We start from the raw sequence: 41,585 nt of genomic DNA, 5'->3' as shown, positions 1-41,585 counted from the left end.
ACCACACCACCGATGATAACGTTGTGGAAGTGGGCGATCAGGAACAGGCTGTTGTGCAGCACGAAGTCCGCGCCCGGTACGGCCAGCAGTACGCCGGTCATCCCACCGATGGAGAAGGTGATGATGAAGCCAACGGTCCACAGCATCGCGGAGTTGAACTGAATACGGCCCTGATACATGGTGAACAGCCAGTTGAAGATTTTCACCCCGGTCGGGATGGAAATGATCATGGTGGCGATACCGAAGAAGGCGTTAACGTTCGCGCCGGACCCCATGGTGAAGAAGTGGTGCAGCCAGACGATGAACGATAGAACGGTAATCGCGATGGTTGCCCATACCAGGGAGGTGTAACCGAACAGACGCTTCTTGGAGAAGGTCGCGGTCACTTCCGAGAACACACCGAACACCGGCAGTACCAGGATGTACACTTCCGGGTGGCCCCATGCCCAGATCAGGTTGACATACATCATCATGTTGCCGCCCATATCACTGGTGAAGAAATGGGTGCCCAGATAACGGTCCATCGTCAACAGCGCGATGGTCACAGTCAGGATCGGGAAGGAAACGATGATCAGGATGTTGGTGCAGAGTGCGGCCCAGGTAAAGACCGGCATCTTCATCAGCGGCATACCCGGCGCACGCATACGCAGGATGGTCGCGAAGAAGTTAACACCGGTCAACAGGGTACCGATACCGGAAATCTGAAGGCTCCAGATCCAGTAATCCACCCCCACGCCCGGGCTGAACTCCTTGCCTGACAACGGCGGATAGGCCAGCCAGCCGGTCTGCGCGAACTCACCCACACCCAGAGAGATGTTGATCAGTACCACAGCAACCGCGGTGAACCAGAAGCTCAGGTTGTTCAGGAACGGGAAGGCCACGTCGCGCGCACCGATTTGCAACGGCACCACGATGTTCATCAGACCAATAACGAACGGCATCGCCATGAAGAAGATCATGATTACGCCATGCGCGGTAAAGATTTGGTCATAGTGATGAGGCGGCAGGAAGCCTGCTTCCCCGGCAGAGGCGAGGGCCTGTTGGCCACGCATCATGATGGCATCGGCGAAACCACGCAGCAACATAACGAATGCCACGATGATGTACATGATACCGAGTTTTTTGTGGTCAACGGAGGTCAGCCATTCCGTCCACAGATACTTCCATTTGCCGAAATACGTCAAGGCACCGACAATGCCGGCTCCAAGAACAGCAACAACTGCAAGGGTAATCATAATGATGGGTTCGTGGTACGGAACCGCATCAAGCGTTAATTTTCCGAACATCTTTTATTCCTCGGCTCCGGCTTTTGCGTGCTCACCCATGTCCATGCCTTTGCTCATGTCCATACCGTCCGGCATGGCATCGATATCTTTGTGCGATTTCATCTCGCCCATAAATTTACCAATGACTTCCTTGAACAGACCCGCTTTCACGCTGGAGAAGTACTCAACCGGATGTGCTTCGCTCGGCGCAGCCAGTTTGTTGAACTCATCCGTGCTGTTCAGGGTGTTAGGCGCCTGCTTCACTTTTGCCACCCAGTTATCAAACTCTTGCTGGTTTGGCGTCGCGATAGCATTGAACTTCATCCCGGAGAAGCCGCGACCGCTGAAGTTAGAGGAGATCCCTTTATAGGTTCCTGCTTCATTCGCGATCAGATGCAGCTGAGTCTGCATACCGGCCATCGCATAGATTTGTCCGCCCAGTTGGGGAATAAAGAATGAGTTCATTACCGTGTCAGACGTGACCTTAAACTGCACAGGCACGTTTTTCGGGATAGCGATCTCATTGACGGTGGCGATACCTTGTTCCGGATAGATAAACAGCCATTTCCAGTCCAGGGCGACCACTTCAATTGTCAGCGGTTTTTGGTCGCTGGCGATAGGTCTGAAGGGGTCCAAAGAGTGGGTGGTTTTCCAGGTTATCGTTGCCAGGATGGCAATGATAATGATTGGAACGGTCCAGACCACAGCTTCGATCTTGTTGGAGTGGGACCAGTTTGGACTGTACTTAGCGTCTGTGTTGGAAGCGCGATACTTCCAGGCAAAGGCGAAAGCCATAATGATCACTGGAATAACCACGATCAGCATTAAGCCGATAGCAGTCAGAATCAGTGTTCGTTGCTCGTGTCCAATTGCTCCCTTGGGATCCATTAATGCCGTATCGCAACCACTGAGCATTACCGTAGTTGCAAATAAAGACAACATCCCAATACTTTTATTGTATTTCTTAAGTCTCATCTAACGACCTCAATTACAAGGGCTCTATTGTCGTTTCATGTGTGCGGGCATTTTACGGGAAGGTTGCAGTACTGTAAACACGCTTAAGTGTGCGTCAACGCGGTGTTGACACTTTATGTTAACATGGTCACACCTGTAACAGTAGGTGATGATTTCCTAATGGCAACAACGCGTTGTGACAACTAAGCTGCGGATTTTTAATCTATTTGCTGAAAAAATAACAGGTAAAGGGCGTGATTATTCCGCCAACCAGAAATGTTTAGAAATTCGAAGTTTAAATTATGTAAACAACTTGTGTAATTAAAGTGAAAAATAAAATAAGTCTGCTACCGAAAAAAAAGAACATTGGGAAAGTCGCTGTTAATTAAAAAGGGTGAGGGCTGGGGGCATTTTCTGCAAGATGCGCTGGAAATAGCCGCAAGCCCTTTCCTTATGCGGCAAATTTGCTCATTTTTTAGCCAGCTCCGCCCGGCAGCCTTAAATAACCGGGGCAGGATGCCGTTGTGCAGCATAGTCCAGCCCGGCCCCCCAGAGAATCCCACCAATCCCCAGCGCCATCCCGGTTTCAAACAGCGGCGTCAGCACGCCGCCCAGGGCCGCGCCGGTCAGGGCAGAGAACGCCAGCCCACCCAGCCAGACCAGCAGCACCACACACCCCAGGGCAAACAGGCGGAATGCCCAGCGGTAGGCCTGGGCAAATTGGGTACGCGGAATGGCGTCTTCATGGTGCTGTGCATACTCCAGCGTACGGCGGCAGGCGACAAGCAGCAGCAGCCCCGGCACCGCCGCCACAATGGAGAAGAGATAAAACAGCGGCCAGCCGTGTGCTTCCACAAACCAGCCCGCCACCGGGCCGACATACACGCGGCCTACCGCCGACAGTGCCGAGAGCAGGGCAAACTGGGTGGCGGAAAATGACTTATTGCACAGCGCCATCAGCAGCGCGACAAAGGCCGCGGTGCCCATGCCGCCGCACAGGTTCTCAAAGAAGATCGCCACGGCCATACTGATCAGGTGCTTATCGGTAATGGCGAGCAGCCAGTAACCGGCATTCGATACCGCCTGCAACAGGCCGAAAATCAGCAGGGCACGGAACAGCGACAGCCGTTGCATCACTGCGCCGCCATACAGCGCGCCGACGATGGTGGCCGCCAGCCCCAGGGTTTTGTTGACCAGCCCAACCTCGCCCGCCTCAAACCCGACGCCCCGGATCAAAAAGGTGGTGCTCAGGCTGCCGGCGAACGCATCCCCCATTTTGTAGAGCACAATCAGGCAGAGGATAAGCCAGGCGTTGTTGCGGCCAAAGAAATCACGCAACGGTGCCATGATCGCCTGCTCCAGCGTGCGCGGCACACCGGCATGGGTGTCCGGCTCCGGGGCGCGCAGGGTCGTGACCACGCCCACCAGCATCAGGGCGGCCATCAGCCAGTAGGTGGCTTGCCAGCCGAGATAGCGGTCCGCCAGCCACAGCGCCAGCCCGCCGGAAATCAGCATCGCCAGCCGGTACCCCAGCACCGAGACGGCTGCGCCCGCGCCCCGCTGCTCTGCATTAAGCAGGTCAGTTTTATAGGCGTCGAACACAATGTCCTGGGAGGCCGAGAGGAAGGCCACCGCCACCGCCAGCGCCGCCAGCCACCAGAGGTCCCTGGCCGGTTGCATAAAGCCCATCGCGAAAATGGCCCCAATCAGCAACAGCTGGGTCAGCAGCAGCCAGCCGCGCCGCCGCCCCAGGAAGGGCGGCGTGTAGCGATCCATTAAAGGTGACCAGAAAAACTTAAACACATAGGCCTGGCCGACCAGCGAAAAGAAGCCGATGGTTTTGAGGTCCACATTCTCAACGGTCATCCACGCCTGTAACGTGCCGGAGGTCAGCGCCAGCGGCAGGCCGGAGGCAAAGCCGAGCAGCAGCATGACCACACTGTTGCGTTGGGTGAAAAGGCTGAGGGTTCGGCTGAGCATGGCAGGGTTCCGCAGGCTGGCAAAGAGAGGAAAAGGGTGAGGGTGTTGCAGGAAGAAAGGCAGGGTGCGCCCCGGCCTCATCTCACACAACAACCCGGTGGCCCGCTGCCGGGCCACCGGTCAGGCGGGGATCAGCGGGCGTTCTGTTTGATGAACTCGCTGACGCTGGTGTCCTGCGCCATATCGGCAATGACATCACCCAGCACGGTGTTGACCGCATTGGTGATTTTGTCGTTGGTGGCGGTGAAGGCCCCCTGGACGTTATAGGTTGAGCGGTAGTTTTTCACCTGCTTGCTGCCGTTCTTCGCCGTGGCGATGATGGAGATGTCCGCTTTGGTGGTGATGTTGTAGCGCAGGTTACCTTCCTGGACATCGGCAAACAGGTTGTTGACCACAATTTGCAGGTCAACCGCGCCGTCAGCGCCGATCATATAACCCCGGGCGCCCATCTGTTTCTCCAGCACTTCCTGGAGCAGGAAACGCAGATCGCGGGACGGGGTCAGCGTCACCAGCTGGCCTTCACGGTTCACTTTGGCCAGTGCCTGATCCTGACGCTGGTCAGAACCGTTGATGCTGACGGTCACGCCCATCAGGGTCGGATCCTGGGTCGGCAACACCATTTTCGGGGTGACATTCAGGGTATTGCTGCTGGTGGCGCAACCGGCCAGCATCAGGGCGGCCAGCAAAGGGAAGATCATTTTTTTTAACATGGTCACATCTCTTTCATTATTGTGAATGGGCAATGCGCAATGGCCGACATCATAACACCGCCGTCCGGTGGGGGAAGATCCCGGTGCGCAGATTTGCACCTCTCAGCGTTTTTTTTACACATTCCGGCAGCGCCACCGGCCAATTTATGCCTTTTCAACCGGATAACGATTTATGCTGTGCCCCGGCCCCCCTGCCGCCGGGGAAGGACATTGACTTTTTCAGCGCTTTCGCCGACAAATTTGCACAAGCGGAACGCTAACAAATTTAAAACCGACTAATATTGAAACAGATGGGGCGCAGCTCTCTGCTGGTGTAATAAGGAGATCTTTATGATTCGCGAGCAAATCGAAGCAAAATTAAGGGCGGCGTTTGAACCTGTGCATCTGGAAGTGGCGGATGAAAGTTATCGCCATAACGTGCCGGCCGGTTCAGAGAGTCATTTCAAAGTGATCATGGTTTCGGACCGGTTTGTGGGCGAACGCTTCCTGACCCGGCACCGCGCGATTTACGGCGTATTGTCAGAGGAACTTTCTGATGGCGTACATGCTCTGGCGCTCCATACCTATACGCTGAAAGAGTGGGAAGGGTTGCAGGACACGGTGCCGGCCTCACCTCCCTGCCGCGGGGCCGGCACGCTGGCTTAGCCGGTACAGCCGGATGCGGTCTCCCTGATGCGCGGTGAGTGGAACTTTTCACCGCAAATAGGGTATTAATAAAGACGAATCGATAAAACGGCCCGCGGGCCGTTTTTGTTTCCTTTACTTTTGCATGGATAACAGGTCAGCAGCAGGGTAACAGGCAGTTTGGCGAGTAAAACACCGGAAGTGTGAGATTTAGCGCCTCATGGGCGCCGTCACCTCCTCGACTCGCACGGCTTGCGCCGCTATAATGCTGCGTCTTATTTTCCGGAATGGTTTCGGGACGCTTCTGAAAACAGGGAATGGGTTCTGGTAAAGCGGCCGTCCTGGTTCTTAGAAGCCGTTTTCAAAGTAAGCAGTCCCTGGGCTCTCATTTTGAGAACGGCTTCTGGAGTTGACCGAGCACTTTGATTTTTTTGAGGTAACAAGATGCAAGTTTCAGTAGAAACCACTCAAGGCCTTGGGCGCCGTCTCTCTATTACTGTACCGGCTGATGTTATCAATCAGGCAGTAAAAAAAGAGCTGATCAACGCAGCGAAAAACGTCCGTATCGACGGCTTCCGCAAAGGCAAAGTGCCGATGAATATCGTGGAACAGCGCTATGGCGCCTCCGTCCGTCAGGACGTGCTGGGCGATCTGATGCAGCGCAATTTTGTTGACGCGATCATCAAAGAAAAAATTAACCCGGCCGGCGCACCGAACTACGTGCCGGGCGAGTACAAAGAAGGTGAAGATTTCACCTTCGCGGTAGAGTTTGAAGTCTACCCGGAAGTGGAACTGAAAGATCTGGAAGGCATCGAAGTTGAGAAGCCGGTTGTTTCCGTAAACGAAAGCGACGTTGATGCGATGCTGGAAACCCTGCGCAAGCAACAGGCTGAGTGGAAAGAGACTGACGCTGCTGCCCAGGCAGAAGACCGCGTGACGGTTGACTTCAACGGCTCTATCGACGGCGAAGAGTTTGATGGCGGCAAAGCCTCTGACTTCGTGCTGGCAATGGGCCAGGGCCGCATGATCCCAGGCTTCGAAGAAGGTCTGGTAGGTCATAAAGCGGGTGAAGAGTTCACCATCGACGTGAACTTCCCGGAAGATTACCACGCTGAAAACCTGAAAGGGAAAGCCGCGCAGTTCGCTATCGTGCTGAAGAAAGTTGAACAGCGTGAACTGCCGGAGCTGACCGAAGATTTCATCAAACGTTTCGGCGTGGCAGAGGGTTCTCTGGAAGGCCTGCGTGCTGAAGTCCGTAAAAACATGGAGCGCGAGCTGAAAGGCGCAGTGCGTAACCGTGTGAAAACCCAGGCAATCGACGGTCTGGTTAACGCCAACCCAATCGACGTGCCGGCTGCCCTGGTTGACGGCGAAATCGACGTTCTGCGCCGTCAGGCGGCTCAGCGTTTCGGCGGCAACGAGAAGCAAGCGCTGGAACTGCCGCGTGAGCTGTTCGAAGAGCAAGCCAAACGCCGTGTTGTGGTTGGCCTGCTGCTGGGCGAAGTGATCAGCAAAAACGAGCTGAAAGCTGACGAAGATCGTGTGAAAGCCCTGATCGAAGAGATGGCCTCCGCGTACGAAGATCCGCAGGAAGTGATTGAGTTCTACAGCAAGAACAAAGAACTGATGAACAACATGCGTAACGTCGCACTGGAAGAGCAGGCGGTTGAAACCCTGCTGGCCAAAGCGAAAGTCACTGAAAAAGAAACCTCTTTCACTGACCTGATGAACCAGGCTTCTGCCTGAGTTGATTGCTGAACCGGGTTCTGCCCGGTTCTCTCTGCCAGGCCCACGGGATCCCGTGGGCTTTCTTTATTGCCCTCGCGGCTGCCGCTAAAATTCCCATTTCTTTTGCCCTGATTTACACTATATTCAATATGTTGGTATCGCTGCTTACCCTGGTGGCCGGTGCGGTATGTGAGACAGCCGCCCGGTGGGTGTACAGATTATCACCAACAGGCAGCGGGGCAGGCAGCGGGCAAATTATCCGGGCGCGCTTGAAAAGCGCAGCAGGCGCCCCCACTGCTTAGGGGTACGGTTTCCATCGATCTGCATGAGGGGACGACCACCGTTTTCGGCAGGGGCGGCCGGGCGCTTGAGCATGGTCTTCAGCGGCCAACTCAAGTAGAATCGGTTTTAATGGCGCCAAAGTGAATTAATTCTAGGAGACGGTGATGTCATACAGTGGCGAACGAGATCAATTAGCACCTAACATGGCTCTGGTACCAATGGTGGTAGAGCAGACTTCCCGCGGTGAGCGTTCATACGATATCTACTCCCGCCTGTTGAAGGAGCGCGTCATCTTCCTGACCGGCCAGGTGGAAGATCACATGGCCAACCTGATCGTGGCGCAGATGCTGTTCCTGGAAGCGGAAAACCCGGAAAAAGACATCTTCCTGTACATTAACTCCCCAGGCGGGGTGATCACTGCCGGCATGTCAATTTATGACACCATGCAGTTTATCAAACCCGACGTCAGCACCATCTGTATGGGCCAGGCGTGCTCTATGGGTTCATTCCTGCTGGCCGCCGGTGCCAAGGGCAAACGTTTCTGCCTGCCGAACTCACGCGTGATGATTCACCAGCCACTGGGCGGTTTCCAGGGCCAGGCGTCAGACATCGAAATCCATGCGAAAGAGATCCTGAAAGTCAAAGCCCGCATGAATGAGCTGATGGCGAAACATACGGGGCAGTCTCTTGAAGTGATAGAGCGTGACACTGAGCGTGACCGTTTCATGTCTGCAGAACAATCTGTAGAGTATGGTCTGGTCGATTCAGTTCTGACCCACCGCGCCTGACACTAATGAGTACGGACCGATGCGCTATACTGGGTGAAGCTACTGTGTTTTTCACAGTTAACGCATCGGCGGCCAGCAGCGGAAAGGTTCGTTAACTGGTCATGCTTCTGCCGTGTGTTGCGGCAGGACAGATACTAGAGAAGAGGTTTACTGATGACAGATAAGCGCAAAGACGGTTCAGGAAAGCTGCTGTACTGCTCTTTTTGCGGCAAAAGCCAGCATGAAGTGCGTAAGCTGATTGCCGGGCCGTCAGTGTATATCTGCGATGAATGTGTTGATCTGTGTAACGACATTATTCGCGAAGAGATTAAAGAAGTTGCGCCCCACCGTGAGCGCAGCGCACTCCCGACCCCGCACGAAATCCGCAACCACCTGGATGACTACGTCATTGGCCAGGAACAGGCGAAGAAAGTGTTGGCGGTGGCGGTGTACAACCACTACAAACGCCTGCGCAACGGCGATTCCAGCAATGGGATCGAGCTGGGTAAAAGTAACATTCTGCTGATCGGCCCGACCGGCAGCGGTAAAACCCTGCTGGCCGAAACCCTGGCGCGTTTCCTGGATGTGCCGTTCACCATGGCGGACGCCACCACACTGACCGAAGCCGGTTATGTGGGTGAGGATGTGGAAAACATCATCCAGAAACTGTTGCAGAAATGCGACTATGACGTGCAGAAAGCACAGCGCGGCATTGTCTACATCGATGAGATTGACAAGATCTCCCGTAAGTCAGACAACCCGTCAATTACCCGCGACGTCTCCGGTGAAGGTGTGCAGCAGGCGCTGCTGAAACTGATCGAAGGCACCGTGGCTGCGGTTCCGCCGCAGGGCGGCCGTAAACATCCGCAGCAGGAATTCCTGCAGGTTGATACCTCGAAAATCCTGTTTATCTGTGGCGGCGCATTTGCCGGCCTGGACAAGGTGATCGGTCAGCGTATCAATACCGGGACCGGCATTGGCTTCGGTGCGGAAGTGAAGGGTAAATCTGAAAAAGCCACTGAAGGCGAGTTGCTGGCGCAGGCTGAACCAGAAGATTTGATTAAGTTTGGTCTGATCCCTGAGTTCATTGGCCGTCTGCCGGTGGTCGCGACCCTGAGCGAACTGAGCGAAGACGCGCTGATTCAGATCCTGAAAGAGCCGAAAAACGCCCTGACCAAACAGTATCAGGCGTTGTTCAACCTGGAAGGCGTTGAGCTGGAATTCCGCGACGAAGCCCTGAACGCGATTGCCAAGAAAGCGATGGCCCGTAAAACCGGTGCCCGCGGCCTGCGCTCTATCGTGGAAGGTGCGCTGCTGGACACCATGTATGACCTGCCGTCAATGGACAGCGTGGATAAAGTGGTGATTGACGAGTCGGTGATTGCCGGCCAGTCTGAGCCGATGCTGATTTATGGCAAACATGAAGCCCAGCAAGCATCCGGCGAATAATTAGCCAAACATTCCAGTACGTTAAACATCAAATGGGGGAAATCATCCCCCATTTTTTTTTCCTCGCATTCTTGTCGTTGAATGTAAGATATTCATCCCCATATACTCAGTATCCTACTTGCTGAAACCCGGAAATCTGGTGTTTCACGAGATTTCTTTAACCTGGCGGAAGCTAAACTAAGAGAGAGCTCTATGAATCCTGAGCGTTCCGAACGCATAGAAATCCCCGTATTGCCTCTGCGCGATGTGGTGGTTTATCCGCACATGGTGATCCCGTTGTTTGTTGGCCGGGAAAAATCAATACGGTGCCTTGAAGCCGCAATGGATCACGATAAAAAGATCATGCTGGTGGCGCAAAAAGAGGCCTCAACGGATGAACCGGGCGTCAACGATCTGTTTTCTGTCGGTACGGTAGCGTCTATTCTGCAGATGCTGAAGCTGCCGGACGGCACAGTAAAAGTGCTGGTTGAAGGGTTACAGCGTGCGCGTATTACCACGCTGTCCGACAACGGTGAGCACTTTGCCGCTGAAGCGGAATACCTGGACTCGCCAGCCATTGATGAGCGCGAGCAGGAAGTGCTGGTCCGCACGGCCATCAACCAGTTTGAAGGCTACATCAAGCTTAATAAAAAGATCCCACCGGAAGTGCTGACTTCCCTGAACAGCATTGACGACGCCGCGCGCCTGGCCGATACCATCGCCGCCCACATGCCGCTGAAGCTGGCTGATAAGCAATCCGTACTGGAGATGTTCGACATTACCGAACGTCTGGAGTACCTGATGGCGATGATGGAATCTGAAATCGACCTGTTGCAGGTTGAGAAACGCATCCGTAACCGCGTTAAAAAACAGATGGAAAAGAGCCAGCGCGAGTACTACCTGAATGAGCAGATGAAGGCCATTCAGAAAGAGCTTGGCGAGATGGATGACGCGCCGGATGAAAATGAAGCGCTGAAGCGTAAAATCGACGCGGCAAAAATGCCGAAAGAGGCCAAGGAAAAAACCGAAGCCGAACTGCAAAAGCTGAAGATGATGTCACCGATGTCTGCCGAGGCGACCGTGGTGCGCAGCTACATCGACTGGATGTTGCAGGTGCCGTGGAATAACCGCAGCAAGGTGAAAAAAGATCTGGTGAAGGCACAGGAAGTGCTCGATACCGATCATTACGGCCTGGAGCGGGTCAAGGATCGTATTCTTGAGTACCTCGCCGTACAGAGCCGCGTCAGCAAAATCAAAGGCCCGATCCTCTGCCTGGTGGGGCCGCCGGGGGTAGGTAAAACCTCCCTGGGGCAGTCCATTGCGCGGGCGACCGGTCGCCAGTATGTGCGTATGGCGCTGGGCGGCGTGCGTGATGAAGCGGAAATCCGCGGTCACCGCCGTACTTACATCGGTTCTATGCCGGGCAAACTGATCCAGAAAATGGCCAAGGTCGGGGTGCGTAACCCGCTGTTCCTGCTCGATGAGATCGACAAGATGTCATCTGACATGCGCGGTGACCCGGCGTCTGCCCTGTTGGAAGTGCTGGACCCGGAACAGAACGTGGCGTTTAACGACCACTACCTGGAAGTGGATTACGATCTCTCCGATGTGATGTTCGTGGCGACCTCAAACTCCATGAACATTCCGGCACCGTTGCTGGACCGTATGGAAGTGATCCGCCTGTCCGGGTATACCGAAGACGAGAAGCTCAATATTGCCAAACAGCACCTGCTGCCGAAGCAAATTGAACGTAACGCGCTGAAAAAAGGTGAACTCACGGTAGAGGACAGTGCCATCGTCGGCATTATCCGTTACTACACCCGTGAAGCCGGTGTGCGCAGCCTGGAGCGTGAAATCTCTAAACTGTGCCGCAAGGCGGTGAAACAGCTGCTGATGGATAAGACCGTCAAGCACATCACCATCTCCGGTGACAACCTGAAAGATTACCTCGGTGTGCAGCGGGTCGATTATGGCCGGGCCGATACCGAAAACCGCATCGGTCAGGTGACCGGGCTGGCCTGGACGGAAGTGGGCGGCGATCTGCTGACCATCGAAACCGCCTGTGTGCCGGGCAAAGGCAAGCTGACCTACACCGGTTCGCTGGGTGAAGTGATGCAGGAGTCGATTCAGGCGGCACTGACTGTGGTACGTGCGCGTGCGGACAAGCTGGGTATCAACCCGGACTTCTACGAAAAACGCGACATCCATGTGCATGTGCCGGAAGGGGCGACACCGAAAGATGGCCCAAGTGCGGGTATCGCCATGTGCACAGCGCTGGTGTCCTGCCTGACCGGCAACCCGGTACGCGCTGATGTGGCGATGACCGGCGAAATCACGCTGCGTGGCCAGGTGCTGCCGATCGGCGGCCTGAAAGAGAAACTGCTGGCTGCGCATCGCGGCGGCATCAAAGTGGTGCTGATTCCGGACGAGAACCGCCGCGATCTGGAAGAGATCCCAGACAACGTGATTGCCGATCTGGAAATCCACCCGGTTAAACGCATCGACGAAGTGCTGAACTTTGCGCTGCAAAACCCGGCCTTTGGTGCTCAGCCGGTTGCTGCAAAATAACCGCTGAACCTTAGGTGATGGACGCTGAAACCGGCAAGTCAATGATGACTTGCCGGTTTTTTTTATGCCGGAAACGCAGCGCCGGCGCGCAGGCAGGGCGTGCGGCGGTGGCTTGCATAGGCCCGGCAGGCTTGATATAAAAGCAGCGCAGCCGCGCACCAAGGACTTTTGCCGCGCGGCCAAAGATTTCAAGAGGGGATGACAAAGTGAATAAATCACAATTGATCGACAACATTGCCGCAGGGGCTGACATTTCAAAAGCCGCGGCCGGACGTGTGCTGGACGCCATTATTGAGTCAGTCACTGACACACTGAAACAGGGTGAGGAAGTGGCACTGGTCGGGTTTGGGACGTTTACCGTCCGTGAACGCGCTGCCCGTACCGGCCGTAACCCGCAAACCGGTGAAGAGATTGCCATTCCGGCAGCCAAAGTACCCGGTTTCCGTGCAGGTAAGGCATTGAAAGATTCAGTAAACTAATTACTGTTGGGCAGTTTGTGTGACAAGCACCCTTTGTCTCAAACTATCACCTGACGTCACTTGCCTGGTAAGGTAAGATACAAGGCGCATCAAAAACGATGCGCTTTTTTTATTTACAGCACAGGCAGGATGCGGGCCGACGCCCGGTTTTCCTGACCTTTCGCGCTACCGCGCAGCGGCGCAGGACGCGCCGGGCACCAATGCCTGCGCAGGGTTGTTAATCTCTACTACAGCGGAGTGTTGTCACACTATGATGGACAATTTACGCGCGGCGTCTAACCATGTCGTGCTCAAGATCATCCTGGCTCTCATTATTCTTTCGTTCGTTTTGACCGGGGTGGGCAACTACCTGATCGGTGGTTCCGGCAATTATGCCGCTAAGGTGAACGGCCAGGAGATTAACCGCGCCCAGTTTGAACAGGCCTTCCAGAATGAACGCGCCCGTATGCAGCAGCAATTGGGCGAGCAGTTTTCCGTCCTGGCCGGTAATGAACAGTATATGCAGCAGTTGCGCCAGCAGGTGCTGAACCAGCTGATTGATGTCACCCTCATTGACCAGTACGCCAAAAAACTGGGTATCGCCATCAGCGACGAGCAGGTTAAGCAGAGCATCCTGAAGACGCCGGCTTTCCAGACGAATAATCAATTCGATAATGATAAATACCTGGCGATGGTGCGCGGCAGCGGCTACACGCCGGACGGCTATGCGCAGGTGGTTCGCCGCCAGTTGCAGGCACAACAGCTGAACCAGGTCTTTGGCGGCAGTGAATTTGTCTTGCCATCTGAAGCAGACAGCCTGGCAGCTCTGGTGTTGCAGGCGCGTGATGTGCGCGTGGCCGCCTTTGATACCGAGGCGCTGGCCGCCAAACAGACGGCTGCCGATGAGGAGCTGAAAGGCTATTACGACCAGCATCAGAACGAGTTTATTGCGCCCCAGCAGCTGAAAGTCAGCTACCTGGAGATGGATGCCGCCGCCCTGCAGGATAAAGTCACCGTCAGTGATGCCGAGGTGGCTGCATACTACGACCAACACAAAAATACCTTTGGTCAGCCGGAGCGTAAGAAGTTCGCGGTCATCGTGCTGAAAACGCAGGCAGACGCTGATGCAGTGCTGGCGGAACTGAAAAAAGGCGCGGATTTTGCTGAACTGGCCAAAACCAAATCCACCGACACCTTCACCGGCAAACGCGGCGGTGAGCTGGAGTGGATGGAGCCGGAAACGACCCTGGACGATTTCAAAAGCGCCAACCTGACTGAAAAAGGGCAGGTGTCCGGCGTGATCAAATCCTCTTCCGGTTATCTGGTGCTGCGCCTGAACGATGTGGAGCCGGCCAAGCTGAAGCCATTGGAAGAGGTGCGCAATGACGTGCTGGCCAAGCTGAAGCAGGAAAAAGCGCTGGACGCCTACTATGCGCTGCAACAGAAAGTCAGTGAAGCGGCCACCAATGACAACGAATCTCTGGCGTCAGCAGAAGAGGTGTCCGGTATCAAAGCCGTGCACACTGACTGGTTCACCCAGCAGACCCTCCCACAGGCACTGAGTGCCAAACCCGTTGCCGATGCCCTGTTTGATGGCTCGCTGTTGGGTGAGGGCGGTGCGCCGGGCAGCAACTCCAACGTCATTACGGCAGATGGCGACCGTGCTTTCGTCGTCCGTGTGGATGCGCATAAACCGCAGGGTGTGAAGCCATTTGCTGAGGTGCGTGACGCGGTGCTGGCCCAGGTTAAACGCCAGAAAGCCCAGGCGCAGGCGCAGGCTGACGCGCAAAAAATCCTGACTGCCCTGAAAGAAGGGAAAGGGGATGAGGCGCTGAAAACCGCCGGCCTGAGCTTTGGTGATACGCAGAAACTCCAGCGCTCTCAACAGCCTTCTGCTTTTGAGCAGAGCGTGTATGCCCTGCCGCAACCCCAATCCGGCAAACCGAGCTACGGCGTGACCCGTGATGAGAAAGGCAATGTGGTGATCGTCGCGCTGGATGCGGTGACCCCAGGCAAACTGCCGGCCGATGAAGTGGCGAACTTCTCCGGCCAGATTAAAGAAGGCGCAACCAATATCACCTTCGATGCGCTGATTGCCAGCCTGCGCAAGTCCGGTGACATTGAACTGGGCAGCGCGGCCCAGGTGGAATAACGCTTCCAGTAAAATGTAATACGTTGCAACACACAAAGGCCGCTTTCGCGGCCTTTTCCACATTTAACATCTGGTCTTTGTGTCTCTTTTTGATTTTCGGCATTGTGTGCGTGCTGAACAACATAAGGAGATACAGCATGAAAAAATTAGGTATTACCTCACTTTCCCTCGCTCTGGCATTAGGCCTTTCTACCTTGCCGGTAATGCTGCATGCCGCGCCAAACGGAGACGCGGCGTCATCCAGCACGGTGCCGGCAAAAAAAGCGGAGAAAGCGCCCGTGACGCCGAACGCTAACGCCAACGTCACGTCACCGGTGGAGAAGGTGAATATCAACACCGCGGACGCGCAGGCACTGTCTGACGGGTTGAACGGGGTAGGGCTTAAGAAAGCGGAAGCGATTGTCCGTTACCGCGAAGAGTCAGGCCTGTTTACGGATGTGGAGCAGTTACAGGAGGTGCCCGGCATCGGCCCGTCACTGATTGAACGCAACCGTGACCGGATGGTTTTGTGAGCCGCTTCGCGTTGCCTCACGCTTTTTCTCAGCGCCTCAGGGATTCTGCTACGCTCAGAAAGTGATCCGACCAGTGCGCCTGCGGGCGCACTTCAGCTATCGGCCGGAACCCTATCCACTTGTTGCTAAAAGAGAGAAAGCACCGCTATGCAGACTTTTATAAACGTCCGGGGATTTCATATCGATGTCTACCAGCACGTCAATAACGCCCGTTATCTGGAGTTTCTTGAAGAGGCCCGCTGGGAATGGCTGTCCGCCTTAGAGGGTTTCCACTGGATGAAAGAGCGCCATATCGCCTTTATTGTGGTGAACATTAATATCAACTACCGCACGCCGGCAGTGCTGGGCGACAGACTGCGGATTGACAGCCGGCTGGAGCGCCTTAACGGACGCAGCGGCGTGGTCAGCCAGGTCGTCACGCGGGACCGGGACGGGGAAACCGTGGCGGATGCCGCGCTGACGTTCGTCTGTATTGATTTAAAAAGCCAGAAAGCGCTGCCGCTGGAAGGGGAGTTGTTGGAAAAATTACGTCAGCTTGAACAGCAGGATAACGCGTTGCCTTCCTGAGCCGGGGGGATCGGGTTATCCGCAGAGCGATCTTTTTGCCTGTAAAGGGATCGTGGCAGTTACCCGGCAGATGCCGGGCGCATCATGCCCCAGCAGGGGCATGATCATCAGATGACAGGGGAAAACACCGGCTGCTTATTGCAGGCCGCTTTTTTGCTTCAGGCTTGCCATTACCCCGGCACGATCCTGTTGATAGACTGCCAGGCCATTTGCCCGCAGGTGACAGGCTGCACATTCACCGCAACCGTCTCCCTGAATGCCGTGGTAACAGGTCAGGGTGTCGCGGCGTACCAGATCCAGTTGCCCGTAATAGTCCGCCAGCGCCCAGGTTTCCGCTTTGTTCAGCCACATCAGCGGCGTTTCAAACCGGACATCGCGCGCCAGCCCCAGGGAAACTGCCTGGTTCAGCGCCTTAACGAACTCGTCCCGGCAATCAGGGTAGCCGGAGAAGTCAGTTTCACAGACGCCGGTGATTACGGCTTCCGCCTCAATCTGGTAGGCGTAAATCGAGGCCAGCGTCAGGAACAGGATATTGCGCCCCGGCACGAAGGTACTCGGCAATTGACCGGCCGCTTCACTGCCGTAGCTGGGAACCGGGATGTTATCGCGCGTCAGGCTGCTGATGGCCAGTTCGTTCAACAGGCCGACGTCCAGGACTTTATGCGCCCGTGCGCCCAACCCGGCTGAGAGCTTTTGCGCCACCTCGATCTCTGCCCGGTGCCGTTGGCCATAATCAAAGGTGATGCAGTGTACTTCATCATATTGCGCCAGGGCCTGGATCAGGCAGGTGGTTGAATCCTGGCCGCCACTGAACACCACTACTGCTCGTTTCATGTCATGCTTACCTTGTTATCGTGCAAACCCGGCCGGTGTCCGGCCGGGCATCAATCACTATAGGGTACTTTCCCCGGCGCAGTTTGAACAGCTGCGCGGCGGCAGGCGCGGCTCAGTTGCCGGAAAAGCCGGACATAAGCCGCTCCAGATAGGGTGAGGTGTCGCCAATATGCTGGTTTATCCAGCTCTCGTTATAGTAGGTGTCCGGGTAACGCTCACCGCTGTCACACAGCAGTGTCACAATCGACCCTTGTTCACCCCGCGCGCGCATCTCGGCCGCTAGCAGCAGCGCGCCATAAATATTGGTGCCGGTGGAGGCACCGGCGCGCCGCCCCAGCACCCGCGTCAGCCAGGTCAACGCGGCCAGGCTGGCGGCATCCGGTACCTGAATCATCCGGTCAATGACATCGGGAATAAATGAGGGCTCCACGCGCGGCCGGCCGATACCTTCGATCCGGCTGCCGCAGGCGGAGGTCAGCAGCGGGTTACGCTGGTGGTAGTAGTCGTAAAACACGGAGTGCTCCGGGTCAACCACCACCAGTTGCGTCGCATGGCCCTGGTAACGGATATAACGCCCCAGCGTAGCGGAGGTGCCGCCGGTGCCGGCACCCATCACCACATAACGCGGGATGGGAAACGGCTCCCGCGACATCTGACGATAAATGCTGTCGGCAATATTGTTATTTCCGCGCCAGTCGGTGGCCCGTTCAGCGTAGGTAAACTGATCCATGTAGTGGCCGCCCAGGTCGTGGGCCAGATGTTCTGACGCCGCATAGATCTGCCCGGTCTGTTCCACAAAGTGGCAGCGGCCGCCATAAAATTCGATCTGCTCAATTTTGCGGCGGGCGGTGCTGGCCGGCATCACGGCAATAAACGGCAGGCCCAGCAGGCGGGAAAAGTACGCTTCCGAGATGGCAGTGCTGCCGGAGGACGCCTCAATCACCGGGGTATTTTCGCGCAGCCAGCCATTGCACAGCGCATAGAGAAACAGTGAACGCGCCAGACGGTGTTTCAGGCTGCCGCTGGGGTGGGTGCTCTCATCTTTCAGGTAGAGGGCGATCCCCGGAAACTCCGGCAGCGGCAGGCGGATCAGGTGTGTGTCGGCAGAGCGCTGGAAATCAGCGTCGATTTCGTGGATGGCGCGTCTGACCCAGGAGGCAGTCATAACATCTCTCGGCAAGGGCAGTGAAGTCAGGGTAGCTAAGGGTACGCGGTTAGCCGGAAAAAAGGGTTGCTATCTTGCCTGTGAAATGGCGACATAGGAGAAAATTTTTCTCAGGAAGGCCCGTATGTTGGATAAAATCGATCGTACGCTGTTGCGCCTGTTGCAACAGGACTGCACGTTATCGCTTCAGGCGCTGGCTGAGTCGGTCAACCTGACCTCGACACCCTGCTGGAAACGGCTGAAAAGGCTGGAGGATAGCGGCTATATCCGCGGCCGGGTGGCCCTGCTCGACGGGGACAAACTGGGCCTGGGCCTCACCGCATTTATGCTGGTTAAAACCCAGCAGCATAACCGCGAATGGTACCAGCATTTTGTCAGCCAGACAGAGCAGATGCCCGAGGTGCTGGCCTTCTACCGGATGGCGGGGGAATACGATTATCTGCTGCAAATTCAGGTGGCTGACATGAAAAGTTACGACATTTTCTATAAAAAACTGGTAAATGGGGTGCCCGGCCTGATCGAGGTGACCTCCAGTTTTGCGATGGAAAGGATTAAATACACCACGGCCCTGCCGCTGCCGGAATAACCGGCACCTCATCGCTTTTTCTCCGGCTTCTTCTATGCTGCTTGAGCGGAAAGAGTCCGATGCAGGGATGCTTCATTTTTTGGGAATAAAATCTTGTGAGATTGTTTGCACAACTAGGCTGGTATTTTCGCCGGGAATGGCGTCGCTATCTGGGCGCCATTGCCTTGCTGGTTATCATCGCCATTCTGCAACTGCTGCCGCCAAAACTGGTCGGCGTGATTGTGGACGGCATCACCCAGAAGCGCCTCTCCACGGCGGCGGTGTTCGGGTGGATTGGCGTGATCCTGGCGACCTCCGTTGCAGTGTACCTGCTGCGTTATGTGTGGCGCGTGCTGCTGTTTGGTGCCTCTTACCAACTGGCGGTCGAGCTGCGTGAGCGTTTTTACCGCCAGCTCAGCCGCCAGCACCCGGCCTTTTATCTGCGTCACCGCACCGGTGATTTGATTGCGCGCGCCACCAACGATGTGGATCGCGTGGTATTTGCTGCCGGGGAAGGGGTGCTGACCCTGGTGGATTCGCTGGTGATGGGCTGTGCGGTGCTGGTGGTGATGAGTACGCAGATCAGCTGGCAACTGACGTTGCTGTCGCTGGTGCCGATGCCCATCATGGCGATGGTGATTAAACGCTATGGTGATCAACTGCATCACCGCTTCAAATCCGCTCAGGCGGCATTTTCCTCGCTGAATGACCAGACGCAGGAGAGCCTGACCAGCATCCGGATGATCAAGGCGTTTGGGCTGGAGGACCATCAGTCCGGGCAGTTTGCGCGCGTTGCCGCCGATGCCGGGGCCAAAAACCTGCGGGTAGCGCGGGTAGATGCGCGGTTTGACCCGACGATTTATGTCGCCATCGGTATGGCTAACCTGCTGGCAATCGGCGGCGGCAGCTGGCTGGTGGTGCACGGCACGTTAACGCTGGGGCAACTGACCAGTTTTGTGATGTATCTGGGGCTGATGATCTGGCCGATGCTGGCGCTGGCCTGGATGTTTAACATCGTTGAGCGCGGCAGTGCCGCTTACAGCCGCATCCGCAGCCTGCTGAAAGAAGCGCCTTCAGTCACGGACGGTGACCAGCCGCTGCCGGCCGGGCGCGGTGAGTTGCAGGTGCGCATTGCGCAGTTCCACTACCCGGAAAACAGCCATGCAGCGCTGCATGATGTCAGCTTCCGCCTGCAACCGGGGCAGATGCTTGGCCTGTGCGGCCCGACCGGTGCCGGAAAAAGCACCTTGTTGGGGCTGGTGCAGCGCCAGTTTGACGTCAGCGAAGGGGAGATCCGTTATCACGGCCTGACGCTCCAGACGATCAAACTGGACGACTGGCGCGGGCGGCTGGCGGTCGTCAGCCAGACACCGTTCCTGTTCTCTGACAGCGTGGCGCAAAATATCGCGCTGGGCCGCCCGGAAGCCACCCCGGCACAAATTGAGCAGGCGGCGAGGCTGGCCAGCGTCCATGATGACATCCTGCGTCTGCCGCAAGGCTATGAAACGGAAGTGGGCGAACGGGGGGTAATGCTCTCCGGCGGGCAGAAACAGCGTATTGCCATCGCCCGCGCACTGCTGCTGGAGGCGGAGATCCTGATTCTGGATGACGCGCTTTCCGCCGTGGATGGCCGCACTGAACATGACATCCTCAATAACCTGCGGCAGTGGGGCAGCAACCGCACGGTGATCATCAGCGCGCACCGTCTTTCGGCCCTGACAGAGGCCAATGAGATTCTGGTGCTTAACCAGGGCACGGTGATGCAGCGCGGTGATCATGACACGCTGGCTGCCCAGCCGGGCTGGTACCGTGATATGTACCGCTATCAACAACTTGAAGCAGCCCTGGATGAACCGGCGCTGCCGGCAGAGCAGAAGGAGGCCGGTGATGCCTAAATTCCAGTCAATGTGGCCGACCCTGAAACGCCTGCTGGCGTACGGCTCCCCTTATCGCAAGCCGCTGGGGCTGGCAGTCCTGATGCTGTGGGTGGCGGCGGCGGCTGAAGTCGGCGGGCCGTTGCTGATCAGCTATTTCATCGACCATGTGGTCGCCCGCGGCAGCCTGCCGCTCGGGCTGGTGGCCGGGCTGGCCGCCGGGTATATCCTGCTCAACCTGTTGGCGGCGGCCCTGCACTATTTCCAGTCCATCCTGTTTAACCGGGCGGCGGTCGGGGTGGTGCAGACGCTCAGGATCGATGTGATGGATGCGGCATTACGTCAGCCGCTGAGCGAGTTTGATATTCAGCCGGTAGGCCAGCTTATCTCGCGGGTCACCAATGACACGGAAGTGATCCGCGATCTCTATGTCACGGTGGTCTCCACGGTACTGCGCAGTGTGGCCCTGATCAGCGCCATGCTGGTGGCGATGTACAGCCTGGACTGGCGCATGGCGTCGGTTGCGGTGTGCATCTTCCCGGCGGTGCTGGTGGTGATGATGCTCTACCAGCGTTACAGCACCCCGGTTGCCCGCCGGGTGCGCGGTTATCTGGCGGACATCAATGACGGCTTTAATGAAGTGATCAACGGCATGAGCGTGATCCAGCAATTCCGGCAACAGGCGCGGTTTGCCGAGCGCCTGAGTGCCGCAAGCTGGGCGCATTACCATGGCCGGATGCAGACGCTGCGTATTGAAGGTTTTCTGCTGCGCCCGCTCCTGAGCCTGTTCTCCACCATGGTGTTGTGCGGGTTGCTGATGCTGTTTGGCTTCAGCGCTGTCGGCAGTGTGGGCGTGGGGGTGCTGTATGCCTTTATCAACTATCTGGGGCGGCTGAATGAACCCCTGATTGAGCTCACGTCCCAGCAGTCTATCCTGCAACAGGCGGTGGTGGCCGGTGAACGCATCTTTGAGTTGATGGACCGGGTTCAGCAGCAGTATGGCGGCGACGATCGCCCGCTGACCAGCGGCTGCATTGAGATTGATGATGTCAGCTTCGCCTACCGTGATGATAAAAAGGTGCTGGAACATATCTCACTGGTGGTGCCGTCACGCGGGTTTGTGGCGCTGGTCGGCCATACCGGCAGCGGCAAAAGCACACTGGCCAATTTGCTGATGGGCTATTACCCGCTGAGTGAGGGGCAGATCCGGCTGGACGGGCGGCCGCTTTCGTCATTATCCCACCGGGCGCTGCGCCAGGGCGTGGCGATGGTGCAGCAAGACCCGGTGGTGCTGGCTGAGTCCGTTTATGCCAACGTGACGCTGGGGCGTGAAATCGATGAACAGGAAGTCTGGCTGGCGCTGGAAACCGTTCAGCTGGCGGATCTGATCCGTGAGATGCCGGAAGGCATCCACACGCGGTTGGGTGAGCAGGGGAATAACCTCTCTGTTGGGCAAAAACAGTTGCTGGCCATGGCGCGGGTGCTAGTGCAGGCCCCGCAGATCCTGATTCTGGATGAAGCGACCGCCAACATCGACTCCGGCACTGAACAGGCCATCCAGCGGGCGTTGCGGGCAATCCGTGAGCGTACCACGCTGGTGGTGATTGCCCACCGGCTCTCTACCGTAGTGGATGCCGACACCATTCTGGTGTTGCACCGCGGGCAGGCGGTTGAAAAGGGCACCCATGCCCGGCTGCTGGCACAACAGGGCCGCTACGCCCAGATGTACCAGATGCAACTGGTCGGGGAGCAACTGGACGCAGAGACCGCGCAACCCGCGGCCGCCACTGCCCCGCAGGTGCCGGTTTCTTCCTGATGTGTTTTGGCGGGGCCCGTTTGTGGGCCTCGCTATTCCTTCGCTATTCCCTCCCTGCTTTCTTCTGTTTGCTGTTCCGCCCGCTTTCGCACCATGATCAGGCAACCGTTCCGCCTGAAACCCTGCTGTTGCACTTTCTGAAGGCGCATTGCACTAAAAGGAGGCGGGTCTATTCTTTCCTTGGGACGCCTTAAGTCAAATTACGCCGCCCGGTTCTGCGGCCTATGGCTGGTGACGCCCTAATCCCCTCTATTCACACGCAAAATCATTTATGGCACACCCTTTGCTTTAAACAGATGTATCGGGCGCATGTTTAACGCGACAGGGCTCTTACTTCGAGGAGTGGCAATATGAAGCTGGTTACCGTGGTGATCAAACCATTCAAACTGGAAGATGTGCGTGAAGCGCTCTCTTCTGTAGGCATTCAGGGGCTGACCGTAACGGAAGTCAAAGGCTTTGGTCGCCAGAAAGGACATGCGGAGCTTTATCGCGGTGCGGAGTACAGCGTTAACTTCCTGCCGAAAGTCAAAATTGATATCGCTATCGCCGATGACCAGCTGGATGAAGTGATTGATGTGATTAGTAAAGCGGCTTACACCGGCAAGATTGGTGACGGCAAAATTTTCGTTGCGGAGTTGCAGCGTGTGATTCGTATTCGTACCGGCGAAACTGACGAAGCAGCATTGTAATCTCAGGCTCAGGTGTGTGACTTAGGGGTGGATTGATAATGAAAAAACTTTTATCCATGATGGGCCTTGGCGCGGCAGCCATGATGCCGTCACTGGCGATGGCGGCCGCGCCGGTCGTCGCAGATAAAGCGGACAACGCCTTTATGATGATTTGCACCGCGTTGGTGCTGTTCATGACGGTGCCGGGCGTGGCGCTGTTTTACGGCGGCCTGCTGCGCTCTAAAAACGTGCTGTCGATGCTGACGCAGGTCATGGTGACGTTTGCGCTGGTGTGCGTACTCTGGATGCTGTACGGCTACAGCCTGGCATTCAGCGAGGGGAACGCCTTCTTTGGCGGCTTCCAGACAGCCCTGCTGAAAGGCATCACCGTTGACAGCCTGAGCGGCACCTTTGCCCAGTTCATCCATGTGGCTTTCCAGTGCTCCTTCGCCTGTATCACCGTGGCGCTGATTGTGGGCGGCTTTGCTGAACGCGTGCGGTTCTCAGCGGTACTGATTTTCACCGTGATTTGGCTGACTTTCTCCTACCTGCCCATCGCGCATATGGTGTGGGGCGGTGGTTTCCTGGCGGCGGATGGCGCACTGGACTTCGCCGGCGGCACCGTGGTGCACATCAACGCCGCGATTGCCGGCCTGGTCGGGGCTTACCTGCTGGGCAAACGTGCCGGTTTCGGTAAAGAAGCGTTCAAACCTCACAACCTGCCGATGGTATTCACCGGCGCCAGCATCCTTTATGTCGGCTGGTTCGGCTTCAACGCCGGTTCCGCCAGTGCCGCCAACGGCATTGCCGCGCTGGCATTCGTTAATACCGTGATGGCAACGGCGGGGGCGATTCTCTCCTGGATCCTGGTGGAGTGGATGGTACGCGGTAAGCCTTCCCTGCTGGGTGCCTGCTCCGGCTGCATCGCCGGGCTGGTGGCCATTACCCCGGCGGCCGGGTATGTGGGCGTCGGCGGCGCGCTGATTATCGGGCTGGTGGGCGGTGTGGCAGGCCTGTGGGGCGTGGTGATGCTTAAACGCTGGCTCCATGCGGATGATACCTGCGACGTATTCGGCGTGCATGGCGTGTGTGGTATCACAGGCTGCATCCTGACCGGCGTGTTTACCTCCTCGTCCTTGGGCGGCGTAGGCTATGCCGAAGGCGTCACGATGGGGCATCAGGTCTGGGTTCAGCTGTTCAGCGTGGGCCTGACGCTGGTCTGGTCAGGGGTTGTGGCCTTTATCGGCTATAAAATTGCTGATATGGTGGTGGGGCTGCGCGTTCCGGAAGATCAGGAGCGTGAAGGCCTGGATGTAAACAGCCACGGCGAGAATGCGTATAACCAGTGATGGTGGGCGTAATAAAGAGAGCAGTGCGCTAAAAAATAAGAAAAACAGGTGTGACCGGCATCGGGTGAGATTCCCACCCTGTGCCGGATAATCCGCCGGATAACATGCAAAAACAACACAGAACGTAAAACATATAATGATGATAGAGGGGCGGTGGCGTAATCCACCGCCCTTTTTTTATCACGGCCAGAAGGCCGCGCCCGGCCGGGGATTAGCGGTGGCGGCGGATCACGCCTTCTTGTACCGTAGACGCGACCAGCACGCCGTCCCGGGTATAGAACTGCCCGCGCACAAAGCCACGCGCGCCGGAGGCGGAGGTGCTTTCCACCGCATACAGCAACCAGTCATCCAGGCGGAACGGGCGATGGAACCACATGGAATGGTCGATGGTCGCAACCTGCATACCCGGTTCAAGGAACCCTACACCGTGGGGTTGCAACGCAGTGGGCAGGAAGTTGAAGTCAGACGCGTAACCCAGCAGATATTGGTGGGTGCGCAGGTCGTCCGGCATCTCACCATTGGCGCGGAACCAGACATGGCGTTGCGGTTCCGCTACTGCGCCCTGCAACGGGTTATGGAACGCCACCGGGCGCATTTCAATCGGCCGCTGGCTCAGGAATTTATCCCGCACTTTTTCCGGGATCAGATGCGCAAACTTCTGGGCAATCTCCGATTCCGACATCAGCGCTTCCGGCGGCGGCACCTCCGGCATGGTGTTCTGGTGCTCAAACCCGCTCTCCTGGCACTGGAAAGAGGCGGTCATGTAGAAAATAGGTTTGCCGTTCTGTACCGCTTTCACCCGACGGGCGCTGAAACTGTTACCGTCACGCAGGATTTCAACGTCATAAATAATCGGCTTGCTGCTGTCACCAGGGCGCAAAAAGTAGCTGTGGAAGGAGTGAATGCCGCGCTCCGCCGGTACCGTCTGTTTGGCGGCATACAGTGCCTGACCGACCACCTGGCCGCCAAAAACCTGACGCAGGCCAAGATCTTCACTCTGGCCGCGGAACAGCCCCTCTTCAATTTTTTCCAGATCGAGCAGATCCAGTAAATTTTTTAATGCCTGACTCATGGGGGGATCTCATTCAGGGGGAATAACGTGGGCAAACAGGCGGGCCGGTTTCAGCCTGCACGCGTGCCCTTTTACAGACATAGCCCAAGCAGCCACAGTCCTTCTTTAGATAGTAGTGGATTTGGCAGGGGGGAAGAAGGGCGGCGGGGAGGGGGCGGCAGGAATTTTTCAGGGTTATGTGCCACAATTATCACGTGAAGTGGTTAAAGCCACTATCCCGACGCTGGTGTTAGATGCCGGTAAAGAGGTAATCATAACAAGGAGTGCAATTGATGAAACTTTGGCAGATTGTAGGTGGAACCGCGCTGTCTTTGACCCTGGCTGGATGTGCGTCTCAATCGGCACCTCCTCCGTCACCGCCGCCGGGTAATGGTGCGCCATCGACCGCGGCTATTCAGCAGCCTTCCGTCAACGGGACAATTAATATCAGTCAGCGTATCGCGCTGCCGCCAGACTCGATACTGACGGTTACGCTTTCCGATGCCTCGATCCCGGATGCGCCGTCGAGGGTGGTTGCCCAGAGCGTGGCTCGCACCGAGGGTAAACAGTCACCTTTCCCCTTCGTGCTGCCCTTTAATCCGCGGGATATTAAACCCGATGCGCGTATGCTCCTGAGCGCAGCCATCACCCAAAGCAATGGTCAGATGATGTTTATGACCGACTCCATTCAGGAAGTCATCAATAACGGTAAAGGCACTCAGGTTCAGTTAAACCTGATCCCGATGACGTCTGTGCCGGTGACCACCAAGCCGTCAACCCTGGGGCCGTTGGATACCTCGCCAAATAAACCTGTACCTTCTTCCCTGAACCCGGCACCGTCACCGATGCCTTAAGGGCCCGGCCGACAGCTACGGCTGCCGGCCTTATTCTTTCCAGCCATAGCGGGCTAAATCAATCAGGCTGCCCGGCCCAAAGACAATGCCTTCTGACAGCAAGGCCTGCCGCTGGCGCTGAAAATCTTCCCCTTGTAGTGAAATCCCGCCGTGGCGATTTACTACCCGGTGCCAGGGCAGGCGGCTGCCTTCCGGCAAACGCCGTAATACCCCCCCAACCTGGCGCGCGGCCCGCGGTGAACCAGCCAGCCGCGCCACATGGCCATAAGTCGTCACCTGGCCTTCAGGGATTGCGGCGACAATATGGTAAACGCGCTGATTAAAATTTTCCGGTTCGTTCATGTCCGTCTCTGCGTAAAAATAAAAACAGGTATACCGCGCCATTTAAAAGCAAAACGGCCGGGCAGGGAAGGGCCGCGACACAGGCGAGGCGCGCGCAGGGCAACAGGCCTGCGTGTGAGAATGCCCAGGCCGGTGGAAGGGCTACCATTTGTTTTTTAAGGGTTATCCTTCTTTCACCCTGCGAGTGGATTGTTTAAGAAAACAACGGTCAGGTGGTAATGGGTTGCTTTTGCAAGGGGGTTCACTGATAATGCTCCCCGCTCCGCAACATCGGAGCCGTCAATGGGGGCCCTGTTGGTTCTCCCGCAACACTAACTTGTGAACTCGGTCAGGTCCGGAAGGAAGCAGCCGCAGCAGGCGTCGTGTGTGCCGGGATGTAGCTGGCAGGGCCCCCACCCAATTCTGCCCCTCTCTTTTTTTATTCTTTCCCAAAACCCATTCTGCTTTATGACGCTTACCCGTCACGCGTATCGCCCCCCGTTTACCCTTTTTTCGGCATCACTCCGCCTGACACCGGAAATAACTTACCCCGATTAACCAGATCGGCTGAAAACACGTATTTTTGTTGGTTTTATGCACTCAATTAATAAGTTTTGTTAAAGAATGGTGTATAAGATCACTCTGGGGTAACGACGTTGCTAATAGTAGCAGAAGGAAAATGATCTGTTTTTCTGTTTCCGGGCAAGGCGGCGCCATATAACGCGGCATCGCGACAAGGAGAAATGCAGGGCAGACCGAGACAACAGAGAGGCAGAGGAAGAGACTGAGCTAAGTGATTGAAGCCGATAGAAGTATCGGCTCAACGTTATTTATCTTAACGGAACGCTAAGCGACAATTAACGAACATACTTCCAGACAGATGTCGGGACTTTGTCATAAAGTTTATTCATCGTCAATTCAGCGAGGCGATGGTCAGCTGCGGAATAAAACATTTCGAGTTCATCATCCGAAAGCTCGTACTTATTTTTTTCAATAACACGCTCTAATGTGTCTATTGTGGTGCATTTACGTAAACGCATCAGGTAGTCGATCTTTTTCATCATAGTCATAGTGGTTCGAATCTTATATAAGTAGATTGCGGTGAATTATCTATTAAGTTTTAATCAGCGTACAGATATTCTCTTCTGAGAACATTCCGAATAATCGTCTTTTAGTTTTTTGCCATCGCTTTAAATCAGCCGCGCTGATGCCGTAATTACCAAACAGGGTATAGGTGTCATCCAGGTACTCTTCGACACGGTCAGCAAGCGCAAGTTCATCCTGATATTTTATTTTAAAACTCATGACGAAAGAAGCAATATGTTCAATCAGTTCGTTCAATTGCAGATTAACCTCAGACGTCGGATCATTTACCCAGCCGTGGTGGCTGTCTCCCAGCGTGGCAATTCCTTCATCATAGAGGTTCTCACACAGGAACTTCAGTTGGGCAACATCATGCCGCTTAGGCGAATACTCATCCATATCATCTCCTCCGTTAGGTCGTTATTCGTATTGATAACACTAAGTGAGTAATTTAATAACCGGACAGATGAGAGATCATTTTAATCAGTGATGGCTGACATCCTTACAAATAAATATAAAACATTTTTCAGTAACGTGGGAGGAAGAATTACTCAAAATTACAATTCATCAGAAGGTGAGGGGCGGCTGTTATCAATGATATTGAAACAGAGCTGTGAACCTGAATGTGTAAATGTGATTCTCTCTTCCCTTTGTTCAGCGGCGTCTATATCCAGGCAGCCGTTGAAAATTGTCCAACGATATCGGTAAGTCATTGAATAAACGTGCGCGGAAAGCGGTTCAAGCCCGGTGACTGTCAGGCTTCCTGCTTCGTAACGGGCATTATCTGAATAATAGCTCAAATTCCCGATCAGGCTATCTTCCAGTAAAGGAATATTCGCGTCGACGATTGTTTTGAGTTGAGAAACAGAAAGCGTCGCGTTGTCAGAAGGTAAAGAAATACAAAGTTGCATTTATTCATCATGTTTTATTAACGCATATTTATAGTATTGCACACTCCAGAACATTTTGTCAGTGCAGGCAGCGGACTTTTTTCCCTGACGCAATCTCCTTATCTCACTGAAAAATAGTGGTTTTAACCTTAATACATAAAAAATTACTCTTTAATCACGCATTTCTGTGACCCAAAAACCGCATTTTCAGATTCCGTCGGTTGCCCTTTGGTGCAGGATGCGCGCGGTCTGCACACCCTCAGGGTTGTCTCCGTGTCTTTATTGTGATGTTATATCATAACAATAAACGCAAGCTGAGGCCACTATGTCTGTTTTTTCTTCATCCCCTTTCCGCGCAAGCTGGCTGATGGCATCTGCCGGCTTACGGGGTATCGCCGTTGCCTTGATATTGGCCCTGTTGTGGGCGGCCATTTACTGGGCGACGCGTCTGCCATGATCGGATTGCATCAGCTCACGGCAGGGTACGGACGCCAGCCTGTGACGCTTCCCCTTAGCGGGGTCTTTCACCCCGGCTCCCTGACGGCGGTTATCGGCGCTAACGGCAGTGGCAAATCCACATTGCTTAAAACGCTGGCGGGTCTGCAACCCCCGGTGTCAGGCGAGGTCCGGCCTTCACGCCATGCGCGTCGCCCGTTTGCGTTCCTGCCCCAGCAGGCCGATCTCGATCGTCAGTTTCCTTTGTTGGTGGAAGACTTGGTGGCAATGGGACTCTTGCGCAGCCGGGGTGTTTTCGGGCGGCTGACCCGCAGCCACCGGCAACAGATTGCCACCGCGCTGGGGCAGGTGGGGATGGAGGCATTCGCCTGCGCGCCGATTGGCCAGCTCTCCGGCGGGCAGTTTCAGCGCGTGTTGTTTGCCCGTTTGCTGGTACAGCAAGCGCCGTTGATTCTGCTGGATGAGCCCTTTACCGGCATTGATGCCGTCACTGTCCGGCTGCTGCTGGAGATTATTGCCAAATGGCATACGCAGCAGCGCACGGTCATTGCGGTGTTGCACGATATCGACATGGTCAGCGGGCACTTTCCTCACACCTTATTGCTTCACCCGCAGGGGAATGCGTGGGGCAGCACTGCGCATGTACTGGCCCAGCAGGCAGATCGCGCAGCCGCCTTGCGGGCTGGCCAGGCTTTTACCGCCGGTGAAGGGCGATGGCAGGGAGGCACCGCACCATGATGCTGCATCTGTTAAGCGATCCTTTTTTGACCTTCGGGTTTATGCGCCGCGCGCTGGTCGCCTGCCTGGCATTGTCGCTCAGCGCCGCCCCGCTGGGCGTTTTTTTGCTGTTACGACGCATGAGCCTGGTTGGGGATGCCCTTTCACATGCGGTGCTGCCCGGCGCGGCGATGGGTTATCTCCTTTCAGGGATGTCACTGGTGGCGATGGGCATCGGCGGTTTTATTGCCGGCCTGGCGGTTGCAGTGCTCTCTGGTTGGGTCAGCCGGCATACGGCATTGAAAGAAGATGCCAGCTTCGCCGGATTCTATCTCGGATCGCTGGCGCTGGGCGTCACGCTGGTGTCCCTGCGCGGCTCCAGTATTGACCTGTTGCATGTGCTGTTTGGTTCGATCCTGGCCGTGGACGCGCCGGCATTGTGGCTGGTGGGCAGCATTGCCGGCGTATCGCTGCTGGTGCTGGCAGGGCTTTACCGCGTGCTGGTGATTGAAGCGTTCGACAAAACATTTTTACAGATCAGCGCGGGGCGCTGGCTGCCGGTCACCAATGCGGCCTTTCTGGCATTGGTGGTGATTAACCTGGTCGCGGGTTTTCAGATCCTCGGCACGCTGATGTCAGTCGGGCTATTGATGTTACCGGCCGCTGCCGCCCGGCTGTGGGCCAGGACGTTACCGTCCACGTTGTTGACGGCGGTGGCCTTCGGCATGGCCGCCAGCCTGGCCGGGTTGCTCTGGTCCTATTACGCCTCGCTTCCTGCCGGCCCGGCCATTGTGCTGAGTGCCGCGCTGCTGTTTTTCATTTCAGTTTTATTTGGCCGGTATGGCGGGATCTTTGCTGCTGCCCGGTCGTTATAGTGCGTTAAATAAGGAGATGTCATGAAATATTTACCGGTGGTGTTAGCGACGGCTGCCCTGTTGTCTGCCCACTCAGCCATGGCAAAAACGGTGGAAACCGTCGCCAGTTTTTCCATTCTGGGGGATATGGTGCAGCACATCGGGGGCGAGCATGTTCATGTAAAAACTCTGGTTGGGCCGGACGGCGATCCGCACAGCTATGAGCCAACCCCTCAGGACAGCCAGGCGCTGGCGCATGCTGATGTGGTATTTGTCAGCGGGCTTGGGCTGGAAGGGTGGATGGATCGCCTGATTAGCGCCTCCGGGTATCGCGGGCAGCCGGTGGTGGCTTCTGAAGGGGTGAATACCCGGCAGATGGAAGAGGACGGGAAAATGATTACCGATCCTCATGCCTGGAACAGTATGCAGAACGGCGTGCTGTATGCCCGGCATATTATGGCGGCGCTGGCCGCGGCCGACCCACAGGATGCCGGTTATTTCCGCCAGCGCGGCGCGGCCTACATTGCGCAGTTACAGCAGCTTGACCAGTGGGCTAAACAGCAGTTTGCCGATGTTCCGGCAGAAAAGCGCAAGGTGCTGACCAGCCACGATGCGTTTGGCTATATGGGGCGCGAATACGGCGTCACCTTTATGGCCCCGGTGGGGTTCTCTACAGAGGCTGAAGCCAGCGCCAGTGAGGTGGCCGCTTTAATCAGGCAGATCAAGCAGCAGCATGTCAGCGCTTACTTTATTGAAAACCAGACCGATCCGCGGCTGGTGAAACAGATCGCCGCAGCCAGCGGCGCGCAGCCTGGTGGCGAACTCTACCCGGAAGCCCTGTCAAAACCGGGCGGCCCGGCACCCACCTACGTACAGGCGTTTCAGCATAACGTGACTGCGCTGGTCAGCAGCATGAAATAAACGGTGCCCCGTTGCATCAGGCAACGGGGCACCTGTTCATGGCGGCATCTTCTTATTCACACCATAAAAAAAGCCCCGCTGGGCAGCAGCGGGGCTTTTTACTGGCAGGGCGATCCCTTCGATGGAACCAGAGGGGAGTCGCGGCGGCTATTTACGCCGCTTTTTTCTGCCTTGTACGGCATTAAACCGGGGATTGCTTTTGCAAATGACATACACGCGGCCGTGGCGACGCACTACTTTGCAATCTTTATGGCGGCGCTTTGCCGAGCGCAATGAACTGAGTACTTGCATGATGTTCTCCTCAGGCAGATTTTGGCGTCAGGAAGCGGCCAAAGCGCTGCTGGAAGCGCGCCGTGCTGCCTTCTTTGGAAAACTCTTTCTGTTTCCCGGTGTAATAAGGGTGGGAAGCTGATGACACTTCAATCGGCACATAAGGCAGCGTGCGGCCTTCCCATTCAATGGTGCGATCGGTGCGCAGGGTCGACCCTACGACGAAATAGGTGTCAGCGCTGGTATCGTGAAAGACCACAGTGCGGTAATCAGGATGAATGCCGGTGCGCATAATGAGCTCCTTTTGATATGTTATAACATAACGAATGATGCGGGCAGTATTGCGCAGAATGTGACAGATAGCAAGCCCTGTACGGCGTCCGGGTAAACAGCAGGCAAAAAAAAAGCCGCGCATTGCGCGGCTTTCAGGCTTTACAGCATCAGTGCTTATCCAGCGATACCGCCGGGCTGTGGCTGTGTTCTATATCGTCCGATTTCTTACTGAAGCGGCGGCGAACCACCACAAAGAAGACCGGAACAAAGAAGATGGCCAGAATCGTCGCCGTCACCATCCCGCCCATTACGCCGGTACCTACTGCGTTCTGGGCGCCGGAGCCTGCCCCGGTCGAAATGACCAGCGGCAATACGCCCAGGATAAAGGCCAGAGAGGTCATCAGAATCGGGCGCAGACGCATCCGCACCGCTTCCAGCGTGGCCTCAACCAACCCTTTGCCCTCTTTGTCCATCAGGTCTTTGGCGAACTCGACAATCAGGATGGCGTTCTTCGCCGACAGGCCAATGGTGGTTAACAGCCCCACCTGGAAGTAAACGTCGTTACTCAGGCCACGGAAGGTCGCAGCGATCAGCGCCCCGATGACCCCAAGCGGCACCACCAGCATGACAGAGAACGGAATCGACCAGCTCTCATACAGGGCCGCCAGGCAGAGGAATACCACAATCAGCGAGATGGCATACAGGGCAGGGGCCTGGTTGCCGGAGAGCCGCTCCTGATAGGACATCCCCGTCCAGTCGTAGCCGATGCCGGTCGGCAGTTTCGCCGCCAGTGACTCCATCATCGCCATCGCTTCACCACTACTTTTACCCGGTGCAGGCTGGCCCAGCAGCTCCATAGACGGCAAGCCGTTATAGCGCTCCAGACGCGGCGAACCATGCTCCCAATGGGAGGTGGAGAAGGAGGAGAACGGCACCATCTGCCCATTGCTGCCACGCACATACCAGTTGTTGAGATCGCTCGGCAACATACGGTATTCCGCTTGTGACTGCACATAGACTTTCTTCACGCGGCCGCGGTCGATAAAGTCATTCACATAGCTGCCGCCCCAGGCTGAGCTCAGCGTGGTATTGATGTCAGAGATAGAAACGCCCAGCGCCTCGGCTTTCTCCTGATCAATTTCCAGTTTGAACTGCGGGGTATCTTCCAGGCCGTTCGGGCGCACACCTACCAGCAGGTCGCCGTGTTCGGCAATCATGCCGAGCAACTGGTTACGTGCTTCGGTGAGTTTCTGGTGGCCCAGGTTAGCCTGGTCAATCAGCTGGAAGTCGAAACCGGTCGCCGTACCCAGCTCAACAATGGCCGGCAGGTTGAACGGGAAGACCATCGCGTCTTTAATCGCAGAGAACGTGCCCATGGCCCGCCCGGCAATCGCCGGCACTTTGTTCTCAGCGCCGCTGCGCTCAGACCAGTCTTTCAGGCTGACGAAGGCGATACCGGTGTTCTGGCCCTGGCCGGAGAAACCAAAGCCGTTAACCGCAAACACGGAGTTAACGTTGGCTTTCTCTTTTTCCAGGTAGTAGTTGGTCACCTCATCCAGCACTTTCTGCGTCCGCTCCTGGGTCGCCCCGGCCGGCAGCTGCACCATGGTCAGGAACACGCCCTGATCCTCTTCCGGCAGGAAGGAGGTCGGCAGGCGGATGAACAGCAGCGCCATACCCACTACGATCAACAGATAAATCAGCAAATACCGGCCGGTGCTGCGCAGGATATTGCCGACGCTGTCGGTGTAGTGGTTGGTGCTGCTTTCAAACATCCGGTTGAACCAGCCGAAGAAGCCTTTCTTCTCATCATGGTGTCCTTTCGGCACCGGCTTGAGCATCGTGGCGCAGAGCGCCGGGGTCAGGATCAATGCCACAATCACTGACAGCACCATGGCGGAGACGATGGTAATGGAGAACTGGCGGTAGATAACCCCGGTAGAACCACCGAAGAAGGCCATCGGGATAAAGACCGCAGACAGCACCAGCGCAATCCCGACCAGCGCCCCCTGGATCTGATCCATCGACTTCTTGGTCGCTTCTTTCGGCGGCAGGCCCTCTTCGACCATCACACGCTCGACGTTCTCCACCACCACAATCGCGTCATCCACCAGGAGGCCTATCGCCAGCACCATCCCGAACATGGTCAGGGTGTTGATCGAATAGCCAAAGGCTGCGATGACCGCAAAAGTCCCGAGCAACACCACCGGCACCGCAATGGTCGGAATCAGCGTCGCGCGGAAGTTTTGCAGGAACAGGTACATGACCAGGAACACCAGCACGATCGCTTCGAACAGCGTTTTCACCACTTCGTTAATGGAGATCTGAACGAAAGGCGTGGTGTCGTACGGGTAAACCACTTGCATCCCGTTCGGGAAGAAGGGTTTCAGTTTATCCAGTGTGGCTTTTACTGCTTTCGAGGTGTCCAGGGCGTTGGCACCGGTCGCCAGTTTGATACCGAGACCGGCAGCCGGCTGGCCATTGAAGCGGGCTACCACGCTGTAGTTTTCACCACCCAGCTCAATGGTCGCCACATCACGCAGGCGCACCTGGGAGCCATCCGGATTCACTTTCAGCAGGATTTTGCCGAACTCTTCGGTAGAGGTCAGGCGCGTCTGCGCAATGATAGAGGAGTTAAGCTGCTGCCCTTTCACCGGCGGCGTCCCGCCCAGCTGACCGGCGGCCACCTGGTTGTTCTGCACGGTAATGGCATTGATGACATCGACCGGCGTCAGCGCAAAGTTGGTCAGCTTGTTCGGGTCCATCCAGATACGCATCGCATACTGGGAACCAAACAGCTGCACGTCACCCACACCACTGGTACGGCTGATCGGGTCCTGGATGTTTGAGGCCACATAGTCCGCGATATCTTCCTGCGTCATGGTGCCGTTATTGTTCACAAAACCGGCCACCATCAGGAAGCTGCTGCTCGACTTCTGTACCTGGATCCCTTGTTGCTGCACTTCCTGCGGCAACAGCGGCATCGCCAGCTGCAGTTTGTTCTGCACCTGCACCTGGGCGATGTCTGCATCCGTGCCGGAGGCAAAGGTCAGGGTCAGGGTCACGCTGCCGGACGAGTCACTGGAGGAGGACATGTACATCAGGTTATCGATGCCGTTCATGTTCTGCTCGATAACCTGCGTCACGGTATCCTGCACGGTCTGCGCATCGGCACCCGGGTAGTTGGCGGATATTTCAATCGCCGGCGGCGCCACTGTCGGATATTGGGCAATCGGCAGACTCAATATCGACAGTCCGCCCGCCAGCATGATAATGATGGCGATAACCCACGCAAAAATGGGGCGATCTATAAAGAACTTAGCCATGTATTACCGGCTCCTATTAAGACTTCGAGGCCTGATCGGACGCTGCCTGCTGCTGTTGCCCGGCGGGTTGCGCCGGCGCGTCAGCGCTCACTTCCTGCACTTTCACCTGGGCGCCCGGCTTCACTTTTTGCAGACCGGTCACAATCACGCGATCGCCCGCTTTCAGGCCGTCGGTGACCAGCCATTTATCGCCAATCGCCTGGGCAGTGGTCAGGGTGCGGGTCTCTACCTTGTCACCTGCGCCCACGACCATCGCGGTAGCTTCACCACGCGGGTTACGGGTGATGCCCTGTTGCGGTACCAGCAGCGCATTTTCATTCACGCCTTCATCCAGCCGCGCACGGACGAACATCCCCGGCAGCAGAACATGGTCCGGGTTCGGGAATACCGCACGCAAGGTAATAGAGCCGGTGGTTTCATCCACAGTCACGTCGGAGAACTCCAGCGTCCCTTCCTGCTTATATTGGCTGCCGTTTTCCAGCAGTAAGGTGACTTTGGCTTTGCCGTTCTGCTGCTTCAGCGTGCCTTCTGACATCTCCTGCTGCAGACGCAGGAAATCGGTGCTGGACTGGGTGACATCCACATAAATCGGGTCAAGCTGCTGAACGGTTGCCAGGGCGGTGGTCTGGCCGCTGGTGACCAGCGCGCCTTCCGTGACACTGGATTTACCGATCCGGCCGCTGATAGGGGAGGTGACTTTGGTATACGCCAGATTAATACGCGCCGTTTCTACCGCCGCTTTGGCCGCAAGCACGGAAGCATCCGCTGAGCTGGCATCCGCCTGAGCCTGATCGTAATCCTGTTTGCTGATGTAGTTAGTCCCGAGCAGGGGTTTATAACGGTTCAGCGTAACACGGGCGATTTGGGCGGTGGCCTGTGCTTTGGCCAGGTCGCCTTTGGCACTGTCGTAAGAAGCCTGATAGGTCGCAGGATCGATCTGATAAAGGGAGGTACCGGCTTTAATATCACTGCCTTCAACAAAGTTGCGCTTGAGAATAATGCCGCTCACCTGAGGGCGGACTTCTGCCACACGGAACGCCGAGGTACGGCCGGGCAATTCAGTGGTGATATTCAGCGGCGCTGTTTTCAGCGTCACAATGCCTACTTCCGGCGCTTGTTGCTGTTGCTGGGCCCCCTGTGAGGACTCCTTATCATTACATCCTGTGAGAACTAAGCTGCCTGAAAGCATCAGAACGGCCGCCAGAGGCGTTAACCCTCTGTTTTTGTTCATAGATAAACCTCAAGTGTCCGATTTCAAATTGATCAATGGATCACAAGCCATAAAACCCATTGCTGCATTTTAGATATGTGCGTACCATCGTACATACATACGCGAATGTATGTAAGACATCTCTCTGTGAAAACCAATAGCCATGGCACGAAAAACCAAACAACAAGCACTTGAAACCCGCCAACACATTCTGGACGCCGCAGTGAGGGAATTTTCAGAACGCGGAGTGTCTGCGACATCACTGACCGACATTGCCACCGCGGCCGGTGTAACGCGGGGTGCTATCTATTGGCACTTCAAAAACAAGGTAGACTTGTTTAATGAAGTTTGGGCGATTTCTGAGTCTAAAATAGACGATCTCGAAATAGAGTATCAGGCAAAGTACCCCAATAATCCACTGCGTATTCTGCGTGAAATCCTTATCTATATTCTCCGTGCCACGGTAGACGATCCACGCCGGCGTGCCTTGATGGAGATCATTTTTCATAAATGTGAATTTGTGGGAGAGCTGATGTCTCTTCAGCAGGCGCATAAAATCCTGTATCTGGAAAGTTATGAAAAAATAGAGGTCGTTTTAAAAAATTGTATTGAATTAAAGTTACTGCCGGATGATCTGGATACCCGCCGGGCCGCCGTGGTGCTGCGCTCCTATATCAGCGGCCTGATGGAAAATTGGCTGTTTATGCCGGAAGGGTTTGATCTTAAAGGCCAGGCGGCGCATTACGCCGATATTTATATTGATATGTTAAAACTCAGCCCGCATCTGCGGCGAGACAGCGCGGCAGGCAGCCAGGAGAGTCAGGACACTGTTTCTGATGATAACTAACCGGCAACGCCATCCTTCCTGATGCCGGTTGATCTTCTCTGCGCATAACAGGCGGTGCGTAACGGTGTATACGTACCCCTCTCTTTATGCACCCCTCTTTATGTCACGACAGGCGTGATGAGGTAAACCGGCCGGCATCAGGCGCTGAGCGGGCCGTCACCGCCCAGGCGCAATTTTTCCCGGTAGTCACGCGCCACAATTTCCAGCGCCGCCAGCGCGATATCCGGGGCAATTTCATTGCATTCCAGCAAATAGATCAGGTCAACTGCCAACTGCAGTTCTGGTGAGGCGTTTTCAACTGACATAAGGCCAACTCAATAGTTACGTTTGCGATAAACAAACAGAATCAGGATTGCGCCCGTCAGTGCGATAAGCAAGCTTCTGAAACTGAACCCGGCGACTGAGCCTGACTCCAGATAAGTGCTGATATACCCCCCCACCAGCGCACCGCTGATGGCCAGCACCACCCATAAAATCACGCTCCCGCCTTCTTTGCCCGGCATAAACACTTTTGCCAGCAGCCCGACCACCAGCCCCAGAATGATCCATGAAATCAGGCCCATAATGTTCTCCCGCTGCGGACATCCCTATAGTATAGATAATTGCGGGAGCGGGAAGGACAGGGCTTTAAAAAATTGTGATAAACATTCAAAAACCGTTTTCTTTTCTTTCAACGGCCCGCTCAATCCGCATCAGCGCCTGGCGGCAGCGTTGCAGCCGCCCTTCAAGTGCGGCCAGCTCCTGCTGGATTTTGCGCTGCTGGGCCAGGGATTCCTGACGGCCCAGTAAACTTTCACGATCGCGGATCATGGCAATCAACCGGCGTTCGAAATCCTGGTGCTGGGCCAGCCGGTGGTAAATATCCTCTTTACTCTCGCCCTGCGGGCGCGCGACGGCCTTACGCAACGCCTGGGTCGCCAGCTCACGTTGCAGCGCACCGATCTGCGTCACCAGCCGGTCAGCCACAAACGCCACCTGCGCTGTACGCCCTTCGGCCACCACCGTTTTCAGCTGGGCGAGGTTCTGCCGCACTTCAGCCAGATAGTCACGCAGCCGCGTGCCGTGGGTGTGGAACAGCCCGGCATCAAACCGCGCCTGTTGCGCCGGCACATGGCCGACAGGCTCTATCTCCACAGCCAGCGCATTTATCTGTTGTTCCAGCGTGTGTAAAACTTTTTGCGTTGTCACATTTTCTCTCCGGCGGATCTTCCGGGTAGCTTGCCGCTGAAACGCCGGGCTGACAAGCCGGTTTCATTGTGTCAGGCAGCAATTGGACGTTACTATGTCCGTTTGTCAGGGGCCGCCTGTCAGGCCGGCACCGGCCGGAGAAAGGAGCAGGGAAGAGTGAAGAAAGAGATATGGCGCTGGTCGCTGGTGGTGATCGGCTGGCTGGCGGTGATATTGGGGGCGGTGGGCGCTGTGCTGCCGTTGCTGCCGACCACCCCGTTCCTGTTGCTGGCCGCCTGGTGTTTTTCCCAGTCCTCGCCGCGTTTTCACCATTGGCTGCTCCACCGGTCATGGTTTGGCAGCTACCTGCGCCACTGGCAGGCGCACCGGGCATTGCCGCCCAAAACCAAGGGAAAAGCGATGGCGTTCACGGCGATATCCATTAGCATCTCTCTCTTTTTTATCAAGATTTTGTGGTTACGTGTGCTGCTGGCGGTGATGATGCTGGTGCTGCTCGCGATAATATGGCGCCTGCCGGTGGTTGATCAAAAGCAATAAAATACGCTTTGCACAGCGGGCTTCGGTTGCAATTTCACTGGAGTTTGCATAAATTTGGGCGTTTTCGTGCGTGGGTCATCTCCTCTTTCCCTTTATCATCCTTCTCCTTAAGGCATGTGCACGTCACGTTGGTGACGGGGCAGGGATATCAGGCGGCCTGCGTTTAAGTCAGAACACCCGCTTTTTCAGGCACACATTATGATCGCTACTGCACAGCAGCTTCAGTTAATTAAAGACAGTATCAAGACCATCCCCGACTACCCGAAGCCGGGCATACTGTTCCGTGACGTCACCAGCCTGCTGGAAGATCCGAAAGCCTATGCCGCCAGTATTGAAATGCTGGCCGCGCGCTACCGCGACACCGGCGTCACCAAAGTGGTTGGGACTGAAGCCCGTGGTTTCCTGTTTGGCGCACCGGTTGCGCTGGTGCTGGGCGTCGGTTTCGTGCCGGTGCGCAAGCCCGGTAAACTGCCGCGTGCCACCCTCAGCGAAAGCTATGAGCTGGAATACGGCACCGACAAACTTGAAATCCATACCGATGCCATCCAGCCGGGTGACAAAGTGCTGGTGATCGATGACCTGCTGGCCACCGGCGGTACCATTGAAGCCACCGTGAAACTGATCCGCGCCCTGGGCGGCGACGTCAGCGATGCGGCCTTCATTATCGATCTGCCGGAACTGGGCGGCGAACAGCGCCTGACCCGCCAGGGCATCAACTGCTTCAGCCTGGTCTCTTTCGGCGGCCACTAACCGAAGCATTCAGCCTCGCCGCTCTGGCGAGGCTGTGTTAGCATTACCCTCCAGATTTCCCAACTTCTCCGGTATTAATGAGCTATCAGGTTCTTGCCCGTAAGTGGCGCCCGCAAACCTTCGCTGATGTTGTCGGCCAGGAACATGTCCTGACCGCGCTGGCCAATGGCCTGTCGCTTGGGCGGATTCACCATGCCTACCTGTTTTCCGGTACGCGCGGCGTGGGGAAAACCACCATCGCCCGCCTGCTGGCAAAAGGGCTGAACTGCGAAACCGGGATCACCGCTACCCCGTGCGGCAAGTGCGACAACTGCCGGGAGATTGAGCAGGGACGCTTTGTTGATCTGATCGAGATTGACGCCGCCTCGCGCACCAAGGTCGAAGATACGCGCGAGCTGCTGGACAACGTCCAGTACGCCCCGGCCCGCGGCCGCTTCAAGGTCTACCTGATCGATGAAGTGCACATGCTGTCCCGCCACAGTTTCAACGCCCTGCTGAAAACGCTGGAGGAGCCGCCGTCGCATGTGAAATTCCTGCTGGCGACCACCGATCCGCAAAAACTGCCGGTGACGATTCTGTCACGCTGCCTGCAATTCCACCTGAAAGCGCTGGAGCCGGAGCAGATCCGTCAACAGCTGGAGACGGTGTTGCAGGCGGAGCAGATTGCGGCGGAGCCGCGCGCGCTGCAACTGCTGGCCCGCGCTGCGGACGGCAGTATGCGCGATGCGCTGAGCCTGACCGACCAGGCGATTGCGATGGGGCAAGGGCAGGTCGGCACTGACACCGTCAGCCGGATGCTCGGTACGCTGGATGATGAACAGCCGCTGGCGATCATCGAGGCACTGGTCGGGGCAGACGGCGAGCGGGTGATGGCCCAGGTGGAACAGGCTGCGTCACGCGGCGTGGACTGGGAAGCGCTGCTGGTGGAAACCCTGACGCTGCTGCACCGGATTGCCATGCTGCAACTGCTGCCGGGCGCACTTGACGATCACTACGCGGTAGTGGAACAGCGGCTGCGCGAACTGGCGCGGGCGGTGCCGCCTGCCGATGTACAACTCTATTACCAGACGCTGCTGATTGGGCGTAAAGAGCTGGCGTTTGCGCCCGATCGCCGCATGGGCGTGGAGATGACGCTGTTACGCGCGCTGGCTTTCCACCCGAAAGCGGTGATCGCAGAGCCGGTTATGCCGGCACAGCCGGCGGCACGGGCTCCGCAGCCGCAGCCTCAGGCACAACCCCAGCCTCAGGCTCAGCCGCCCATAGCAAACAACGATGTGCCGCCTGCGCGGCCGTCTTCCGCTGCACCGCCGGTACGGCCACAGCCGCCTGCCATGCCGCAGAGCGCGCCGCCGCCGGTACAGGCTCCGGCTGAACCGGCGACCGCGGCCACCGGCATTTCTGATACCGCTAAACTGTTGCAGGCGCGCACCCAGCTGTTGCGGCAACAGGGAAACCACAGCCCAAAAAAAGCTGAGCCGGCGGCGCCTGGTGCGCGGCCGGCCACCTCAGCACTGGAGCGGCTGGCTTCAGTGACCGAACGTACCCAGCAACGGCTGGCCTCACGGCCTGCGGTGCCGGAAGCGCCGGTCAAACCGGAAGCGTACCGCTGGAAAGCGCAGGCGCAGCCGGAAACCGCCGACGTGATGCCGCTGGCGACGCCGAAAGCCCTGCGTTCGGCGCTGGAACATGAGAAAACCCCGGAATTGTCAGCTAAGCTGGCAGAAGAGGCGCTGGAACGTGACGACTGGGCGGCTTATGTGCACCAGCTGCC

Annotated in this window: 40 protein-coding genes and 1 other RNA gene (1 of these 41 cut by a window edge); 23 read left to right on the top strand and 18 right to left on the bottom strand. The window is 56.5% G+C overall.

Translation table 11 applies throughout. The annotated features are described in order from the left end of the window. The 4 genes from CYR52_RS02590 to CYR52_RS02575 all read right to left on the bottom strand — a co-directional run. Positions 1-1,286: cbb3-type cytochrome c oxidase subunit I (locus CYR52_RS02590; protein ID WP_175578986.1), on the bottom strand; the 1,286-nt coding region annotated here is incomplete at its 3' end. 3 nt (positions 1,287-1,289) lie between these two features. Continuing rightward, positions 1,290-2,240, bottom strand: a complete 951-nt coding sequence (cyoA, locus tag CYR52_RS02585; protein WP_072926512.1) for a cytochrome o ubiquinol oxidase subunit II — start codon at positions 2,238-2,240, stop codon at positions 1,290-1,292. 477 nt (positions 2,241-2,717) lie between these two features. Next, positions 2,718-4,199 (bottom strand): muropeptide MFS transporter AmpG, encoded by a 1,482-nt coding sequence (gene ampG, locus CYR52_RS02580; RefSeq protein ID WP_101827896.1) that lies wholly within the window; start codon positions 4,197-4,199, stop codon positions 2,718-2,720. Positions 4,200-4,330: 131 nt separating this feature from the next. Next, a complete protein-coding gene (locus CYR52_RS02575; protein ID WP_072926903.1) occupies positions 4,331-4,909 on the bottom strand; it encodes a lipoprotein in 579 nt (192 codons plus the stop codon). A 330-nt stretch (positions 4,910-5,239) separates the two neighbouring features. Between CYR52_RS02575 and bolA the strand changes: the two genes are divergently transcribed. From bolA to CYR52_RS02515, 9 genes are all read left to right on the top strand, one after another. After that, entirely contained in the window at positions 5,240-5,554 is a 315-nt protein-coding gene (gene bolA / locus CYR52_RS02565) for a transcriptional regulator BolA (RefSeq protein WP_072926507.1), read from the top strand. Between the two features lie 423 nt (positions 5,555-5,977). Continuing rightward, complete coding sequence (gene tig / locus CYR52_RS02555; RefSeq protein ID WP_072926505.1) at positions 5,978-7,279, top strand: trigger factor; 1,302 nt, start codon at positions 5,978-5,980, stop codon at positions 7,277-7,279. Positions 7,280-7,707: 428 nt separating this feature from the next. After that, complete coding sequence (gene clpP, locus CYR52_RS02550) at positions 7,708-8,331, top strand: ATP-dependent Clp endopeptidase proteolytic subunit ClpP (RefSeq protein WP_072926503.1); 624 nt, start codon at positions 7,708-7,710, stop codon at positions 8,329-8,331. A gap of 153 nt (positions 8,332-8,484) precedes the next feature. Then, entirely contained in the window at positions 8,485-9,759 is a 1,275-nt protein-coding gene (gene clpX, locus CYR52_RS02545) for an ATP-dependent protease ATP-binding subunit ClpX (RefSeq protein WP_072926501.1), read from the top strand. A 192-nt stretch (positions 9,760-9,951) separates the two neighbouring features. Then, a complete protein-coding gene (lon, locus tag CYR52_RS02540; RefSeq protein WP_072926499.1) occupies positions 9,952-12,306 on the top strand; it encodes an endopeptidase La in 2,355 nt (784 codons plus the stop codon). Between the two features lie 206 nt (positions 12,307-12,512). After that, entirely contained in the window at positions 12,513-12,785 is a 273-nt protein-coding gene (gene hupB, locus CYR52_RS02530) for a nucleoid-associated protein HU-beta (protein ID WP_072926496.1), read from the top strand. A 250-nt stretch (positions 12,786-13,035) separates the two neighbouring features. Beyond that, positions 13,036-14,916 (top strand): peptidylprolyl isomerase, encoded by a 1,881-nt coding sequence (gene ppiD / locus CYR52_RS02525; protein WP_101827894.1) that lies wholly within the window; start codon positions 13,036-13,038, stop codon positions 14,914-14,916. Positions 14,917-15,053: 137 nt separating this feature from the next. Next, entirely contained in the window at positions 15,054-15,428 is a 375-nt protein-coding gene (locus CYR52_RS02520; protein ID WP_072926492.1) for a ComEA family DNA-binding protein, read from the top strand. Positions 15,429-15,575: 147 nt separating this feature from the next. Then, entirely contained in the window at positions 15,576-15,995 is a 420-nt protein-coding gene (locus tag CYR52_RS02515) for an acyl-CoA thioesterase (RefSeq protein WP_072926490.1), read from the top strand. Positions 15,996-16,130: 135 nt separating this feature from the next. On the opposite strand, the gene queC is transcribed toward CYR52_RS02515, so the two are convergent. Continuing rightward, the gene (gene queC, locus CYR52_RS02510; RefSeq protein ID WP_101827893.1) at positions 16,131-16,829 is read right to left on the bottom strand and encodes a 7-cyano-7-deazaguanine synthase QueC; all 699 of its coding nucleotides are present in this window, start codon (positions 16,827-16,829) and stop codon (positions 16,131-16,133) included. 112 nt (positions 16,830-16,941) lie between these two features. Beyond that, positions 16,942-17,994 (bottom strand): PLP-dependent cysteine synthase family protein, encoded by a 1,053-nt coding sequence (locus tag CYR52_RS02505; protein WP_101827892.1) that lies wholly within the window; start codon positions 17,992-17,994, stop codon positions 16,942-16,944. A gap of 124 nt (positions 17,995-18,118) precedes the next feature. Between CYR52_RS02505 and CYR52_RS02500 the strand changes: the two genes are divergently transcribed. The 5 genes from CYR52_RS02500 to amtB all read left to right on the top strand — a co-directional run bounded on the left by CYR52_RS02500 (position 18,119) and on the right by amtB (position 24,266). Then, positions 18,119-18,580: an Lrp/AsnC family transcriptional regulator gene (locus CYR52_RS02500; protein WP_072926485.1), complete on the top strand. Its 462-nt coding sequence runs from the start codon at positions 18,119-18,121 to the stop codon at positions 18,578-18,580. Positions 18,581-18,675: 95 nt separating this feature from the next. Next, the gene (locus CYR52_RS02495; protein WP_072926483.1) at positions 18,676-20,454 is read left to right on the top strand and encodes a SmdA family multidrug ABC transporter permease/ATP-binding protein; all 1,779 of its coding nucleotides are present in this window, start codon (positions 18,676-18,678) and stop codon (positions 20,452-20,454) included. After that, complete coding sequence (locus tag CYR52_RS02490) at positions 20,447-22,249, top strand: SmdB family multidrug efflux ABC transporter permease/ATP-binding protein (protein WP_072926482.1); 1,803 nt, start codon at positions 20,447-20,449, stop codon at positions 22,247-22,249. The genes CYR52_RS02495 and CYR52_RS02490 overlap by 8 nt, the downstream gene beginning before the upstream one ends. Before the next feature lie 350 nt (positions 22,250-22,599). Continuing rightward, complete coding sequence (glnK, locus tag CYR52_RS02485; RefSeq protein WP_002208627.1) at positions 22,600-22,938, top strand: P-II family nitrogen regulator; 339 nt, start codon at positions 22,600-22,602, stop codon at positions 22,936-22,938. Between the two features lie 38 nt (positions 22,939-22,976). Further along, complete coding sequence (gene amtB / locus CYR52_RS02480) at positions 22,977-24,266, top strand: ammonium transporter AmtB (protein WP_072926480.1); 1,290 nt, start codon at positions 22,977-22,979, stop codon at positions 24,264-24,266. A 211-nt stretch (positions 24,267-24,477) separates the two neighbouring features. Here amtB and tesB read toward each other — a convergent pair whose 3' ends face one another. Continuing rightward, entirely contained in the window at positions 24,478-25,338 is an 861-nt protein-coding gene (gene tesB / locus CYR52_RS02475; protein ID WP_101827891.1) for an acyl-CoA thioesterase II, read from the bottom strand. A 272-nt stretch (positions 25,339-25,610) separates the two neighbouring features. On the opposite strand from tesB, the gene CYR52_RS02470 reads away from it, so the two are divergent. Beyond that, positions 25,611-26,171: a YbaY family lipoprotein gene (locus tag CYR52_RS02470; RefSeq protein WP_072926476.1), complete on the top strand. Its 561-nt coding sequence runs from the start codon at positions 25,611-25,613 to the stop codon at positions 26,169-26,171. A 30-nt stretch (positions 26,172-26,201) separates the two neighbouring features. Here the strand turns inward: CYR52_RS02470 and CYR52_RS02465 are convergent, their stop codons facing one another. Next, entirely contained in the window at positions 26,202-26,513 is a 312-nt protein-coding gene (locus CYR52_RS02465) for an MGMT family protein (RefSeq protein WP_072926901.1), read from the bottom strand. A 292-nt stretch (positions 26,514-26,805) separates the two neighbouring features. On the opposite strand from CYR52_RS02465, the gene ffs reads away from it, so the two are divergent. Then, positions 26,806-26,902, top strand: an RNA gene (gene ffs / locus CYR52_RS02460) — signal recognition particle sRNA small type. A gap of 447 nt (positions 26,903-27,349) precedes the next feature. On the opposite strand, the gene CYR52_RS02455 is transcribed toward ffs, so the two are convergent. The 3 genes from CYR52_RS02455 to CYR52_RS22320 form a co-directional block, all read right to left on the bottom strand. Then, complete coding sequence (locus CYR52_RS02455; protein WP_072926899.1) at positions 27,350-27,553, bottom strand: HHA domain-containing protein; 204 nt, start codon at positions 27,551-27,553, stop codon at positions 27,350-27,352. 52 nt (positions 27,554-27,605) lie between these two features. After that, positions 27,606-27,974: an Hha toxicity modulator TomB gene (tomB, locus tag CYR52_RS02450; protein WP_072926474.1), complete on the bottom strand. Its 369-nt coding sequence runs from the start codon at positions 27,972-27,974 to the stop codon at positions 27,606-27,608. A gap of 158 nt (positions 27,975-28,132) precedes the next feature. Further along, a complete protein-coding gene (locus tag CYR52_RS22320; RefSeq protein WP_072926472.1) occupies positions 28,133-28,486 on the bottom strand; it encodes a hypothetical protein in 354 nt (117 codons plus the stop codon). Between the two features lie 432 nt (positions 28,487-28,918). On the opposite strand from CYR52_RS22320, the gene CYR52_RS02445 reads away from it, so the two are divergent. The 3 genes from CYR52_RS02445 to CYR52_RS02435 are packed head-to-tail and all read left to right on the top strand — an operon-like array spanning position 28,919 to position 31,413. Then, entirely contained in the window at positions 28,919-29,659 is a 741-nt protein-coding gene (locus CYR52_RS02445; RefSeq protein ID WP_101827890.1) for a metal ABC transporter ATP-binding protein, read from the top strand. After that, on the top strand, positions 29,656-30,513 hold the full coding sequence (locus tag CYR52_RS02440) for a metal ABC transporter permease (RefSeq protein WP_101827889.1): 858 nt from the start codon (positions 29,656-29,658) through the stop codon (positions 30,511-30,513). The genes CYR52_RS02445 and CYR52_RS02440 overlap by 4 nt, the downstream gene beginning before the upstream one ends. Positions 30,514-30,534: 21 nt before the next feature. Continuing rightward, entirely contained in the window at positions 30,535-31,413 is an 879-nt protein-coding gene (locus CYR52_RS02435; protein WP_101827888.1) for a metal ABC transporter substrate-binding protein, read from the top strand. A gap of 147 nt (positions 31,414-31,560) precedes the next feature. On the opposite strand, the gene ykgO is transcribed toward CYR52_RS02435, so the two are convergent. From ykgO to CYR52_RS02415, 4 genes are all read right to left on the bottom strand, one after another. Continuing rightward, the gene (gene ykgO / locus CYR52_RS02430; protein WP_101827887.1) at positions 31,561-31,704 is read right to left on the bottom strand and encodes a type B 50S ribosomal protein L36; all 144 of its coding nucleotides are present in this window, start codon (positions 31,702-31,704) and stop codon (positions 31,561-31,563) included. A gap of 10 nt (positions 31,705-31,714) precedes the next feature. Beyond that, a complete protein-coding gene (locus tag CYR52_RS02425) occupies positions 31,715-31,975 on the bottom strand; it encodes a type B 50S ribosomal protein L31 (RefSeq protein ID WP_072926464.1) in 261 nt (86 codons plus the stop codon). Between the two features lie 148 nt (positions 31,976-32,123). After that, the gene (gene acrB, locus CYR52_RS02420; protein WP_072926463.1) at positions 32,124-35,282 is read right to left on the bottom strand and encodes a multidrug efflux RND transporter permease subunit AcrB; all 3,159 of its coding nucleotides are present in this window, start codon (positions 35,280-35,282) and stop codon (positions 32,124-32,126) included. A 16-nt stretch (positions 35,283-35,298) separates the two neighbouring features. Then, a complete protein-coding gene (locus CYR52_RS02415) occupies positions 35,299-36,513 on the bottom strand; it encodes an efflux RND transporter periplasmic adaptor subunit (protein WP_072926461.1) in 1,215 nt (404 codons plus the stop codon). A 142-nt stretch (positions 36,514-36,655) separates the two neighbouring features. On the opposite strand from CYR52_RS02415, the gene acrR reads away from it, so the two are divergent. Further along, positions 36,656-37,339: a multidrug efflux transporter transcriptional repressor AcrR gene (acrR, locus tag CYR52_RS02410; RefSeq protein ID WP_072926460.1), complete on the top strand. Its 684-nt coding sequence runs from the start codon at positions 36,656-36,658 to the stop codon at positions 37,337-37,339. A gap of 137 nt (positions 37,340-37,476) precedes the next feature. On the opposite strand, the gene rsmS is transcribed toward acrR, so the two are convergent. From rsmS to priC, 3 genes are all read right to left on the bottom strand, one after another. After that, on the bottom strand, positions 37,477-37,644 hold the full coding sequence (rsmS, locus tag CYR52_RS02405; protein WP_072926458.1) for a pleiotropic regulatory protein RsmS: 168 nt from the start codon (positions 37,642-37,644) through the stop codon (positions 37,477-37,479). Between the two features lie 9 nt (positions 37,645-37,653). Beyond that, a complete protein-coding gene (locus tag CYR52_RS02400) occupies positions 37,654-37,902 on the bottom strand; it encodes a GlsB/YeaQ/YmgE family stress response membrane protein (RefSeq protein WP_072926456.1) in 249 nt (82 codons plus the stop codon). A gap of 85 nt (positions 37,903-37,987) precedes the next feature. Continuing rightward, the gene (priC, locus tag CYR52_RS02395; protein ID WP_072926455.1) at positions 37,988-38,527 is read right to left on the bottom strand and encodes a primosomal replication protein PriC; all 540 of its coding nucleotides are present in this window, start codon (positions 38,525-38,527) and stop codon (positions 37,988-37,990) included. Positions 38,528-38,695: 168 nt separating this feature from the next. Here priC and CYR52_RS02390 point away from each other — a divergent pair, with 168 nt between their 5' ends. The 3 genes from CYR52_RS02390 to dnaX all read left to right on the top strand — a co-directional run. After that, positions 38,696-39,064 (top strand): DUF454 family protein, encoded by a 369-nt coding sequence (locus tag CYR52_RS02390; protein ID WP_072926896.1) that lies wholly within the window; start codon positions 38,696-38,698, stop codon positions 39,062-39,064. Positions 39,065-39,262: 198 nt separating this feature from the next. Continuing rightward, the gene (gene apt / locus CYR52_RS02385) at positions 39,263-39,814 is read left to right on the top strand and encodes an adenine phosphoribosyltransferase (RefSeq protein WP_072926453.1); all 552 of its coding nucleotides are present in this window, start codon (positions 39,263-39,265) and stop codon (positions 39,812-39,814) included. Between the two features lie 77 nt (positions 39,815-39,891). Continuing rightward, positions 39,892-41,585: the 5' portion of a DNA polymerase III subunit gamma/tau gene (gene dnaX, locus CYR52_RS02380; RefSeq protein ID WP_101827886.1), read on the top strand. The gene runs 343 nt beyond the window's last position; 1,694 of the gene's 2,037 nt are visible here — the first part of the coding sequence; the start codon lies at positions 39,892-39,894; the stop codon falls past the right edge of the window.

The organism is Chimaeribacter arupi (genome assembly GCF_002858805.1).
Lineage (GTDB): Bacteria > Pseudomonadota > Gammaproteobacteria > Enterobacterales > Enterobacteriaceae > Chimaeribacter > Chimaeribacter arupi.
The sequence above is the reverse complement of the archived record's forward strand: the minus strand, read 5'-3'. Positions and strand labels throughout refer to the sequence as shown.

Excerpts from the sequence above, each read along its gene's own strand:
- tig (WP_072926505.1), top strand. The coding sequence starts at position 5,978 with ATGCAAGTTTCAGTAGAAACCACTCAAGGCCTTGGGCGCCGTCTCTCT.
- CYR52_RS02400 (WP_072926456.1), bottom strand. The coding sequence starts at position 37,902 with ATGGGCCTGATTTCATGGATCATTCTGGGGCTGGTGGTCGGGCTGCTG.
- acrB (WP_072926463.1), bottom strand. The coding sequence starts at position 35,282 with ATGGCTAAGTTCTTTATAGATCGCCCCATTTTTGCGTGGGTTATCGCC.
- CYR52_RS22320 (WP_072926472.1), bottom strand. The coding sequence starts at position 28,486 with ATGCAACTTTGTATTTCTTTACCTTCTGACAACGCGACGCTTTCTGTT.
- acrR (WP_072926460.1), top strand. The coding sequence starts at position 36,656 with ATGGCACGAAAAACCAAACAACAAGCACTTGAAACCCGCCAACACATT.
- CYR52_RS02435 (WP_101827888.1), top strand. The coding sequence starts at position 30,535 with ATGAAATATTTACCGGTGGTGTTAGCGACGGCTGCCCTGTTGTCTGCC.
- CYR52_RS02515 (WP_072926490.1), top strand. The coding sequence starts at position 15,576 with ATGCAGACTTTTATAAACGTCCGGGGATTTCATATCGATGTCTACCAG.
- CYR52_RS02505 (WP_101827892.1), bottom strand. The coding sequence starts at position 17,994 with ATGACTGCCTCCTGGGTCAGACGCGCCATCCACGAAATCGACGCTGAT.
- clpP (WP_072926503.1), top strand. The coding sequence starts at position 7,708 with ATGTCATACAGTGGCGAACGAGATCAATTAGCACCTAACATGGCTCTG.
- glnK (WP_002208627.1), top strand. The coding sequence starts at position 22,600 with ATGAAGCTGGTTACCGTGGTGATCAAACCATTCAAACTGGAAGATGTG.
- CYR52_RS02470 (WP_072926476.1), top strand. The coding sequence starts at position 25,611 with ATGAAACTTTGGCAGATTGTAGGTGGAACCGCGCTGTCTTTGACCCTG.
- CYR52_RS02575 (WP_072926903.1), bottom strand. The coding sequence starts at position 4,909 with ATGTTAAAAAAAATGATCTTCCCTTTGCTGGCCGCCCTGATGCTGGCC.
- CYR52_RS02415 (WP_072926461.1), bottom strand. The coding sequence starts at position 36,513 with ATGAACAAAAACAGAGGGTTAACGCCTCTGGCGGCCGTTCTGATGCTT.
- tomB (WP_072926474.1), bottom strand. The coding sequence starts at position 27,974 with ATGGATGAGTATTCGCCTAAGCGGCATGATGTTGCCCAACTGAAGTTC.
- CYR52_RS02500 (WP_072926485.1), top strand. The coding sequence starts at position 18,119 with ATGTTGGATAAAATCGATCGTACGCTGTTGCGCCTGTTGCAACAGGAC.
- CYR52_RS02490 (WP_072926482.1), top strand. The coding sequence starts at position 20,447 with ATGCCTAAATTCCAGTCAATGTGGCCGACCCTGAAACGCCTGCTGGCG.
- apt (WP_072926453.1), top strand. The coding sequence starts at position 39,263 with ATGATCGCTACTGCACAGCAGCTTCAGTTAATTAAAGACAGTATCAAG.
- rsmS (WP_072926458.1), bottom strand. The coding sequence starts at position 37,644 with ATGTCAGTTGAAAACGCCTCACCAGAACTGCAGTTGGCAGTTGACCTG.
- clpX (WP_072926501.1), top strand. The coding sequence starts at position 8,485 with ATGACAGATAAGCGCAAAGACGGTTCAGGAAAGCTGCTGTACTGCTCT.
- CYR52_RS02455 (WP_072926899.1), bottom strand. The coding sequence starts at position 27,553 with ATGAAAAAGATCGACTACCTGATGCGTTTACGTAAATGCACCACAATA.
- bolA (WP_072926507.1), top strand. The coding sequence starts at position 5,240 with ATGATTCGCGAGCAAATCGAAGCAAAATTAAGGGCGGCGTTTGAACCT.
- ampG (WP_101827896.1), bottom strand. The coding sequence starts at position 4,199 with ATGCTCAGCCGAACCCTCAGCCTTTTCACCCAACGCAACAGTGTGGTC.
- ppiD (WP_101827894.1), top strand. The coding sequence starts at position 13,036 with ATGATGGACAATTTACGCGCGGCGTCTAACCATGTCGTGCTCAAGATC.
- CYR52_RS02465 (WP_072926901.1), bottom strand. The coding sequence starts at position 26,513 with ATGAACGAACCGGAAAATTTTAATCAGCGCGTTTACCATATTGTCGCC.
- lon (WP_072926499.1), top strand. The coding sequence starts at position 9,952 with ATGAATCCTGAGCGTTCCGAACGCATAGAAATCCCCGTATTGCCTCTG.
- queC (WP_101827893.1), bottom strand. The coding sequence starts at position 16,829 with ATGAAACGAGCAGTAGTGGTGTTCAGTGGCGGCCAGGATTCAACCACC.
- CYR52_RS02520 (WP_072926492.1), top strand. The coding sequence starts at position 15,054 with ATGAAAAAATTAGGTATTACCTCACTTTCCCTCGCTCTGGCATTAGGC.
- CYR52_RS02440 (WP_101827889.1), top strand. The coding sequence starts at position 29,656 with ATGATGCTGCATCTGTTAAGCGATCCTTTTTTGACCTTCGGGTTTATG.
- CYR52_RS02445 (WP_101827890.1), top strand. The coding sequence starts at position 28,919 with ATGATCGGATTGCATCAGCTCACGGCAGGGTACGGACGCCAGCCTGTG.
- tesB (WP_101827891.1), bottom strand. The coding sequence starts at position 25,338 with ATGAGTCAGGCATTAAAAAATTTACTGGATCTGCTCGATCTGGAAAAA.
- cyoA (WP_072926512.1), bottom strand. The coding sequence starts at position 2,240 with ATGAGACTTAAGAAATACAATAAAAGTATTGGGATGTTGTCTTTATTT.
- CYR52_RS02425 (WP_072926464.1), bottom strand. The coding sequence starts at position 31,975 with ATGCGCACCGGCATTCATCCTGATTACCGCACTGTGGTCTTTCACGAT.
- amtB (WP_072926480.1), top strand. The coding sequence starts at position 22,977 with ATGAAAAAACTTTTATCCATGATGGGCCTTGGCGCGGCAGCCATGATG.
- ykgO (WP_101827887.1), bottom strand. The coding sequence starts at position 31,704 with ATGCAAGTACTCAGTTCATTGCGCTCGGCAAAGCGCCGCCATAAAGAT.